Consider the following 57,671-nt stretch of genomic DNA (forward strand, 5'->3'; position numbering starts at 1 on the left):
GGAGACCGATGAAAGCGCCAAGGCGACCTCTACCGCCCCTCCATTCTCCAGCCCAAAATCCAACTGTGCAACCAGCCCTTTGCCACGCCCAGAACGCCCCGCTACGGCACGCCCTTCCCGGGTTAGCGTCATGGACTTCACCGGTTTGGAAAAGCGGGCATAAAAGTGCTGCCGCCGCTGCCCTGCCGACCACCCTTCCACAGCTTTGTACCCCCTAAACTCCCGGTCGCTCACCCATTCCAGATAGGTGTCCTGAATGTGCTCATTGATATGGTGGTTGGGGTCAATGATAAGGTAAGCAGGCTTGCCAGGCTCAAAGGTATAGCGGTGGTAGCCTGTGCGCTGGCCTGCTGTGAGCTCCGCCAATACCCCTTCGTCTCTCAGCTCAACGGCATAATAGCCGGCAGCGGCAGTCTCGTCGTCATGAGAAAACCGGGCTCGGTATCCCGTACCGGGTTCAGCTTCTGTGCCGGGCCCGGCATGGGGCTCACGGGCAGGCATCAAAAGGATATCGCCTAAGCCAGACAGCCCTGGGCCACTGATGTGGGTGTGCGCAAAGCCCTTGATGATGGTATCCGAATAATGATAGCCAGAACACCAGTCCCAGTTTTTATAGTCGTTTGACGGGCTGAGCTGCACCATGCCAAATGGGACGGTCGCGCCCGGGAAAGTATGCCCGTGGCCGCCAGTGCCGATCATGGGGTCGACATAAGCAAGGGGGTCGCCCACCTGCTCAGGGGCAGTGCAACCTGTAGCCCAAAAGGCCAGCGCTAAGAATATGCAGTGAGGGATATGCTTCATGCTGATTCATTTTTTTGGCAGGCTTCAAAAACAGAAAGCCATGTCAACTGCCCGGGCGTCTCACCTGCGCGCAACGCCCAGCGGATGGTTTTTTCCTCTCCAGGGAAAAGGTCGAAAAAGTTATCAGAGGCATTAGCCTCCACCCCTTCCAGCTGCACATAGAGGTTTTTGACCAGATTGCTGCTGCTGAGGGTAGCGGTCAAATGCCCCTCCCCCTGCTCTAGGCGCCACAGCACCTCAGGCGGGCGGAGCTGCAATTCTTTGGGCTTATCCAGCCAAATGATGCGGTCGTAAACTACAGTGCCCTCCCTGAGGACTTCCAGGCGGACAAAGCGCTGCCCTTTTTCAAGCCCCTCGCTTTCCTGCTGCAGCTCAGGCACTTCCCAAACGGTATTCGCCTCGGGCCCTACTCGCAGACGGTGCTCAGCCATCCAGTGCCGCTTGCCAGCAATGCTATAGAGCCCCAGCCTTGCTGTCACCTGCTGATCGCCGGCCTCGTCTTTGATGAACACCGCCTTCCATACAGCCCTCCGGACATCCAAAACCCCGATAACCGGCTGATAGGCCTGCCGGACGTGATAGTGCAGGGCTTTCCACCGGCCGTAGTAATCTATGCCAGACCAAGAAGCTACCGGCCAGCAGTCATTGAGCTGCCAATAGAGGGTGCCCATACAGAAAGGCTTTGCTGCACGGTGGGCTTCAATGGCCATCCGGATGCCTTCTGCCTGCAACACTTGACTGAGGTAAAGGAAGGCCTCAAAGCTCTGTGGCGGAGCGTATGCTTCCATCAGGTATTTACGGATGATGCCGTTGCCGCGCGGGTGCTTTTGGTGCAACTGCATGACAGGGCTTTCCAGGCCCCAGTCTTCTGGCGAGGTGTACCGCTTTACAGATTCCAGCAAAGGGAAAGACTGAAACCCATACTCGCTCATAAACCTTGGGACAGCGTCCTGATAGGTTTCAAAGGGGGCCTCCTCATGCCAGACCCCCCAATAATGGACGTCCCCATCTGCATAGCGGGAAATTTCCGAATAATCGATCATGGGCGAAGAAGGCAGGTAATCTATCCCCGGGGCATGGCCAGCCACCAATTCAGGCAGCAGCCCGTGGAAAAGCCGGTCATAATCTGCTTTGAGCTGCTCGCATTGTACCGGGGAATAGCCGTACGTTTCCTGCCAGCCCCAATGCTCCCAGCCAACGCCGATTTCGTTATTACCGCACCACAAAACCACGGAAGGGTGCGCTTTCAGCCGTTTGATGTTATACACCGCCTCCTTGGCCACGTTGTCCAAAAAAGCCTCATCGCCGGGGTACATCGTACAGGCAAACATAAAATCCTGCCACACCATAATGCCACGCTCGTCCGCCAAATCATAAAACAAGCCTTCTTCATAAATGCCGCCCCCCCATATCCGGACCATATTGAAGTGGGCCGCCTCCATATCGTCGAAGCACTGCCGGTAGCGCTCAGGGCCGGCCTGATCCAAGAAGCTGTCTTGGGGGATATAATTGGCCCCAAGGGCAAAAACAGGCTGCCCATTGATTTCAAAATAAAAAGACCGCCCGTGCTCATCCGGCTTCCTGATGAGCCGGGCTGTGCGCATGCCAAAACGAGAACGAGCAGCCGCAAATGTTGCGCCTGTGCTGCCCGCTACGCGCCATTCTACCTCATATAGGCGGGCTTCGCCATACCCTTTGGGCCACCAATAGGCGGCGCCCGGCAGCTCGAGCTCGAAAGAAAAGTGCTGCGTGCCTTTTTCGCAAGAGATAGGGAAATCGAATGCCCACTGCCCTTGCCCAATGTCCAGCCTGACGAGGTACTCACCTGGCTCGGCCACCTCCAGCTCGAGGCTCGCCAATACCCGCCCCCCTTGGGGCAATAGCTCCAAGGTAGACAAATCCTGATGCTGTATGCGCACACAGCTGTACCCCAACAATTGGACGCCGCGCCAGATCCCGCTAGTCACAAAACGGGGGCCCCAGTCCCAGCCATAGTGGTAGGGCGCCTTCCGGCTAAATACGCTCAGCTTTTCCTCGGAATGGTCATTGCCGGCCGGGTAAACCAAGCCTGCGGCAGCGGCCCGGCCCCTCACCTCCTTCAGCGGAGAGCGGAACACAATCCGGAGCTCATTGCTGCCGGGCTGAAGCCAGCCGCTCACGTCTACCTGATGCCGGAGGAACATATTCTGTGAATCGAGCAGGTGCCTGCCATTAAGCCAAACCGAAGCGTAAGTATCCAAGCCATGGAAATCGAGCAGTTGACACTGATGCGCCAGCAAATCTGGCCCAGCCGTAAAGCCTAGCTTATATTCCCAGTCCCGCTCTGCTACCCACTGCACTTTGTTTTCATGCTCCCGATAAAAAGGGTCCGGTATAGCCTTAGCCCGGAACAAGTCCGAGTAATTGTTCCCGGGCACAACCGCCGGCAGCCATTCGCTGCCTCCCAGCTCTCGGAACACCCAACCCTCAGACAGCCAATAGGATGCCCCGCTCTCCATTGCAGTGCCCGGCCGCGGCACCGCCATATTTTTTTGTTGATTCGACATAAAGGTATTTTTCAGGGCACAGCGTTCCAACACCATCGCCCATTCCTTGAGTTTGCGCTTTTATGGAAGAAAAATAATAAAATACACGGACAAACCGGAACAAATACGCACTTTCAACCAAAAAAAACTGCAAAAACAAAGATTTTTTAAGATATTCCTTAAATTAGAGCCCACCTGGACCTAATCAATTATGCTGAAAGAAGAACGGCAGAGCATGATCCTGGAGATCATCACCCTGCGCAACAAAGTACGGTCGATAGAGCTAAGCGAAGAGCTCGAGGTCTCCGAGGACACCATCCGCAGAGACCTCAGGGAGCTTGCCGACGGGGGCTTCATCAAAAAAGTGCACGGGGGGGCCCTGGCCAACCCTAAGACACCGGAGGCGATACATCAGCAAGGCAGGCAGCCCGGGCAGGAAGCACAACGCATCGCAGAGAAAGCCCTCGGCCTCATTCAGGAAGGCCAGGTCCTGATCTTAGACGGAGGAGCGCCCGGCATAGCCCTTGCCGGGGTTTTGCCAGACACCTTGTCCCTAACCGTTTTCACCAATTCTATGGACATTGGCCTACTGCTCGCCCAGCTCCCCTTTATTGAAGCCTATCTGCTCGGCGGCCAGATCACAGGGCGGCAAGGGCTCGTCGCAGGGATTGAGGCCACTCAAGCCCTACAGGACATACATGCCGACATCTGCTTCCTTTCGGCAGACAGCTTGCACCTTGACTTTGGGGTAACCTCCGAAAACCGCACCATCTCTATGGCCAAACAGGCTATGGCCAAGGCCGCACGGGAAGCCGTTGTCCTTTGCAAAGGCGACCATATCGGACAGGTAAAGCCTTTCCGGTGCCTGCCCACTAGGGACATCCCAACCCTGATCACTGAATACGCTGCTGATACTGCAGCCCTAGCCCCTTTCAGACGGGCAGGGCTCACCATTTTATAATGATTCAAAAGCCAGGCATGCACCACCAATTCTACCTTAACACGCTTTTGCTGCTCTTTTCTGTGAGCACAGCCCTTGCACAAAAGCCTGCCGATTGGGTCAACCCATTCATCGGCACTTCTAATTTCGGGGCGACCCACCCGGGGCCCCAATACCCCCACGGGCTGGCTTCTGTGGCACCGTTCAATACCGCATTCAGCGCGGGCGGGCTCAATCCTACTGAAAAAGACGAAGCCTGGAACTCCAGAGGCTATGTCCATGAAAATAAATTCCTGACGGGCTTCAGCCATGCCAACCTTAGCGGGGTAGGCTGCCCCGAGCTTGGCACCCCCCTGCTTATGCCTACCGCTGGCGCGCGGTCTTTCGACCCACAGGTATATGGCTCTGTCTTTAGCGCCGAAGATGCCGAAGCCGGGTACTATTCCTGCCACTTGGACAAACACAATATCAAAGTGGAAGCGAGCAGTACCCTGCGCACGGGGCTTAGCCGCTATACTTTCCCCGGCGGGGAGGGGCATATCCTGCTCAACCTAGGGCTGGCCTTGAGCAACGAATCCGGCGGCATGGTGAGCATAGTCGATGCTCAAGAGGTCGAAGGGTTCAGGATGGTAGGCACTTTCTGCTACAACCCTGAGGATGTGCGCCCGATCTACTTTGTGGCCCGCATCAGCAAAGCCGCAGAAGAGTTCGGCCCTTACAAAAAAATGCCCGCCTACCGAAATGTAGAAGCGGACTGGGTCGCTTACAACAACACCTGGAAACCCTACCCCTACTTTCAGCAAGAGGTAGCCGGCGACGATGTCGGAGCCTATTTCTCCTTTCAGACTGTGCCCGGGGAGGTGATAGAGGTCAAGCTGGGCATCTCTTTTGTCAGCATCGCTAATGCCCGGCAGAACCTGAACGCTGAACAGCCTGGCTTTGACTTCGAGCGTGTGCGCACACAGAACTATGAACGCTGGAACGAGCTGCTGGGCCGGGCGGAAGTCGAAGGCACCGACTACCAAAAAGAGCTTTTCTACACCGCCCTCTACCACAGCCTGGTACACCCTAGCATATTCCAGGATGTCAATGGCGAGTACCCACTGATGGGACAGCACGGGGCCGGCCGCATCACTACTGGCAACCGGTACACGGTCTATTCTCTTTGGGATACTTACCGGAACGTCCATCCCCTGCTCTCCCTGCTCTACCCGGAAATACAAGAAGACATGGTCAGGAGCATGACGAGCATGTCAGAGGAATCTGGCTGGCTCCCCAAATGGGAGCTGCTGGGCATGGAGACCGGGGTCATGGTCGGCGACCCTGCCACCCCCGTCATTGCAGACACCTACCTGAGAGGGCTGCGCAACTTCAATGTGGAGGCCGCCTATCAGGCCGCACGGCGGGCGGCTACTGCACCGGAGACCGAAAACCCACTGCGGCCAGGGATAGACGACTATCAGGCGCTGGGGTATGTGCCCCTTGACGGGGAAGGGCAATGGGACGGCACCGTGTCTACTGCCTTGGAATATTACTTGTCAGATTGGGCGCTCAGCCGGCTGGCCGCAGCATTGGGCAAGGAAGCAGATGCCCATCTTTTTGCCGAAAGGGCCCGGGGCTATCTTAATTATCTGGACCCCGAAACGGGCTTCCTACGCCCGAAGTACCGCGACGGTACTTTCTACCCAGATTTCAACCCCTTAGAGGGCAAGCATTTCGAACCGGTGACCGGTTTTGTAGAGGGCACTGCCTGGCAGTACCGGTTTTATACCCCACATGACGTGCCCTTCCTTATAGAGCAGCTTGGCGGGGCTGACGCTTTTAGCCAAGCCCTTCAGGCCTGCTTCCGAGAGGGGCTATATGATGTGGCCAACGAGCCTGACATCACTTACCCTTACTTGTTCAATTACGTTGAAGGGGAGGAATGGCGCAGCCAAGAAAAAGTAGCCGAAATCATAGCCAGGCACTACAGCAATCAGCCCGGGGGCATCCCCGGCAATGACGACACCGGCACCTTATCTACTTGGCTGGCCTTCAGCATGATGGGGTTCTACCCACTGTGCCCAGCAGATATGGACTATGCCTTGGTAACGCCAGCTTTCGAATCGGTGCGCCTGCACCTCAACCCGGATTATTACCCAGGCGGCACCATGGACATTCAAGCGCTGCGCACCAGCGAGAACAGCCAGTTCATCCAGCAGATGCTGCTCAATGGCCAACCCCACAACCGCTTTTTCATCACACATCAACAGCTGACAGCGGGCGGTGTGCTCAAAATTGATTTGGGGGATACCCCTTCAAAAAAATAAATTCTTGAATCATGACAAACCATCGCCTGCTCTATACCAGCTGCCTCATCTTTGGCCTCACGCTGGCCGCCTTTGCCCAACAGCATGAACACTATACTTATTCGCCCCAACAATACGTTTGCCTACGCGCGCCGTCGCCGCTCACGATAGACGGGGAGCTTTCCGAAGCGGCCTGGGAAAAAGCCCCCCCTACGGCACTCTTCCAAGACATCGAGGGCAGCATAAAACCCCTGCCCTACTTTAAAACCTACGCTAAAATGCTGTGGGACGACGAATACCTCTACATCGCCGCAGAGCTAGAGGAGCCCCACCTTTGGGCCACCTATGATCAACGGGACATGGTCATATTTCACGAAAACGACTTTGAAGTCTTTATCGACCCCGACGGGGACGGGCACCACTATTATGAGCTCGAGATCAATGCCTTGGGCACCATATGGGACCTGATGCTCACCCGGCCGTACCGCGACGGCGGGAAAGCATTGGATGCTTGGGACATCAGGGGGCTTCAATCGGCAGTAAAGTGCTATGGCACCTTGAATGACCCTTCAGACAAAGACGAGAAATGGACTGTTGAGCTGGCTTTGCCCTGGAACGTTTTGGAAGAAGCTGCTGCCCATGCTGGCCCTCCGGAAGATGGGGAGATTTGGCGCGCCAATTTTTCCCGGGTGCAGTGGCAAACCGTAGCAGACAGCAACGGGTACAAGAAGAAAACCGACCCTGCCACCCAAAAAAGCTATCCCGAGCACAACTGGGTTTGGTCTCCACAAGGGGCCATTGCCATGCACCAGCCAGAGACTTGGGGCTACGTGCAGTTCTCTATGGAGCCTGCTGGGAAAAGGGCCCGCCCCCAAGTGCCCGCCAATGAGGACGCCATCCGCTGGAGGCTGTGGCAAATCTACTACCAGCAGAAAGCCCACCACGAACAGCACGGGGCATACACCGCACGGCCAGAGCAAGTAGGGCTGGAAGGGGAGCCCATCACGCTGTCTGCGGGGCCCGATTACTTCCTAGCCCGCTATCAGCTCGGCAAAGACCACTTCACCATCAATGAAAACGGGCTGCTGCTCAAACACTGAACGCCCCCATCTGCCCATTCACTCAACCTGATTAAAAACTGGAATTATGGACAAAAGGACATTCATCAAAACATTAGGGCAGGGCGCGCTAGGGCTGGCCGGCTCGCATTGGCTATTGCAGAGCTGCAGCCCGGGGCAAGGCAACACCTCCTCAGAGGCCGCAACGCCGACCAAGGTCTGGGCCTGGGCCCGCCCGCAGCAAGGGTGGTCTGCTGAAGACTGGAAGCAAACACTGGCCCGGGCAAGGGTAGCTGGGGTAAATGCCCTGCTGCTCGAAGTTTACAACGGCAACCAAACCTTTTATGAGGGCGGCCAGCTCCCTATGAAGGAAGACCTGCTGGCGGTAGTCGCACCCCTCTGCCACGAGCTGGGCATGGAATTTCATGCCTGGATGTGGACCATGCCGCTGAACAACCCTGATATGGTGGAGCAACACCCAGACTGGTACGCGGTCAACGGGCTCGGCCAACCGGCCAACACCCACCCTGCCTATGTAGACTATTACAAATTCATGTGCCCCTGCCACCCGGAAGTACAAGCGTATGTCGCCGGCAATGTACGCTCCCTGGCCCGTATCAGCGAAGTAGACGGGGTGCACCTCGATTATGTCCGCCTGCCCGATGTCATTTTGGCCAAAGGGCTGCAGCCCAAATACGGCATCGTACAAGACCGGGAATACCCGGAGTACGACTACAGCTACTCTACCTACTGCAGGGAGCAGTTCAAAGCACAAAGCGGCATTGACCCCCTGACAGACCTCGAAGACCCATCAGCCAACGAAGCGTGGCGGCAGTTCCGGTACGACAGCGTCAGCAATATGGTCAACCAAAAGCTTGTGCCAGAGGCAAAAGCCCAGAACAAAATGATCACCGCTGCCGTATTCCCCAATTGGGAGAGCGTTCGCCAGGCATGGCACACCTGGAACCTCGACGCCTTCCTGCCCATGTTGTACCACAATTTTTATGAGCAGGACATCGGCTTCATCCGCGAGCACACCCAAAAAGCATTGGAGCGGCTCAACCACAGCAAACCCGTTTACAGCGGCCTATTTGTACCTGCTATTGCCCCCGAAGAGCTGACTGCGGCTGCGGGCGAAGGCCTGGAAGGCGGGGCCAGCGGCATTGCCCTTTTCGACCTCACTGCGATGACAGAAAGCCATTGGGAACAGCTGGCTGCCCTGAAAAAATCCTAACTTGCTGGCCATGAGAGTATTTCATTCTCAACCCTATGTAGACATCCCCCAGGCAGCAGGCACCTGCTACAGCGGCTGGCCGGCCATTGGGCAAGCCCTGCAGGAACACGTAGAAGCCCTTGGGAAAAACCGGGCCATAATTGCCGTTGAATGCCACCCTGGCACCTACGGCCAAATTGGCATGCGGGCATTAGGGGAAGCCCTGCAGCCCAGTTTTTCCTGCCTTACCTCAGACCTTTTCCTTGAAGAAAAAGAGCTAAGGGCGAAAATCGGCAAGCGCTTCCCTTTCGCCAAGCCTGGCATAGATAGCCTGGAGCAGTATTTTGACCCCGATAAGCTGGCTGCTTTCAGGCCCCTGGTACAAGCCTGCAAAACCGGGGCCATCCTGATCTATGGGCCAGGGGCTGCACTGCTCGAGAAAGCCGACCTTACCGTTTATGCCGATATTTCGCATTGGGAGCTGCTGCAGCGGCTCAAGCGCAGAGAAATTGGCAACCTTGGGGTAAAAAACAGCAGGGCAAGCCTCGCCTACCGCTACGCCTGGAGCTACCTGCTCGACTGGGAGATTGGCTGCCGGATAAAAAAGAGATGCTGAAGCGGTGCGACTATTTCCTAGAAGCCAACAACTGGCAGCAGCCAAAGCTCGCACAAGGGGATGCCGTCAGGTACGGGCTGCAGGCTGCTGCCCGGCAGCCGCTGGTCACAGCCCCATTTTTCGACCCTGAGCTGTGGAAAGAAGAACTCGCCCAACCAGAGGAAGCCCAACAGGAAGAGGCTGCGCAGCCTTTATTCCATCTCAACCCTAATGAAGACAACCTCCTCCTGCGATTGGGCAGACAGCTGTTCGAAGTGCCGGCGCGCAATATGTTCTACCTTTCAGGAGACGCCTTTTGGGGCGAAGGGCAGGCTCATCTCGCCGAGCGCAAATACCCTTTCCAGGCAGGGCTCATCGACCATACCCACCATACAGTACACCGGATTGCCTACTACCCGCCCCCTGATGCTTTACAGCAACTGTTCGGGCAGAGCCCCCTCAACGAAGACTACTACTTCGCCTTATCGGCCCAAGCACAAGGGCATTACTACAGCGGCTTAGAACCTCCCGAAAGCCCGCTGCCCATACCTGCGAGCCCTTCCGACCGGCAATGGCTCTCCCGCATGAGCTCCTGGCCCCTGCGCAAGGGCGAATGCCATTTGGTGCCCGCAGGCACTTTGCACACTACAGGCACAGGCGGCCAACTGCTCCACCTACAGACGGCCCCTGCGCTATTCCGGCAGTTCATTACTGGCAAAGAAGAACAGCAAGAGCCTCAGCTGGACCTCCCCGGAGCGCAGCTTTGGGAAATGATCAGGGAAAGTGCTCTGGGCACACGGGGAAGTGGAGGGGCGCCGCTTACCGGGAGCCTCACGCACGAGATGTTCTCCCTTGCACGCGGACAGTCCAAAGCGCTGCCGGCTTCGCTGGCTATGGCATTAATACCTGTCAAAGGGGAAGTGGAGATCATAGGGCCCGAGCAGTGGGGAGGGCTGGCTAAAGCCGGCGTTTTCTTGTTGCTTCCCGCAGCAGGCCGCCCGGTCCAAATCCGGGCCTTGTCTGCCGTAGAAGCCATCCTCATCATACCCACTTAGCGGGGCGCAAATCCAATTGCCGTTTTTGGGGCCTGCCCCTGCCCGATGGCAGGTGCCGCTATGCTGCGGGGCTCGCTATCCGCTCGGCCCTAGCGGGCTTATCACCCCTCCGCAGCGCTAGGCCAATGCCAGGCTAGAGCTAGAAAAGCATCAACGACTGCGGCATTTTAGCCTGTGCCCACTTAGCGCTTCTTCCCGTTTGGGCAATCAAACCAGCAGCCCGTACTTTTCTTCCCGCTGTAGATAGTAGCGTGCATTTTCGGCCACAACAATATCGAGCGGCAAGTGCTGTACCGCATCTGTAGGTTTGTCAAAAATCAGGGGGTTGACCAAGTTCATAAGCGCGATATAGCCCTGCTCTACCGGGTTCTGATTGATGAGGAACTGAATTCGGCCTTCCTCCAGGTAACGGATATTGCCGGGCAGCAGATCGAAGCCTACAATATTGACCCCTTTGAGCTCTGTAGGCCTCAGTGCGTCCAAGATTTTATAGGCCCGGGAGTTGGTCACAAACATGCCACGGAGCAAGGGCTCGGACCCCAGCAGATCGAGCAGGAACCCCCTCAGGGCCTTTTCGTCATTAAACCCTTCAAAAACAGCACGCACAATGCGCGATTGCCCATTTATGCCCTGATCCTCAAAATAGCGGACCAGGCCGCTCTCCTTGTCCACCAAGTGCTTGGCATTAGCCGGCTCTTTGCTCAAGTTGACAACGGCTACCTTCTCCCGGTCCGCCAGCCCATAGCTGAGCAGTTTGCCCGCCAGCACCCCGCTCTGGAAAGAGTTCTGCCCCACGTAGGCCAGTACGCTGGCATCATCAATCTGTGTATTGAACAGGGACACCGGCAGCCCCATGTCTCTGCACTGCCCGAGCAGCGTGTTCGCCGCGCGGAGGAAAACAGGCGGGAACAACAGGGCGCCGGGGCTGGCAGCTAGCGCAGCGGCAGCTTTCTCTGCAAAGTCGTTTTGGTCGAAGAGGTCAAAGAAAAAGGTCTGCGCTTCTACCCCATAATGAGCGACTGAGCGCCAAGCCTTTTCCACCCCACGGTGGGGCAGCTCCCAGTAAGGGTCTATTGCGGGGTCGGGCAGCAGAATGCCGATTTTCAATATCTTCTTGCTGGCCAGCGCCCTAGCTATGATATTGGGCTCATAGCCGAGCTCCTGCATCACGGCTTCTACGCGGGCCCGCTTCTCAGCAGAGACGTTGCCACGGTTGTGGATGACCCGGTCAACCGTGCCTGTGGAAACATTTGCCTTTTGGGCGATATCTTTAATCCGGATTTTTTGAGGCATATTCTGACGTGTCAAAAGCATTTGTGCCCGTTGGAAGGCAGAGAACGAAATAGCAAAAGCGCGCAATTACGCTAAGAAAATAATTCCCAGGGACATTATCAGCCCCGGGCTGACATTATTGCCGCCCGGACGGCTCATCTGACAGGCAGACGCCCTACCCTTTCTGGAAAACACCTTCCTGCGAGGCTACTACTGCATAGTTGTTTTTCCTGCACAAACCCATAATTAACATATTTAAACCGGAAAAAAAAGCTTATCTGCGTATATTATTGGATATGTGTTCGAACACAGCGTTAAAATATTTTAAAACCACGGCTTTTCTTCCGAAAAAATTATATTTTTGCTGTTGCAGCAATCGTACTAGCTGCACTAAATTCCAACTGCCCACGGGCAAGCAAACCGAAAGCCACTATTTTGAACTCAACAGCTCTTGGCATAGACATAGGCGGCACCAACACTAAGCTCAGTTTAGTCAGCCCGGAAGGCAGCATCATAGCTCGCTCCGCGTTCCCTACACAGCAAGCCAACACCCAAGACGAATACGGGGCGCTTCTTGTGGATGCCGCCCGGCGGCTGCTGCGCAAGTCTGCCGCTCCCTTGGCGGGCGTTGGCATAGGCGCCCCAGGCTGCGACCCAGCCCTTGGGGTGATCAATTATGCCGCCAACCTGCCCTTTATCGCAGCTTTCCCCATACGCGATTTTTTAGCAGAAGCGCTGTGCGCGCACACGGTGCTCGTAAAAGATTCTACCGCTGCTGCCTTAGGGGAAAAGATGTGGGGAGGCGCACAGAACATGGACAACTTCATCCTCCTGACGCTCGGCACCGGGCTCGGCAGCGCCTTTTACTTCAACGGCAAAGTAGTAGAAGGCGCCCACGGGCTGGCCAGCGAACTGGGGCACATCACTATCCCTGGCAACAGCAGGCAATGCGCCTGTGGCCGGAAAGGCTGCCTGGAGACCCTGGTATCGGCCAGCGGGCTGAGGCGCACCTGCCAGCTGCTCATGGCACAGGAGCTTACGCCCAGCGCCCTGCGCGCTTTGCCCGAAGACAAGCTTACCGCCAAGTCAATTGCACTGATCGCGCTTGAAGGGGACCCCTTGGCACAGATGGCCATAGACCACATGTGCAATGCGCTTGGCTCTGCCCTAGCCCCGCTCGTACTGCAGATGGACCCCGAAGGGATCTTCCTCTCAGGCGGGATGCTCAATGCCGGGGCTTTGCTCACAGATACGATCGCCCACCATATGAACAAAGCCCTGCTCGAGAATTTCCGCGGGCAGGCCCGGGTGGCCATTTCCAGCCTCGGCCCCGATGAGGCTGGCATGCTGGGCGCAGCAGCACAGGTGTACCGCACAGCCGAGCAGCCTGCCGCAGAGCGGGCCAAAATCAAAAAAGTCTGAGCCAACACACGACATATTTTTTCTCAAAAAGAACCTGTTAATACCTATGAGGAATTTCCTAAAGTACCAGCTCCGGTCGGTGGAGAAAATGCCTGTCAAAATTTGGCCTAAAGCCAAAGACGGATCTGCCCATGTTGCACGTTCCATTGCACTGGCGATGCGCCAAAAGCAGCAGGAAAACAAGCCTATTGTACTAGGCCTGGCCACCGGCTCTTCCCCTATTCAGGTTTACCGGGAGCTCGTCCGTATGCACAAAGAGGAAGACCTTAGCTTTGCCAACGTCGTCACCTTTAACTTGGATGAATACTACCCCATGCAGCCTGGGGCCGCGCAAAGCTACGTCAGGTTCATGAACGAACACCTTTTCGACCATGTCGACATCAAGCGGGAGAACATCCATATCCCGGACGGCACACTCGATATGGATGAAGTAGAGGCCTACTGCGAACAGTACGAACGAAAGATAGGCACTTACGGCGGCATCGACATACAGCTGCTGGGCATTGGCCGTACTGGGCACATCGGCTTCAACGAGCCCGGCTCTTGGGAGGACTCTTCCACCCGCATGGTGCGCCTCGATGGGATTACCCGCCAGGATGCCATCAAAGACTTTGGCCAGGAAGCGGACGTGCCCTACCGGGCAATCACGATGGGCATAAAAACGATCATGAAGTCTAGGAAAATTTACCTCCTGGGCTGGGGGCAGCACAAAGCTGAAATCCTGCAAAGGGCTATCGAGGGCGAAGTGACGCCCAACATCCCAGCCACATTCTTGCAGCACCACCCCGACGTAAGCGTGCACCTCGATTATGGGGCAGCAGAGATGCTCACCCGGTTTGATGCGCCCTGGCTTATCGGCATTTGCAACTGGGACGACGATCTCGTCTGCAAGGCGGTTACCTGGCTTTCCAAGCAAACGGAAAAGCCCATACTCAAACTGACCAACGAGGACTACGGGGAGCATGGGCTTAGCGACCTCACTGTAGAGTATGCCTCAGCTTACGATATCAATATCAAAATTTTTAACCGCTTACAGCACACCATCACCGGGTGGCCAGGAGGCAAGCCCGGAGCCGACGATACCACACGCCCGGAGCGGAAAAGCCCGGAGCGGAAGCGGGTCATTATTTTCAGCCCTCACCCCGACGATGACGTCATCTCTATGGGAGGCACCTTCCTCCGGCTGGTCGAGCAGGGCCACGAGGTACATGTCGCCTATCAGACGTCGGGAAATATTGCCGTACATGACTACCACGCCAGGCACTTCCTGGAATTTTGCCTTGAGCTGCAGGACATGATCCCGGAAATGGGCCCCAACGGCCCTTACCGCGACAAAGTGGAGCAAATGCTCAAACAACTGCTGAACAACAGCACCTCTGCCAAATCCATACGGGAGACCGGCATTGTGAAAGGGCTCATCCGCCGGGGGGAAGCCCGGGCTGGAGCGCGCCTGTGCGGCCTGCCGGACGAGCAGATCCACTTTTTGGATATGCCGTTTTACGAAACTGGGCTCACCCGGAAAAAGCCGCTATCTGAAAAAGACATCAGCATTATAGCAGACTTAATGCGGGAAGTTAAGCCCCATCAGGTTTATGCGGCTGGCGACCTGGCCGACCCACATGGCACTCATGCGACCTGCTTAGAGGCTATTTTCCAAGCCTACGAAATGGTAAAAGGGGAAGACTGGGCGCAAGCAGCCTGGCTATGGCTATACCGGGGAGCCTGGCATGAATGGCCTGTGCACGAGATCGAAATGGCTGTGCCCATCAGCCCTATTGAGCTGCTTAAAAAGCGGGATGCCATTTTCCGGCATCAGTCGCAAAAAGACCGCCCACCTTTCCCTGGCAATGACGCCCGGGAATTTTGGCAGCGGGCCGAAGACCGCAATAAAAACCTGGCAACAGAGTACCGGGCGCTTGGCTTGGCCGAGTATGAGGCCATGGAGGCGTTCAGCCGTTGGAAGTTCGACTGGCAGCCTTCTGCCGCTGCAGCGAAAGGGCTGGAGCCCGGGAAGGGCAAAGCAGCCCCCTCTGGCAGCAAACCTCGTGGCGGCAAGCCTAAATCAAAGGCGGCCCCCACTGCATAAGTGTAATTCAGTTTCGTTTCATACACTATTATTTTGAGAGGAAGGCCATCCCCTTCCTCTCCTTTTCTAGGACCATTTCCAGCATGACCGCCATGAAAAAACTCTTTCTTTTGTTAGCGCTCGCCCTCCCCCTACTGCCCCTGTATGCTCAAGAGCCTGCCATCATCCCGGCCCCGCTCAACCTGGCAATGGGGGAAGGGCAGCTGGACCTGACAGCGGGCATTGCCCTGAAAGTGTCTAAAAAAGATACCGCCGCCACAGCAGTGAGCGCTATGGCCATAAAGTGGCTGGAAAAGATCGCCCCACCTTCCAAAAACAGCAAAGCCCGGTTCGTCATACAGACCAACCCCGCCCTGCCTGCTGAGGGCTACCGGCTGGAAGTCAATGCAGCGGGCATCTCCCTGCAAGGGGGCAGCGGGGCAGGGCTTTTTTATGGGCTGCAAACCCTAATGCAGCTCAATCAGCCCTGGAAAGGTGCGCCTACCCCCATCATCCCCTATGCCACCATTAAAGATCAGCCTGCATTTGCCTACCGGGGGATGCACTTGGACGTTGGGCGGCATCTATTCCCCGTGGAGTTCATCAAGACTTATATCGATATGCTGGCCCGGTACAAAATGAACCGCTTCCATTGGCACCTGACGGAAGACCAGGGCTGGCGCATTGAGATCAAAAAATATCCTAAGCTTCAGGAGATCAGCGCTTACCGCAAAGAGACCCTTATTGGGCATTACAACGATCAGCCGCACCAATTTGATGGGCAGCGGTACGGCGGCTACTATACTCAGGACGAAGTCCGGGAGATTGTGGCCTATGCGGCCGAGCGCTTCATCACGGTCATCCCTGAAATAGAGCTGCCCGGGCATGCACAGGCCGCTATCGCTGCTTACCCGGAGCTGGGCTGTACCGGAAAGCCGGTAGAAGTAGCGACCAAGTGGGGGATTTTTGAAGATGTGTACTGCCCTTCCGAAGCTACCTTCACTTTCCTGGAAGATGTGCTGTCTGAGGTCATTGCACTCTTCCCATCAGAATACATCCACATTGGCGGTGATGAATGCCCAAAGGTGCAATGGGAACAGAGCGAGCTTTGCCAAAAGATCATTCAGGAAGAAGGGCTGAAGGACGAGCATGGGCTGCAGTCTTATTTCATAGCCCGCATAGAACGCTTCCTCAACAGCCGGGGCCGGCAGATTATTGGCTGGGACGAAATACTGGAAGGCGGGCTTGCGCCGAATGCTACCGTCATGAGCTGGCGTGGCGAAGCCGGAGGGATTGAAGCAGCAAAACAGGGGCATGATGTAGTCATGACGCCTACTACCTACTGTTACTTCGATTATTACCAGTCTACCGCTGAAGATGAGCCACTGGCCATAGGCGGCTACCTCCCGCTCCAAAAAGTATACGACTACCACCCTGTGCCAGAGTCGCTGACCGAAGAGCAGGCCCGGCACATCCTGGGCGCGCAGGGCAATATATGGACTGAATACATGCCTACCCCGGAGAAGGTCATGTATATGGCGTACCCCCGTATGCAGGCGCTGTCTGAGGTAGTATGGAGCGGCAAGGGCAAAAAAGGGTTCGGCAGCTTCGTCCAACGGCTACAGCCACATCTGAAGTGGATGGAGCAAGAAGGCATTCAAGCCGCCAACCACCTCTTTGACCTTCAGGCCGAAGTCATTGGCGGGCAGGGGGCACCTGTAGCCCTCTCGTTCAGCAATATGGCCGGTGCAGGGGAGATCAGGGTGCAAGTGGGGCGTGGCCGCGAGATGGCCTACGACAAGCCCTTGCGCCCTGTTGATGGCACCTACCGTGCTCAGACCTATGTAGACGGCAAGCCGGCTGGGCGCAGCACGAGCATCCGCTTTAAGCAGCACTTGGGCGTAGGGCAACGGATAGAGCTGAAGCACCTCCCCCACCCCAAATATAATGGCAGCAAGCCTGCCGCGATCCTGAACGGGGTAAAAGGCAGTAATGAGCGCTATGGGGATGCGGAGTGGATAGGCATAGACAAGGAGGATTTTGATGCGCTTATCTTTTTTGATGAAGCCAAAAAGGTGAGCACTGTCAGCTTCAGGTTTTTCCACGGCCCTGGACAGTGGATCAATGCGCCACGGGAAGTCAAAGTTTTTGCCCTTCAGGAAGACGGGCAGTACATACAGGTTGGCAGCCGGACGCTGCCGGTGCCTGAAGGCAAGATCTTGGAAGCTACCCTTGAGCTGCGGCAGCCCGCAGCCACACGCGGGCTGCGCGTACTGGCCCCCAACTATGGCATTATCCCTGCGGGGCAGCAGGGCGCCGGCCACCGCGGGTGGCTATTTGTAGATGAGCTGATAATCGAGTAATTTTCCCGGGCAGGCCATTGCTGCCATTTCAAAACGAAAAACCAACCGCACATGAACCTCGCAGGACTCGACTGGGGCATTATTCTAGCCTTTTTTGTCATCTCATTGGCTATTGGGTTGCTGGTCTCCCGGCAATCGGGCAAAGATTACAAAGAGTTTTTCCTCTCGGGCCGTGGCATGCCTTGGTGGCTGCTCGGTGTATCTATGGTAGCGACTACCTTTTCGGCGGACACGCCCAACCTGGTGACAGACATCGTCCGGAACAACGGCGTTGCCGGCAACTGGGTGTGGTGGGCTTTCCTGCTCACCGGCATGCTCACGGTATTTGTCTACGCCAAGCTGTGGAGGAGATCGGGCATCCTCACTGACCTTGAATTTTATGAATTGCGCTACCACGGCAAAGCTGCTGCTATACTGCGTGGTTTCCGGGCCATTTACCTAGGGGTGTTTTTCAATATTATGATCATGGCGACTGTGACCTTGGCGGCCATAAAAATCGGGGGCGTCATGCTTGGGCTGAGCCCGTTGCAAACGGTACTGATCGCCTCTATCGTCACCGTGGTTTATACCTCTATGGGCGGTTTGAGAGGGGTTATCCTGACCGACTTTTTCCAATTTGCCCTGGCCATGACGGGCATCATCTGGGCTGCCATCGTGATTGTGAACCTCCCCGAGGTGGGGGGGCTGAGCAAGCTGCTGGCCCACGAGGAAGTACAGGGCAAGCTCAACCTGCTGCCCGACTTTAGCGACAGCAGTCAGCTCGTCCCTTTGTTCATATTGCCCCTGGCGGTGCAATGGTGGAGCGTTTGGTACCCTGGAGCAGAGCCTGGCGGAGGCGGCTACATCGTGCAGCGTATGCTTTCTGCAAAAGACGAGAAAAATGCCGTTGGGGCGACCCTGCTTTTCAATGTAGCCCACTACGCCCTACGGCCCTGGCCTTGGATCCTTATCGCATTGGCCTCTATAGTGGTATTCCCTGACTTGGAGTCGCTCCGCACGGCCTTCCCCAATGTGAGCGAGAATGTAGTAAAGGATGACCTGGCTTTCCCGGCTATGCTAACGTACCTCCCGAGCGGGTTGCTGGGGCTGGTGATCGCCTCCCTGATTGCTGCATTCATGTCTACGCTCTCGACCCACCTCAACTGGGGCTCCTCTTATATTGTGCACGATTTCTACCGCCGGTTTATCAACGAAGATGCGGATGACAAAACACTGGTGCGCCTGGGCCGCTGGTCTACGGTGGCCCTGATGGTCCTCACTGCCCTCTTCGCCCTAGTTTTGGAAAATGCTCTGCAGGCCTTCAACATCTTGCTGCAGGTCGGAGCAGGGACCGGGCTGATTTTTATCCTCCGTTGGTTTTGGTGGAGGATCAATGCGTACAGCGAGATTGCCGCGATGGTCATTTCCTTTGTGATGGCCATCTACCTGGAGATCCTGCACCCCGGAGATTTGGCCAGTCATACCAAGCTGCTCTTGGGCATAGGCGTCACCACGGCAGGCTGGGTGCTGGCTACCTTTCTGACTCAGCCTACAGACCAAAAGACACTGCTCGCTTTTTACAAGCTGATCAAGCCTGCTCCTGGCGGATGGAAACCTGTTATTGAAAAAGGGCTGGCGGATGGGCAGCTGGAGGCTGTTGCCGTAGCCCCTGGGCGGCTGCCGCTGGAGATTGGCGGCATGGTCATTGGCTGTGCCATGGTATACAGCGCCCTTTTTGCCACCGGTTTTTGGATTTATGGCAACATCAGCGCGGCTTTGGTGGCTACAGCTGTTGCTGTGGGGGGCGCTGTGGCCCTCATTTGGATTTGGGGCAAGCTGAACCGGGGGTAGCCCTTGCAGGGTTGGCGATAGGGTGCAAGCCCAATGCTGCTGCGATGAGCCCTGTACTGGCAGCGGGCTAGCGATGCGCAGGGGTGGCAAGCCCGGCAGGGCCGAGCGGATAGCGAGCCCCGGAGCGTAGCGCCCCGAGCCTTGAGGCGAGGGGAGCCTCCAAAAAAACAAGAATCTGGCTAGTGCCCCAAAGAGTGCTTTAGGGTTTCAAAAAACATTTCCTATTTTGGAGGCGGTAGTGCTTTGGGTGCTACTGCTTTCATCATTTAGGCGATAACCAAAGCCCCAGGCTTACTCAAAACCGCGAACCACATGGCGACCGTACTTACCCACAGCCTCTTTACCGAGCTTGATATCCACCTGTTCCGGGAAGGGAAGCATTACAAGCTGTACGAAAAACTGGGCAGCCACCCCATCATGATAGACGGGCAGCACGGCACCTATTTTGCTGTCTGGGCCCCTAACGCACAGTCCGTATCTGTTATCGGCAACTTCAACTACTGGAACCGGGACAGCCATCAGCTGAATGCGCGGTGGGACGGCTCCGGCATTTGGGAGGGGTTTATCCCGGGCGTAGGCAGGGGCGAGCTCTATAAATACCACATACATGCTAAGGACGGGCGCCACCTCCAAAAAGGGGACCCCTTCGCCCTGTTTTGGGAAATACCGCCCAATACGGCTTCCATCATCTGGGATCTGGACGACTACGAATGGCAGGACAAGTCTTGGATGGAAAACAGGAAGGAGAAATCGGGGCTGGACCAGCCTTACTCCGTGTACGAGGTGCATATGGGCACCTGGAAAAAAACACATGGCGGGCTGCGCAGCCTCAGCTATAAGGACATGGCCGATGAAATGGTCAAATATGTGGCCGATATGGGCTTTACCCATGTGGAGTTCCTGCCTGTTATGGAGCACCCCTACTTCCCTTCTTGGGGCTACCAGATCACGGGCTATTTTGCGCCCACCAGCCGGTATGGGACACCGCAGGAGTTCATGTACCTGGTGGATGCCTTCCATCAGGCCGGCGTAGGAGTCATTCTGGACTGGGTGCCTTCCCATTTCCCAACAGATGCCCACGGGCTGGCTGATTTTGACGGCACCCACCTCTTCGACCACGCCGACCCGCGCAAGGGCTTCCACCCAGATTGGAAGAGCGCCATTTTCAATTATGGGCGGCATGAAGTCAAGGCGTTCTTAATCTCCAATGCCCTCTTTTGGCTCGACCGTTACCATGCAGACGGGCTTAGGGTTGACGCGGTAGCCTCTATGCTGTACTTGGATTATTCCCGCAACGATGGCGAGTGGATACCCAACCAATATGGGGGGAATGAAAATTTGGAAGCCATTGCTTTCCTCAAGGATTTTAATGAAACGGTCTACAAAGAGTTTCCTGATGCGGTGACCATAGCGGAAGAATCTACCGCTTGGAAGGGGGTATCCCGCCCGACTTTCGACGGCGGGCTGGGCTTCGGCCAAAAATGGATGATGGGGTGGATGCATGACACCCTCAACTATTTCAAGCACGACCCTGTGCACCGGCAGTACCATCACGGCGAAATCACGTTCAGCCTGGTTTACGCTTTCACTGAGAACTTCATGCTCCCGCTCTCCCACGATGAGGTGGTGCATGGCAAGGGCGCCATTATCGACCGCATGCCGGGAGACGAATGGCAGCGCTTTGCCAATCTACGGGCGCTTTATGGCTATATGTTCACCCACCCTGGCACTCAGCTGCTCTTTATGGGCGATGAGTTTGGGCAGACTAGCGAATGGAATATTGAAAAAGGGCTGGAGTGGTGGCTGGCCGAAACGCCTTACCACCAAGGTGTACAGGCTTGGGTGAAAGCGCTCAACGCTTATTACAAAAACACCCCTGCTCTGCATGAAAAACAGTTTAGCCCAGACGGCTTCCAATGGATAGACCACAACGACAACGTGAATAGTGTGCTCTCCTACCTGCGCTATGGCCAGGATGAGCAAAAGCCGGTGGCCATCGTCTGCAACTTCACGCCGGTGGCCCGGGAAGGCTACAAAATCGGCGTGCCGCTTGAAGGCCAGTGGAAGGAGGTCCTAAACAGCGACCACCCCGACTATGGGGGCGCGGGGCACCACTTGAACACCGGCCTGCTCAGGACGGAGGCTGAAGAATGGCACGGCCGCCCCTGCCACCTTACCCCCAACCTATCGCCTATGGGCATCAGCATCCTAGAGTATGCAGGGCCTGTAGAAAAGCCCCGCAAAAAGGCTGCTGCAGCCAAGAAAGCGAAAAGCAATGGGCAGAAGAAGGCCTCTGCAGAAACGCCTGAGGGCAAAGCACAGCCCCAAAAGAAAGCAGTGAGCGCCCGGAAAAAATAGCCCCTGCCTTTCCCAACAGCATAGCCCAACCCGAATCGCTTCAGGTTGGGCCATTTGCATAGGGGCGCAAGCACCGCTTAACGCACAAACATCAGCTCCCGGTATTTGATCAGGGGCCATTCCCGGTCATCCACGAGGTACTCCAACCGGTCTGCATAGGTGCGGACGGCCTCCATCAGCGGCTTGACCTGTTTGCAATAAGCTTTTGCCATTTCATTGGCATCCTCGATTTCGTTGACATCCCTGCGCACAGCAGTCATCTGGTTGACGTTGTCTTTGATGTAATTGATGTTCTCCGAAATCAGCTTGATCAAATCCAATTGTGCCTTGGCATCAGACTCGGGCAGCCCAAGCTGTTTCAGTTTGAGGGCATTATCTGCCAGCTGTGTCTGATAACTGACTGCTGCGGGCAGAATGTGGTTGATGACCATTTCGCCCAGGGTACGGGCTTCTATCTGAAGCTTGAGGATGTAATTCTCGTTCATCACCTCGTAGTGCGCTTCCAGCTCCCGCTCGGTAAACACCCCGCTATTGGTAAACAGCTCTTTGGCGGCATCAGAGATGTAGGCATTGAGGGCATCGGGGGTATCAGGAGTGTTGGCCAGCCCGCGCCTTGCTGCTTCCTGCCGCCACTCCTCGCTGTAACCATCGCCCTCGAAACGCACCGGCTTAGATTCAGAAATATACCGCTTCAGTATGGTCAGGATGGCAGCATCCCGGTCCTTGCCATTATCCATTAAGCCTCGCAGCTCCGCATGGAATTGCTCTAGCTGACGGCCAACAATGGTATTCATCACCGTCATTGGGGCCGCACAGTTCATGGTAGAGCCCACCATGCGGATCTCAAACTTGTTGCCGGTGAAAGCGAAGGGCGAAGTGCGGTTGCGGTCTGTATTATCCAGCTCTAGGTTGGGGACTTTGCTGAGCAGGTCTAAGACTTGCTTCACGCCGTCCTCATCGGGGGTGATGCCAGCTTCTATGCTGTCCAGCACCTTGGACAAGGTCTCGCCAATGAAAACAGAGATGATGGCTGGCGGGGCTTCATTGGCTCCCAGCCGGTGGTCGTTGGAAGCAGAAGCTACGCTGGCACGCAGGATATCTGCGTATTCGTATACTGCACGTATGGTATTGACGAAGAAGGTCAGGAACTGTAGGTTTTGCCCTGGTTTTTTGCCCGGCGACAATAAGTTGCGGCCCGTATTGGTAGACATAGACCAGTTGTTGTGCTTGCCTGACCCGTTCACCCCGGCAAAGGGCTTCTCGTGCAGCAGGACCCGCAGCTTATGGCGGTGGGCCACCCGGTCCATCAGGTCCATCAGCAGCTGATTGTGGTCTACTGCAAGGTTGACCTCCTCGAACATTGGGGCCAGCTCGTACTGCCCTGGGCCTACTTCATTGTGGCGGGTACGGACCGGGATGCCCAGCTTGTGGCATTCTGTCTCCAGATCGCGCATATACGCATACACCCGCTCCGGGATGGAGCCAAAGTAGTGATCGTCCAGCTGCTGCCCTTTGGGCGAGTGCTTGCCGAGCAGGGTGCGGCCCGTGAGCAGCAGGTCGGGGCGTGCGTTGAACAGGGCTTCATCTACCAGGAAGTATTCTTGCTCCCAGCCCAGCGTGACCCACACTTTGGCCACGGCCTCATCAAACAGCTGGCAGACCGGGATAGCGGCCTGTTCCAAGAAGGCCTGGGATTTGAGCAACGGCAGTTTGTAATCTAGAGAATGGCCCCCGTAGGTCACAAAAATCGTGGGGATACACAAGGTTTTGCCATCGCCTACCTCTAGGATAAATGCGGGGGAAGACGGGTCCCATGCCGTGTAGCCCCGAGCTTCGAAGGTAGACCTCAAGCCGCCGCCGGGGAAGGAGGAGCCGTCGGGCTCCTGTTGCACCAGAGTGCCCGCGTCAAACTCCTCCGTCACTTCCCCTGAAGGCTTCAGGGTGAAAAAGGAGTCGTGTTTTTCGGCCGTACGCCCGGTAAGCGGCTGAAACCAGTGCGTGTAATGGGTAGCGCCCCGGTCCATAGCCCAGCGCTTCATAGCGTCAGCCACAGTATCGGCATCTTCACGGGAAAGTTTGGCGCCAGAATCGATGGCGGATTTGACCCGGTCGTAATCGGAGGGGCTCATATAGCCCTGCATGGTCACATCATTGAAGACATTGCAGCCGAAGAAATCGGAAATTTTGCCCTCGGGCACATCTACGTACTCAAGGTCAAACCCGGACCGGTTCAGTATCGTGTCCAACGCTTGAAATCTGGAAAGGCTCATAAGGAATATGCGAGTTTAAATTGAAAGGGAAACTGCCAACGGCAGTGTAGTGATCAGTTCTTATGCTATATGGCTGCGCGTTGAGCAGCCGCTGTAGTAAAGGTAAAAAATATTCGCCGCAAGGCGGCACAGAAAGGCGTATTGGGCAGATCAGGAGCTAAGGGCTGACGGCGCACAAGCTGTATTTGCTGCCCACTCCAGCAAAAAACGGCCCACCCATTCGGCAATGGGCTGCTAGCGGGCACACAAAAACTGCCCCCGGGCTATCCGGAGGCAGGTAAATGGCATATTCCTATGCAGGAACTAGAACTGATTTGCCAAAAGGATATGGCTGGCCCGGATAATGGGCCAGCCGGGCAACATTACTTCCATGATCAGGAAGCAGCAACCATCACTTCAGCGGTTTTCACCGTAGCAATGATCTGAGCTGCTACTTTATAAGGATCAGCTGCCGAGTTGGGGCGGCGGTCTTCCAGCCATCCTTTCCAACCGTTCTCCACGGTTGCGATAGGGATGCGGATAGAAGCACCACGGTCAGAAACGCCGTAGCTGAACTTATCGATAGACTGCGTCTCGTGCAGGCCGGTCAGGCGCAAGTGGTTGTCTGCACCATATACATCGATGTGGGCTTTGATGACCTCCGGAGATTTGCCGAATGCGCTGCAGACCTTATCGTACACCTCCTTGCTGCCGGCTTCGCGCAGCAGGCTGTTGGAGAAGTTGGCGTGCATGCCCGAGCCGTTCCAGTCGCCAGAGACCGGCTTGCAGTGCCAATTGATGGCCAGGCCATACTTTTCTGCGGTCCGCTCCAGGAGGTAGCGGGCCACCCAGATTTGGTCGCCGGCTTCAGCTGCGCCTTTGGCAAAGATTTGGAACTCCCACTGCCCGGCAGCCACTTCTGCATTGATGCCCTCAATATTGAGGCCAGCATCAATGCAAAGGTCGAGGTGCTCTTCGATGACCTCACGCCCGTAAGCGTTGGCAGCCCCTACAGAGCAATAGTAAGGCCCCTGTGGGCGGGGGTAGCCGTTGGCTGGGAAGCCAAACGGCTTATTGGTCTCCATGTCCCACAGGAAGTACTCCTGCTCGAAACCGAACCAAAAATCGTTGTCGTCGTCATTGATGGTAGCCCGCCCGTTGGTTGCGTGTGGGGTGCCATCGGCATTGAGCACTTCTGTCATGACCAGGAAAGCGTTGCGGCGGCCTGGGTCGGGGAAGATGGCGACCGGCTTGAGCAGGCAATCAGAAGAACCGCCTTCAGCCTGCCCGGTCGAGCTGCCGTCGAAAGACCACATAGGGCAATCTTCCAATTTCCCGCTAAAGTCTTTTGCAATTTTAGTCTTGGACCGCATGCCTTGTGTCGGTGCAGATCCGTCTAGCCAGATGTACTCTAATTTTGACTTTGCCATTGTCTTAAAAAGTTTGAATCGTTGAAGTAATGTGAAGAATGTGTTCCTACTTTTGGAAGGCGGGGGAAATCCCCCCGCCGTCATTTTTTCTGCTCCTATGGCTGTTTGCTGTAGCCAAGCAGCTCTGCCATCAATCAGGCCTGCCCTCTCGGGCCTAGCCTAAAGCCTGGTAGATGGGGTTTTGAACGCGTTAGAAATTCATGCCCACAGTCAGTTTGAAAAAGGAGTCGTTGGCCTCCACAAAATCCGTTCCGGAGGAAAAACGTGCCCAGCCGCGGCCCTTGGGGTCAGCAAACTGTACATAAGGGCCAAACCACTGATAAACATCTGACGACTCCTCGATATTAGAGCCGCCTGCCAGCATGAGGTGCTCGAAATGCAAGCCTGCAGAGACCAAGCTGCCAAACTTATAACCAAAGTTGGCCCAGTAGTGCAGATAGGCGAGCGTAGAGCCCTCTTCAGGCGCTTCGTCTCGCAGAGGGGTATAGTAGCCCAGATAAAACTCCCCTTCCGTCTTTTCACGGCTCAGGGCAATTGTCAGGTTGGGCACGATGCCATCACCAAGGATGCCGCCGCCCAATGCGCCGCTAGACAGCAGGCTGCCGCCAAGCAGTCCTATTTGGGGAGCAATCGTAACCCCTTCCGTTACATTGAACTTGAGGCCTGCCCCAAACTCCGTCCAGTTGCCCCAAGCGCTGCCTGTGCCTCCAGACCAGAGGATACCATAGAAAGTGAAGTCGAATTTGTCGTTCACCGCATAGCTGCCCGAAAAAAATGGGTAGAACCCAAAAAACTGATCTGAGTTGAGCGTCACAGTCATGCTGAACTTGTCCTCTTCTTCTTGAGCAAAGGCTGAAGCCGGCAAAACCATAGAAAAAAGGGCAACAAGAAGGGCAAATGCGCCCATGCGATAAAGTTTGTTGAACTGCTGCATACTAAAAATGTTTACTTATTAGAGAATTCATTAAACTCTACCTGTAGGCTGGCTCTGACTTGGCGGTTGGGCCAGCTTTACAGGTTTTCTAAACCCAAAATCTACCTTCCCTTATTTTAGCCCAAAGGGCTGCAAAAGAGCAGGAAAGGCACATGCCTTCTAAATCTCTCGACAGAGCAGCAGGCACCCTTCCTTACCCGGGAAGATTGTAGTGTATGATGGATTACTTTACCATTTGGTATCCAGGCTCAGTTACGGTGCCCGCTTCGTAAGCCTCCATATCGTGCTCGGCCACGTCAAGCCCTCTTTCCTCTTCTTCTTCGCTCACCCGTATGCCTATTGTCGCTTTGAGGACGTACATCAGCCCAAAGGCGAAGACGAAGGTGAATACCCCAACCGATAGCGTACCGTAAAGCTGTGTCCACAATTGCCCCAACCCTGCCTTTGCGCCAAAAATACCGACTGCAAGGGTGCCCCAGATCCCGCACACAAGGTGGACAGAAGTGGCGCCTACAGGGTCATCGATCTTGATGCGGTCGAAAAAAACGACCGATACCGGTATGACCGCCCCGGCAATTGCACCTATCAGGATCGCATCTGTGGGAGACATCAGATCTGCACCAGCTGTGATGCCTACCAGGCCGCCCAAGATGCCGTTCAGCACCATGGAGAGGTCGTGGGATTTGAACAGGGCGTAAGAGACGAAAAAGGCCGCGACAGCACCTGCAGAGGCGGCCAAAGAGGTGGTAACGAAGACCAAAGATACTGCAACAGGATCGGCAGAAAGCACAGAGCCCCCGTTGAAACCGAACCAGCCGAACCACAGGAGGAACACCCCTATAGCGGCCAAAGGCATACTGTGCCCCGGTATGGGCTTAATGCCATCTTTGGTGTACTTGCCTTTGCGGGCGCCCAGGAGCAGTACAGAAGCTAATGCGCCCCACCCGCCTACAGCGTGCACCAGGGTTGAGCCAGCAAAGTCGTAAAAGCCCGCTGCGTCGAGCCATCCTGCGCCCCACTTCCACATGCCCGTGATGGGATAGCTGATGGCAACAAACAGGGTGGCAAAAATGAGGAAAGCATTCAGCTTAATCCGCTCCGCTACGGCTCCAGATACGATAGTGGCCGCGGTGGCCGCAAACATCCCCTGAAAAATAAAGTCTGTCCAATACGTATAGTTGCCATCAGCGTATGCTATTGCCCCGGCAGCCCCTTCCGGCATGGCCAGCCCAAAGCCCGCAAAGCCGAAAAAGCCCCCTTCGTTCACGCCCGGGTACATGAGGTTGAAGCCTACCACACAGTACGTCAACAGCCCAATGGAAATGATCATGGCATTCTTGAAAAGGATGTTGACGGTATTCTTCCTTTGCACAAAGCCTGCTTCCAGGGTAGAGAACCCAAGGTGCATAACAAAGACCAGCACCGTAGAAACGAGCATCCATACGTTGTTTGCAGTGAATAATGCCTCGTTCATTTTAATTTTCGTTAATGCGTTAAACAAAATAATTCTAGTTCCAAGCACTGAGCGGCACTCCGCCCGGGCAACAACAGGTACGCACCTACAAGGCTACCCCTGAAAGGATAGTCTCCAATACGATATAATGGGCACAAAACAGATTGTCATTCTTTTCCCTGCCCAACGGGAGGGGGCCTGCCCCTGCCAGCGGGCAGGTGCCGCTATGCTACGGGGCTCGCTGTCCGCTCGGCCCCTCGCCCTTCAGGCGTCGGGTCTGGCCTTCGGCCACCCCTGCGCAGCGCTAGGCCAATGCCAGGCTAGGAAGCCCTAAAAGCAAACTGCCTGCGACATTTTGGTTCACGCCCGTTATAATTTGGCTAATCACTTGGAGGGAGAATACCAAAGACAACATATTCAATGTCGACTTGGGCTTAAATCATTTAGGTAAAAGGCAAAAAGGAGCAGGAGCATGGTCCTTTGGGCAGCCTATATGGCCTCGGCGTTAGTCTCGGAGGTACGTATGCGCACAATGTGCTCAACGTCTGTAACAATAATTTTACCGTCGCCCACTTCGCCGGTACGGGCAGCAGAGACGATGGTATCTATGATTTCATCTACTTTTTCTCCTGCGCATAGTATTTCCAGCTGCAGACGGGCAATGTAATCTGAATCGTAAGTGCTGCCACGGTAGGTCATTTTTTTACCCGCTTGAAGGCCAAAGCCTTTAACTTCTGAAAGGGTAAAAAAACGCACGCCGATCGCCGCTAGTGCATCTCTGACCTTCTCGAACTTAGACAGCCTGATGATCGCTTCGATTTTTTTCATAACCAGTCCATTTAATGCAATTAGAGAATGGTGCTAGGGCTATTGGGCCATAAAATGCCAAAAAACCGTTTGGTTATCCGATTTCTTCTTGTTGTTGATACAAATTTAGAGTGCGGTTTTCATTTGATATACTTACATTTGAAAGGCCCTGTTATGCCCAAATAGCACTAAATAAGCTCAACACCCTGATTATCAACGAAAAATAGCGTTTCTGCTGTTATGTTCAACCTCCAGAAAGACCATCTTTTTTCTTTGGTCAAATCTCTGAATAAGGCTGAAAAACGCAACTTCCGGCTTTACGTCAACCGTTTGCAGGCGGATGCCAAGTTCGTACAGCTCTTTGATGTGCTGGACAAAATGCAAGCCTATGACGATCAGCAGGTGCTCCAACAGCTGGAAGGGGTGGAAAAAAAGCACCTGCCCAACCTTAAACGCCATCTCTACCGGCAGCTCCTGACCAGCCTGCGGCTGATTTACATCCAAAAGGACGTAGAAATCTCTATACACGAGCAAATCGACTTTGCCCGCATCCTTTATGGCAAAGGGATGTACATGCAGGCCCTTAAGATACTGGAGAGCACCAAGCGCAAAGCATTGGACCATCATCAGGACATCCTGCACCTGGAGATTATCGAGTTTCAGAAGATGATCGAAGCCCGCCACATTACCCGCAGCAGGCGTATTGAGAACAAAATGGAGGCGTTGCTGGACGAGGCCCGGCAGCGCAGCCGCATTGCCCACTCCAGCAACCTCTTCTCCAACTTCAACATTCAGGTACACGGCTGGTATATCCAGTTTGGCCACATCAAATCGGAAGCAGAGCTGCACGCGGTCAATCAGTTCTTCCAAGAACAGATGCCGCAGGAGTTCCTCAATAGCCAACTGACGTTTTTCGAGAAAGCCAACCTCTACCAGGCTTATATGTGGTACCATTACATCCTGCTCGACTTTGAAGGCGCGGCCCGGCACGCCAACCGCTGGATCGAGCTGTTCCAAGAGAACGAACAGATGTGCGAAAAGGACCCCACCCTGTACATGCGGGCCATGTATTACCTCATGGTGCAGTATTACCTCACTCAACGGACTGAAGACTTTTCCAGACAGCTCAAAGCTTTCGAAACCTTTTACCGCCACATTTTGCCACAGCTCAATGATAATGGCAAACTGACGGCTACCATCTACCTCAACCTCAGCCAGCTGAACCACATCTTCCTGACCCAGGATTACGAGCGGGGCGTCTCCCTCATCCCCGGCATAAAGAAAGAGCTTATGGCCATGGGGGCCAACACAGACGTACACCGCATACTCTTGTTCTATTTCAAGTTCGCCTACCTATACTTCTGCCGCAGGGAATATGAAAAAGCATTGGACTACCTCAACGAGATCATCCACCTCAAAGCCAACTCCCTGCGCGACGACCTCCTGCACAATACCCGGATGCTGCACCTGATCTGCCACTACGAGCTGGGCAATTACCGCCTGCTGGACTACCTCATCCCCGCTGTGCAGCGCCTTTTCGACAAAGCCACTGACCTCAGCCCCCTGCTCCTCAAAACCCTGGCCTTTATCAAGGAGCTTATGGCCAAACCGCCCGCCGAGCACCCTGCACATTTCCGGAGCTTCCTGCATGCCATTGCCGAAAAAGCCAGCAGCCCCTACGAGCGCAAGACCAACAACTACTTGGACGTCAGTAAGTGGCTGCTTTCCCACGCCAGAGCAGCAGATATGCCACAGCCCTGAAACGCCAGCCCCAATTCCGGAGCATCACCTGGCCCTATCTCCTGTTAAGAATCGTATATTGCACACTCACCAGTACGCTTACGATGCGCCAGGCTTTTTCCTTACTGTTGACGATCCTGCCCTTTTTGGGAAACGCCCAATCTGACACCCTGCAGCCCGTCAGCTCGCCCGAAGAGCAGATCATCGAAGACTACCTCCAAAGCATAGAGGCCGAAGGGGACTTCGACTTCAACACCATTTTCGAAGAGCTCGAGTACTTCCGCGACAACCCTCTCGATCTGAACGGCGCTAACGAAGGCGACCTCCAAGCCTTGAAACTCCTCTCCGATATTCAAATCCTGGACCTCATCAACTACCGCAGGCAAGCAGGGGACCTCATATCGGTGTATGAGCTGCAGGCTATCCCCAGCTTCGACCTGCTGACCATCCGGCGCATCCTGCCCTTTGTAGCCGTTGGGGGCGGGCTAGACGACTATCAGACCAGCCTGGGGAAAATGCTGGCCCAAGGTAAGAACGAGCTCTACCTGAGGTGGTTCCGGATACTGGAAGAACAGCAAGGCTATACCCCGCTCGGGGAAGGGCAGACCGGCAGCCGCTACCTTGGCGACCCCAACCAGTTCTATATGCGCTACAAGCACAGCTACAGCAACCGGCTGAGCTATGGTTTTACGGCGGAAAAAGACCGGGGCGAAGAGTTTTTCAAAGGCAGCAACCCTTATGGCTTCGACTTCTACTCTGCCCACTTATTCCTCAAAGATTACAGCAAGCGGATCAAAGCCATTGCCCTTGGCGACTATGCCGTAAGCTTCGGGCAGGGGCTCATCCTCTTTTCTGGTTTTGGGGCGGGCAAAAGCTCTGCGGTGATGAACATCAAGCGCACCGCCCGTACGCTCCGCCCTTACACCTCTGTCAATGAAGCCAACTTCCAACGCGGGGCTGCAGCGACCATAGGCCTATCCGACCAGCTTGAGCTCACTGCCCTGGCTTCCCTGCGCAACCGGGGCGCCAACCTTCTGGAAGCCGACACTACCGATCTGGAAGAAGCAGAACTGCGGCAGGCCACCTCCCTCGACCTGGCCGGGCTGCACCGCACCCCAAACGAGATCGCCCGCGAGAACGCCATCCAACAGCTTACCTTAGGCGGGCAGCTCAAATGGAACCACAGCCTCGGGCATATTGCACTGAACACCCTCTATGAAAACCTCAATGCCGACCTCACCCAATTCAGGCCCGCCCCATTCAATCAATTCGATTTTACTGGCAACACCCTCTTTAATGTCAGCTTGGACTACAGTTTCATCTTTCAGAATTTCAACTTTTTCGGAGAAACCGCCCGCAGCGCCAACGGGGCTATGGCCACCACCAACGGCCTGCTGATGGGGCTCGACCGCAGGGTGGACCTCGCGCTGCTTGTGCGCCACTTCCCCCGCGATTACCAGGCCCTCAACGCCATACCCTTTGCGGAAACGCAGGGCGGGCAAAACGAGACCGGCGTTTACCTGGGCATTGAGGCCCGCCCCCACCCCAACTGGCGCTTGAGCGCCTATTTTGATACTTGGCGCCACCCCTGGCTCCGCTTCAATATCGATGCCCCTTCTACAGGGTACGAATACCGGGCACGCCTTACTTATTTCCGCAAACGCGATTTCGAAGCCTTTTTGGAAGTAAGGGATGAGCGCAAAGCACAGAACGTAGATAAAATCGAAGGCAACAATGATGCCATCGTTGAACGGCAAGTTTTCCAAACCCGACTCCACCTGGCCAAAAAGGTGGCCCCCAGCCTGGAGCTGCGCAGCCGCATTGACGTCGGTTTTACAGACAACGAAATCAATGAACGGCAGGAGGGCTTCGCGATCTACCAGGATGTCCTTTTCAAGCCGCGAGGGTTCCCACTTTCCTTTACCGCGCGCTATGCCCTATTTGACACCGATGGGTTCCAAACGCGCTTTTATTCCTTTGAGAACAACCTCCTGTACACCTATGGCATCCCTTCCTATTTCAACCGGGGCAGCCGGTATTACATCAACCTGCGCTACCGGGGCATCCGCAACCTGACCCTGGAAGCCAGGATTGCACAGACTTTTTGGAAAAACCAAGATACCTTCGGAAGCGGGAACGAAGCCATCAACGGGCAGACCCGGACTACCGTAGGCGCACAGATCAAGTACCAATTTTAACCCGTGAGCTAAACCAGACACCATGGAAACCTCTTCTTACCCTACCTTCAAAATCGGCATTGCGATGGCTGGGGCCGTCTCCGCAGGCGCCTATACCGCAGGCGTCATCGATTACCTCTTGGAAACCCTCTCCAAGTGGGAAAAAGCCAAAGAAAAAAACAAACAACTAGGGCCAGAGCACCCCGACTACGACCCTAGCGTGCCTATGCATGATGTGGTCATTGAGGTACTAGGGGGCTCCTCAGCAGGGGGCATGACCGCGGCCATCACTTCGCTCGGGCTCCACGAGGGCATACGCCCTATCAATACGGACAACCCCGACAAGGTGCAGAACAAGCTCTACGAAGCTTGGGTTGGGCTAAATGATCAGGGCGACGGGCCCATGTCTACCCTCCGGCAAATGCTGACCGATACGGACATTAAAAACCAAGGCGGGGTGATCTCCCTGCTCAATTCGCAGCCGATAGATGCTATTGCCGACCGAGCGAGCCAGCTGAGCCGTGTGGCCCCTGTCCCTGATTATATTTCCAGCGACCTTGAGGTGATCCTGACCATTACCAGCCTGCGGGGCATCCCCTTGGCCATCAACTTTTTTGATGAGGTCAAAAGGGCCCCAGATGCAGAGCCGCCCAAGCCCGCTCACCGCATGTTCCTCCACAAAGGCATTGCGCACTTCAAAGCCTGCCAGGAGGGCGATCAGCTGCCCGCCCATACCCTGCCTTTCAACCCACGCGAAGCCAGCCACCGGCAGGCATTGCTCGAGGCCGCCAAAGCTACGGGCGCCTTCCCCCTTGGGCTCGCCCCACGCCACCTTACCAATACGGGCAAGCCCTACATCAAGGCTATGGTAGAGCGGATGTTCACCCCTCGGCCAGGCGAGGGAGCCAAACCGCTGCCCAATCAGGGCCTCCGTATCGATATCGAAGACGAGCAGTTCAACTTTTATGCCGTAGATGGCGGAACGGTCAACAACGAGCCCTTTGGTGAAGTCATCCGGGCATTGGATGAAAAATGCGCCCACGACCCCGGCAAGAACTATGCCGTGCTCATGATCGACCCTTTCCCCAATTTCGAAAATGCTGCTGCACCGCCCGACCAGCACAACCCAAAGCTCATACAGCTGGTACCTGAAGTGCTTGGCGCCATCCGGGGGCAGGCCATGATGAAAGAGAGCGACCTCGTGGGCGGGCTTTCAACCGACCACACCTTGCGCATGGTATTCCCCTCCCGCAGGGAAAACGGGGAAAAGGACCCCTACCCCATCTCCTGCGGCTCTTTAGACGGGTTCGGCGGTTTTTTCAGCCGGGGGTTCCGGGAGCATGACTTCCAGCTGGGGCGCAAAAATTGCCAAAGCTTCCTGCGGCATTATTTTTGTATCCCAACGGCCAAAGCTGGGGCCGACAGCGTGTTCCAAAGCTGGGACGCCTACAGCCCGAAGCATCAGCGCTTCTATAGTGAGCCCGTAGATGGGTACCCCATCATACCCGATATGGACTACGACAACCGGCGGGAGGCCAATCCGGAAATCCCTACGCCTGTGCGGCAAAAGATCAGCCCTTCCGCCCTGTTTAGCTTGGAAAAGGAAATTGAGGGGCGCCTGAAAAATGTCCTGCTGAACGCCAACCGATACGAAAAAACGCCTCCCACTCCGGAGCAGGAAGCCCTTGACCTGGCTGTACAGCGAATTTTGCGCAAGCACAACCAAAAAGCAAAAGAAGGCGGTTTTTTCTCTATGCTCCTCAATGGGGCACTGAAGTGGCTCTGGACAACTTTTGGGGCAGGAATAGCTGCGCGGAAGCTCACCCGGGAAGTCCTGAAAACCATCCTTGCCGATTTCCACAAACGGGGCCTTCTTAACGATTAACCAGGCAATAAAAACCGTGTTTCCCGGTTTTTAGACCGAAACAATTGGATACCATATGATGCCCAAAACGGTATGGGTGCTGCTAGCCCTTTTGACGAGCACCTCTCTGGCCGGGCAGGCCGAATTCTCTTGGGGGGTTGAGCTCTACCCCAACTTCAGCAGCCGGAGGCTCGTAGCTCAGACTACTGAATTTGACCAGGAAGAAGCAGACCGCCTGGAGAACCTGGAGGTAGCCCGTTTCTCTTATTCAGCGGGGGTAGCCGGATATTGGCGTACGGACCGGATTGGGTTCAAAACCGGGCTTTTCTTCACCGAATCAGGGTACGAGACCCGGCGGCAGGAAATCGACCCCAGGGAGGGAGCCCCCAATGGGGCAGACAGCAAGCGGGTGCAGTATGCCCATCAGTACCTCGAAATCCCGGGGGAGCTGCTCTTTTACCAAAACCTGAATGCCAAAAATGATTTCTTGTTCAGCATGGGCATCTCCGCTGCCGTCAACCTCAGCAACCGTGAGCGGACGACTTTCCTGATTGGGGATACCAATGACCGGCAAACCCAAACAGCGCCTGGCAACTTTGCCAGCTTGGGCTTTAGCTTTATTTCCGGGCTGGGCTGGGAGCACCGGTTTGCTCAGTTTTCACTTTCCCTACAGCCTACCTTCCAATTTTGGCTGCGCGGCCTGCTCAACGATGAGTCGGCTATTTTCAACCGCAACCTCTACAGCGTTGGGCTTAGGGCAGGCGTCAAATTCTGACCTAAACTACCTCCCGGATTTTGTCAAGCAGCCCCCGCAAATGTGTTTCCTCAGTATGTGGGCTGGTGAGGGTTACCCGTAGGTAAAGCTCTTCCTTTAGGATGGTCTGTACGATATAGTAGGCCCCGTCTGCAAGGAGGGCCTCCCTGATCCGGGCATTGCGAGCGCTCCGCTGCTCCGGTGGCAGACGGTCTGGCGCATACCTGAAGCAGACGATATTGCACTGCGGCCTTAGGGCCAGCTCAAAATCAGGAGCCGCTTCCACAAGCCGCCCAAGGGTTTCGCCGTTGGCCATGACTTTGTCGAGGTAGGCCTCCCAAAGGCCCATGCCATAGGCTTGCCATAGCGTCAGCACTTTGACCCCTATCATATATTTGGTGCACTCGAAAGTACGCTTGGCCAGGTTTTCCCACTCTTCTTCCGTCTGCCCAGCCCATAGATAGTGGGCACGCTGGCTGAAAGTGCGGTACGCCTGCCGGCCTTCTTTGTAAATCAGTGCGGTGGCCAATACAGGCGTCAGCAGCATTTTGTGAAAATCCATGGCTACGGAATCTGCGCGTGACAAGCCAGACAGTACGTGCCGGTGGCGGGGCGAAAAAGCTAAGGCTGCGCCATGGGCGCCATCTACATGGAACCAAAGACCGTTCGCTTCACAAAATGCTGCTATGGCATTGAGGTCATCAAAAGACCCGGTAGAGGTAGAGCAGGCACTGCCCACCACTGCGATCACTTGCTGCCCTCGGGCTTCAGCATCCGCGAGGAGCCCGGGCAAAAGGTCTGCCCGCATCTGGTACTTTTCATTGACCGGCACCTTGATGATGCCGGCTTCTCCCCAACCCATAATCCGTACTGCGCGGTCTACGCAGTAATGCGCTTCTTCTGAGACCATTAGGGCCAGGGGCTGGGCCTGCCCCTCCGACCAGACCGCCTCCCTCGCTTTGACGCTGCGGGCCGTGAGCAGGGCAGTAAGGTTAGCTAGGGTACCCCCAGAGGTGAGCACCCCGCCCGCTTCAGGGCCGAACCCCATTTGCTGGGCCACCTTTTCCGTGACCACCCGCTCGATAGCGGTGCTGGCCATGCCCATTTCGTAAACCGCCATGCCATTGTTCAGCAGCCCATCAAGCAGGCTGCCCAGCGCGGCCAAGGGCGCAGGCGGGCTCACCTGATGCCCCATGTATTGCGGATGGTGCAAGTGGACAGATTGGGCAAGTATGGCCCCGAACAAATCTTCTGTAGGCTGTGGCTGGCCCGCTACCGACTCCCAGTAGGCGTAGGCCTCTTGCGCAGGGCGATAAGCAATGGCTTTGGGTGCCTCCCCCGATTGGTTTTCCTTCAGAAAATCAGCGAGCTGATCAACGATACGGTGTGCGGTATTGCGGAAGGCCTCCGCATCATAAGCTTTTTCCAGTATTGAGTCCATAGCAACAAGCTTCGATGGTTAGGCAGCAGGGATATCACGGATGATGTCTGTCCCATCTGTTATTTCCACTTCGTAATGATCTGCATTGAGAGAAAACGCCCGGTAGTATTCCCGCTTGGCATGTTTGATGAACTTTGCCTTCGCACTGCCGTGCACTAGGTTAAGGGTGCAACCGCCAAAGCCGCCGCCCATCATTCTGGCCCCTGCCACCCCTTCAAACTCATTGGCCAGATCTACCAGGAAATCCAGTTCCCGGCAGCTCACTGCATACTCCTCGCTAAGGCCTTGGTGGGTTTGAAAAAGCAACTGCCCCAAATCTTCCATACGCCCCTCTTTCAGGCAATCCACAGCTTTGCACAAGCGCTCATTCTCCGCCAAGACAAAGCGGCAGCGCCGGTAAGCCACCTCGCCCATCTCGGCCCGCGCAGCATCAAGCTGTGCAAGGCTAACATCCCTAAGAGAAGCAACATTGGGCGCTGCTTGTTGTACCGCAGCTACCCCTTGGCGGCATTCCATCACCCGGTCCTTGTAAGCAGAATTGGCCAGCTCATGTGACACACCGGTGTTCAACAGCACCAGCTCGTATTCGCCCAGCGCTAACGGGATGTACTCATAGTGCAGGCTGCGGCAGTCCAACTTCAAGGCATGGCCGCGCCGCCCCAGCAAGCTGGCGAACTGGTCCATGATGCCTCCTGGTATGCCGATAAACTCTTGGGAAGAGCGCTGTGCGAGACGGGCCAGCTCCTGCCGGGGCTTTTGCAAGTTAAAAAGGCTGCAGATGCCCAAGGCAAACCCAGCTTCCAACGCAGCGGAAGAGCTGACGCCTGCCCCAATGGGGATATCCCCACCGAAGACCAAGTCGATGCCCTCGAGCAGAACATCTTCCTTCTGCAGCTGTTCAAGGATGCCCATTAGGTAATTGGCCCAGCCTTGGGGGCCCGGCTTCAGGTCGTCCAGAGAAAAGTGGGCTTCCTCCCCCACATCCAGCGCATGGAAGTGGCACTCATTGGTGCCATTCTCAGCCAGTGCGAAGAACAGGTTTTTGTCTATAGCTGCTGGGAGTACAAACCCTTCGTTGTAATCGGTGTGCTCCCCGATGATATTGATCCGGCCACAAGCTTTGACCAGCAGGGGCGACCCGGAAAAGTGGGCCTCGAAGGCTTGGTGGACGTCCAAAAGCGTATGCATACCTTTATTTTTGCCGCAATATAGCCAACTTGGCTCAGCCTCAGACAAGGTTTTAGCGAAAAACGGAGAGCGGATGCTTTTGGGCCGAGCAGGCAATAAAACCGGACTAGCGCTGCGGAGGGGTGGCCAGCCCGATAGGGCCGAGCGGATAGCGAGCCCCGTAGCATAGCGACCGTGCCGTCAGGCAGGGTAGGCCCCAAGTGGACATCTGGCCTGTGCCAAAATGGGCTTGTAGCGGCGTAGCCTTGGCCCGTGAAGGGATTGGTGGATAAAGCGCCTGTCTCCTGTGCTAAGAAAGGTGGGAAGCCGCGAACTCCAGCGCCCGGTGCTCCGACCAAGCTTGGGCGTTGCCTGGCCAGGAAAAACCTACATGCCCGCCTTGATGGGGGCGTTCGAGGTACAACAGGGGGTGAGACCGGCACAGGCTTACCGGGGAACAAGCCTCCGGCAGGATGGGGTCGTTCATGGCATTGACCAGCAGTGCAGGGCGGGCCGTCTCCCCCATATAGTTTTTGGCAGAGGCTTGCCGGTAAAAATCAGCGGCATCGCGGTAACCTCCGAGCGGGGCAGAAAACAGCTCATCGAACTCTCTCCAATACTGGATGTCTTTCAGTTTTTCAGCGGGGAGGCGCCCAGGGAAGCGGCGGGCCTTCTCTTTCACCTTCTCGCTCAGGCTGTTGAAAAAACGCCGCTTGTAGAAACTATTGCCCGGAAACTCTAGCGCATCTACACTGGCTTTCAGGTCACAGGGGGAAGAGAAAGCAATGCCGCCCCGGACAGGCTCCGGCACGGCTTTACCCTTAACCCCCAGGTATTTGAGCAGAATACTGCCGCCCATGCTAAAGCCTACCAATACCACACGATCGTACTGCCCTTTGCCCAGGGCATGCTCGATCACATAGCCGATGTCTTCTATATCCCCGTGGTTGTACATACGGAAGGAGCGGTTCATTTCCCCGGAGCAGCTGCGGCAGTTCCAGGCCAGCACATCCCAGCTGCTGCGGGCAAAAGCATTGGCCATCCCTTTCATATAGTGGCGGGTGCTGCTGCCCTCCAGGCCATGAGTGAGCACCACCAACTGCCGGTGCCCGGCCTGCAGCCAATCCAGGTCCAGAAAATCGCCATCGGGCAGAGTGATGCGCTCTCTGCTGTAGGGCGTCGCCACCCGGCGCAGGAGGGCAGGCAGCACGGTCTGCAGATGCCCATTGAACTGATAGCGGGGAGCACGGGTGTAGGATGAGGAAGGGAGGACAGGCATGAGCCATTATTTTTTAATGGGGAAGGTGTGGTATTCGAAGGAGGCACGCTCCGGCGACAAGCTGGCCGCGTATTGATTTTCGCCAACGATGTAGTACTGCAGCTCTTCTCCCGCGGGCGCGTTTTCCAAAATATTGGCGAACACCCCATCGGCCTGCATTTCGTCGGCATGAGCGCCATCATCCAAAAGCGGCAGCTTGCGGAAAGCGCCCGTTTTCCCATAACGGTAAAAGAGCCAGGCGGCTTCGGCCCCGGATATGCTAGCAGCCACCGCCAGGCTGCCACTGCCCAGGTCTATACATTCTACTTCCTCCACAACCGGTTGTGGCTTGGACACTAACGGGTGGGAAAGCAGGTATTCCTTGCGGGCCTCCATCAGCTCAGCGATGCCGACTATGGCGACCTTATCGGCTTTGGCCGTCTCGTATAGGTTTTTTTCAAACCCCTTGACTTCGTAAAGCCGGTTGGTATCGGCCACCACATGCTCCCGGATAAGGGACTGCAGCTTCCGCCCCTCGTGCAGGTAAGTGCTGTCCAAGAAGTTGTCCTCCACAATGGTTTTGATGTGTGCGATGTACATTTTGCGGTACAAATCGTCAGCCAACAGTTGTGTGATGAGGGGGCGTTTTTCGTTTTTTTGCTTGTAATGGATAAAAGGGCTGAGGGTCTGCATGTCTTCCAAAGTCAGCGGTTTGCCCAGCCCATCGTAACGGAACCCGCCAAAAGAGAGGTTGAGGTCCCAAATGATGGGGTGGAATACCCCGGCTTGGTCTTGGTAGAGGTAGTAATTGTGGCAAAAACGCCCGGTGTAGCTGTCGAGGTTCACCAGTACGCTGTTGAAGGCCAACATCCAGAGCGCTTCGTCTACTGCAAAGACAGAATCCAGCTTTTCGGGGCGGTTATTGAGGATGTCCGTCAGGGCGATGAGCTCAGCCCAGCCGTGGTCCGACTTCAGCTCGTATTTCCCCATATAGCAGGCCGAGTCCTGCCCCAGGTACTGCAAAGAAGCTTTATCCCCTTCCGGGCAAGAGGAAGGCGCCTCATACCCCCAGGCCGGGTCGCACTTGAAGAGCACCCCATCGTGCTCGCCAAAATATTGGTCGAGGAGCTCGTCGTCTATAGATTCGGCATTGCTGTAGAGGCCAAAGTACTCGTCATTGATGAACACTTTGACGAAATTGGCGCGGGGCGATACCATATACTTGTTGGCGATCTGATAAGACAGTGCCTCTCTCAAAAAAGAAGGGTCTCTGAAGACGTTGCTCAGCTTGAGCTTATCGTACCCCCCATCAAGTTTATGGCCCTGTTCTGTTTCGTTGACGTCGATATTGAAAGGCAGCTTTGCGTAGTCGTATTTCCTCACACTGAAGTAAGAGCTGTTGCCCTTGTAGCGTACCCCGGCCCCTTTGAAGGTTTCCCCGTCGAAGCGGACATCGGCGAGCAGGCGCTCCTCCAGCCCCGACTGCTTCATGGAGTCCAGTATATCGTCCCAATTTTCGTGGTCAAACTGAATATGCACTTCGTGCACTTTGTCCAACTTGTAAAGCGCGGGGGCCTCAGCCTGCGCGAAAGCCAGTGTTGCCGTTCCGGCGAGCAGGAAAAAGAGGCAGATACTTTTCAGCATAATCAATTGGGTTGCAATCAGGTAAATACCAAAGCCGGCACCATGAACGGCACCGGCTTTGGCAGTCTAGTCAGTAAAGCTGACGCTGTTTATTGGTTGAGCTCTTCTAGGTTGGCAGTGTGCTGTTCATACATATAACGCGTGGGGTGGAAAGCTGCTGCTTTCGCGTTTTCGGCGTAAATATAGTACTCTATTGCGGCAGCGCCTGCTGTAGGCTTAACGGTGGCACCAAAAACCCCGTCGGAAGCCTCGCCATCGTTGTGGGCGCCATCATCGTACATTTTCATGGATTTGAATGGAGCCCCGGACGTGAAGCGGTAATAGACTTGCACCTCACTGGGGAACTGCCCTACTGTAGCTTGAATTTTGAAGTCGGCCACTTTCTCAGGGGAAAACTGCTCCCTGCGGGCGACAGCAATATCAGAAATTTCAGGGGGCACTACGGCCAGCACCACCTCTTTTTTAAGGTATTCTGTGCGTGGGCTCATCAGCTCCTTCAGCCCGGGGATGCGGCTGCGCTTGCCGATGGTTTCTTCCAGGCTGTTGTCGAAATCTTCCATGGCATAATACCGGTTCTCATCAGATTCGAATGCCTCTCGGATCAGCTCTTGCAGGCTGCTGATGCGCTCTAGGTACTGGTCCTTGCGGAAAACCTCGTTCACCAGGGTACGGATGTGAGCCAGGTACATCTTTTTGTACTGTTCTTGGCTGAGCAGCTTGCTGATCAATGGCTTGGCACTATTGTTGAGGTGGAGCAGAGGGTCCATTTCCTGTAGCTCTTTGAGCTTAAGGTCGGAGCCAACTCCAGTATTTTTGTAACTGCCAAAGCAGAGGTTGAGATCGAACAGGATGGGGGTAAACTTCCCGTTTTCGTCCTTATAAAGGTAGTAGTTCTCGCTGTATCGGCCCGTGTAGGAGCTCAGGTTGACCAAAACGTTGTTGAAAGCGAGCATCCACAGGGTACGGTCTACATGCAAAACGCGCCCGATCTCCTCGGGCTTCTGGTCTAGGAGATAGGTAAGCTCGATCAAATCGTCCCACCCTGATTCAGAAAGCAGCTGAAAATTGTGGAGGTAGCACTTGGCGCTCTCATCAAACTGCAGCGAGCCGAAGACATCAGATTTGCAGCCGGCAGGCTCAGGGTCGAGCAGGTTGGGGGAACAGCGCAGGAAGGTGCCGTCCTTGTGCCCAAATGTGCGGCTCAGGAAAGCATCATCCACGGGCTCAATATTGACGAACAGCCCGTAATACTCACCGTTGACGAAAACGCGGGCGTAGTTGGCCATGGGGGCCGGCATATACTGCCGGGCGACTTCATACCCGAATACTTCCCGGACCATGCTGGGGTCGCGCAGTGCGCTGGAGAGCTTTACGGTGCTGCGCCCTTCATAGTTCTGCTCCTTGTCAATAAAATTGAGCTTAAGGTAAAGGCTGTTGCGCTTGTTGCCTGGCTGGAAAGAACGGCTTTCCCGGTAACGGACCCCAATATCGCTAAAGCGCTGCCCGTTGATCTCGACCGTGCCGAGCAGGAGACCTTCGCCATTGAACCGCAGGGAGTCGAGAGCGTAGCGCCAGTTTTCCTGTTCAAAGCTGATTTTGATCTCCTGAATGGTGCCCACATCATAGAAAGACTGCGCCCCTTCTTCCTGTGCCTGTGCCCAGGAAAAGATGCAGCTTAAGCATAAGCCCAGAAAGATCCGTGTTGTTTTTTTCATGTCAGAAAGGTATGAAGAAGTTTTTCAGGATTTAAATCTCGTGCGCGGCCAGGCTGCATCCATAGATTTTGCACACTTGCCTTTATCCGTGCTGAGCCTTGAAGCAGGTTTAATAATCATTTCGCCCGGCAAATCAGCCATCTAGGGCGCGGTCCGTTTGCTGGCCGCCGCGTTGGGCGAGCCAAACAGCAAAGGCAGCAAAACTACCAGGCTCCTAAACAATTGGTTTACAGGAGTCAGCATTTTAAACATCCGCTCAGGCTATGAAGCAATTGCCTGTCCATACGCCAGAGATTTGAAACGCTTTTCTTGTCAAGAGCCGGTGAGCGCACCTGCACAGTAAAAGTGAGGGGCAAGCGCTTGCAGGCTAAATTTCAAATATGGAATAATCTAATTTATCCCTAGTGCAATATTAAGAAATATTCTTTAGAAGGATGCCGGGGTTTTCGCCTGCTTCTTTGCCAAAAGGGCTACCCCATCAGTTCCAGCAGATGCAGGTAGATGTTGATGGCCATAATAGCCATGACAGCCAGGCCGCCCAAGCGCAGCCACCAGCCGTTCTTCTCCCGGAAGGCAGCTGCTTTTTGGGCTGAAGCCTGCTCCACCTTGATCCTGCCGGTGGCGAAAAGGTACAGGTATACACCGAAACCAAAAAAAGCGAATTCGAGCAACAAACCCAGGTACTCCATTTTCTTTTCAATTTAAGCAGCTTCAGCCGTTCAGTTCTTCAAAGAAACCGGTCTTTTTGTTTTTCCGGACGTTGTCCCATGGAAAAAACCGGCCGTTCATGACTACGTAGATGCCTGGCGTGAGCACTTGCACGAAAGCCAGGGCACTGCCCAAGTTGAAAAAGCCATCAGAAGAAGTCCCGAAAGCATAGGGGATCATAGCGCCGGTCAGGACCACCGTCTTGTCTTTTATACCAGATTGTGCGAGATAACTGGCCGTTTCCACCAAACGGTCTGTGCCGTGGGTGACCAAGATTTTATCATGCAGGGACCTGCGGCAGTTGAAAGCGATGATCTCACGGTCTTCCTCCCTCATTTCCAGGCTATCCACCATCATTAAGGTTTTTACGTCGACCTCAAGCGTAGAGCGCCCCCGCTCAAACATACTGGGCAGGTGGGTGTCCTTAAAAAAGAGCTGGCCGGTGATGTAATTGTACTCCTTATCAAAAGTACCGCCGGTAACAAAGACCTGTATCATAAAATGTAGGATAAAGTGATGCCCTTTCAGGCTGCGGCAATAATACGACAAATGAGGGCCGCCGCCAAGGGCTGTGCTGTTCAAAAATAAAGATTGGCTGCTGCCTGGCAGCTGCCTGCCTGCTTTTTGGTCGGGATTATGCCCGGTGTTCATCCAAAAAAATTGGCACAGCCTTACCTCTCGCCCATTTTGCCTGGGCAAATGCAACAACTATGCGAGTACTCCACATCGACAACCTCAGCAAGCATTATGGCCGCATCAAAGCCGTAGAACGGCTCAGCCTTGAAGTAGAAGCGGGTATGGCCTATGGCATACTCGGGCCCAATGGCAGTGGCAAAACCACTACCCTGGGCATGGTACTGGGCATTACCCGGCCTGCGTCCGGAAGTTTTGAATGGTTTGAAGGGCGCTATGGAGCCGGCCACCGCCGGCACTTGGGCGCCTTGCTGGAAACCCCCAATTTCTATCCCTACCTCAATGCGGAAAAAAACCTGAGCCTGGTGGCCCACATTAAAGGCGCCCCCACTCACAACCTGGACGAACTCCTGGAGCTGGTCAACCTCAGGCACCGCAAAACCTCCCGCTTCAGCACCTATTCCCTGGGCATGAAGCAGCGCCTGGCTATTGCAGCAGCCATGATCGGCGATCCTGAAGTCTTGATCCTAGACGAGCCGACCAACGGGCTAGACCCACAAGGCATCGCTGAAGTGAGGGAGACCATCCGCCGCATCGCTGGCACCGGCAAAACCATTATCATGGCCAGCCATATACTGGATGAGGTCGAAAAGGTCTGCTCTCATGTTGGCATCATCAAAAACGGGCAGCTGCTTGCTTCCGGCACTGTAGGCGCTATCATCAGCGACGACTATCTGGTGGAGCTTGGGGCGGAAGACCTGAGCACCCTGCACAAAGCCTTGCTCAGCCACCCGGGCATCAAAAAGGCCCCGATCGAGGAAGGGCTTATCATAGCCCACTTCGATGAAAAGCGCTCTACCGCCGAGATCAATGCCTGGGCTTTTCAGCAAGGCATCACCCTGAGCCACCTGCGCCCCATCAGAAAAAGCCTGGAGGCCGAATTCCTCGAGATCACGTCCAATTAAGCCCCAACAACTATGCTGCACCTTCTCCAACTGGAATGGAAAAAATTCAACTCGCATACGGCTTTCCGCCTGTTTATATTGTTCTATCTTTTGTTGCTGCCCTCTACCCTGCTTGTAGGCCTGCGGTTCGACGAGCTGCCGCCGCCCCTTTATTCCAATGACGTTTTCTTTATGTTCCCCACGGTTTGGGAATACCTGGGCTATATCGGCAACTGGCTTTGCTTCTTTTTCTTTGGCTTTTTATCCATCATCATCGTCACCAACGAGTACAGCTACAAAACCCTGCGGCAGAACATCATTACGGGCATGAGCCGAAAATCTTTTTTCCTGGGCAAGCTGTATTTCATTTTGGCCATCAGCCTGGCCGCCACGCTTTACTACGCCCTGTGCGGCTTCCTCATCGGCTACCTGAACACTGAGGCCATCTACTGGCACAAGGTGATGCAAAACGCAGATTACATCCCCCGCTATTTCCTGATGTGCATGGGCTACATGAGCTTTGGGCTTTTCCTAGGGTTCATGATCCGCCGTACCGGGCTTGCACTTTTTGTTTACCTCACTTATGTCATGTTTTTGGAGCTCATCCTGAGGTGGGGCGTGCACATGCAGATCATAGCGCACAGGAGCATGCACTTCTACCCTATGAATGCGGTAGAAGACCTGGTCTCGGTACCTTTTTTAGAGATGGCCGACGAGTTCATTTCCAAATACGGGTTCAGCATTTATCTACAGCCGGGCGAAGCTGCTATCACAGTCTTGGTTTACAGCAGCTTGTTCTTGTACCTGGCCTACCGTAGGGTAGCTTATTCCGATTTATAAAGGGAGCGTAAACCCCACCGATCTTTAGCCTGTGGGAGGCACGCGGCCAATGTTGTACACTTGCAATGTCGGCATAAGACATTAAAACCTCGTAAGGGCCTTGCGAGTACACGGGTGGAGCGACAGTAAGGCTTCTAACTTCTTAGGAAGCAGTAAGCAAGTTGCTGTGAAACCTGAAGCCCCTTTGTCTTTAGCAAATAGGTAGTTCACAAACAGGGCAGGATAAACTTCAGCGCAATGGCTGTAGCCCCTTGGCGCTCTTCGATATAAGCTTTGGCATGGGCAGAAGCAGCCTGCCAAGCTTGCCCATCCTCCCAAGTTTTGAATTGCTGCGAAAGGCGGTGCACATCCTCCACCACTGCCCCTCCCCCTTTTGCTACGAGGTAGCGGGCTTCTTCGAACTTCCCGTACTTTGGCCCGAACACCACCGGCAGGCCAAATGCAATGGGCTCTAAGGTGTTGTGCAGGCCGGTTTTAAACCCGCCCCCGATAAAAGCGAACCGCCCATAACGGTATAAAGCGGAGAGCATCCCAATGTTGTCGATAAGCAGTACCTGGGCTTCCTTTGCGCTTTGCCGTTTCTCGAGCTCACTGTACCGGGCGCAGCTCACGTCCAAAGCAGCCTCTATGGCCATCAGTTTGGCCGCCTCTATTTCATGCGGGGCAATGATCACCTTCCAATGCGCAGGCAGGTGAGCATTGATAAACGGCAGCAACACGGCTTCATCTTCTGGCCAGGTGCTCCCGGCCACCAAAATTGCCGACTTGCCGGCGAAAGCTTCAACCAATGGGAAAACAGGGGCCTGCTGTGCGATAGCCGCCACGCGGTCCACCCTGGTATCTCCTGCCACAGTGACCTGTTCTACCCCCGCTCCCCTCAGCAGCACTGCTGAAGCTTCAGCCTGTACCATCAGATGGGAAAAGCCTTGCAGCACGCGGAGCATCTTTTTGCCGTAAGGCCGGAAAAACACCTGCCCTGACCGGAAAAGGCCACTGACCAAAAATAAGGGCAGCCCTCTCCGCTGTACTTCCTTCAGCAGGTTGAACCAAAATTCGTACTTCACAAACACCACGACATCTGGCGCCCAGATATCCAGGAACTCCCTGGCGTTGGCGGGGGTATCAAGCGGCAGATAAACAACAAAATCGGCCCCGCCATAGCTTTTGCGCAGTTCGTAGCCAGAGGGGGAGAAAAACGTGAGCAGCACTTTTGTGCCAGGCTTTTGCTGCCTCACGGCCTCTATCACCGGGCGCCCCTGTTCAAATTCCCCCAAGCTTGCGCAGTGCACCCACAGCAAAGGGGCTTGCCCTTTAGCCGAAGACAGTTGGCGGTGTTTTGTCTTCCACCCTTTGCGGCCATCAGACCATTGCCGGGCTTTAGGGTGGAAAAAAGCGGCCAGCCAAAGGGCCCAGCCGTAGGCCCGCACTGCAGCCGTGTACATGCCCATCATTTAATAATAAATTTCTTCAGATGCACGCTCGCCCACATAAAATGGCAGTACCCAGCCTACCCGCAGCCCCACATTGAAATCTAGCCGGCTCGCAGTATCCTGAGTGCGGGTATCGAAATCAAAACTGCGGCGGCTCATAGTGAAGCCCTGGGTCAATTCCAGCCCGGCAAAAAAGTTGATGCGCTTGTTGGTGCTCAAAATCTGATACCCCACAAACTCTGTAAAAGCCAGCCCATTGGTCAGGCGGTCGTACCCTTTCTTGTACTCATCGTCAAGCTGAGGGACAAACCTGAGCGGGTCGTCCTGAATCCGGATTTTGTGCTGCAGCAGGCCTGCGCTCACGGTCACCCTCAAGCCCGAACGCGGGTTGCGTGGGCCGAGGGGGATAAGCTTGCCGACATGGGCCCCAGCATAAAACCCTCGCATGCGGAGCTGAATGTCGGCAAAAGTCCGGTCGTTGCCAATGATGAACCCTTGGTCGGTGATAAGGGCAGAAAGGGGGTTCTCCGCAACTTGATTGCCGAAAAAGTAGTTCATCTCTGCCCCTAGCAGCCAGTTGCCACGGTCTGTGATCCATTCCAATCCCGTACCGACACTGAAGTGGTTGCCAAAGCGTCTGCCCAGATCGCCACCTGGCGAATGGCCTCCATAGCTGATGTGGTAGAGCACGCCGTTGCCCCGGTTGATGTCAAACTCTCCATACTCCTGAGCAATGCCCCTTGCTGACCAGCACAATAGCAGCAGCATTGCCCCGGCCCGTATCCCATTTATAAGCTTCATCAATTTGCTTTTGCCGCAAAGTTAGTCAGAATAGGAGATTTTGCTGTGCCACCGAGGGACTCCTGCCCGACTTTTAGTAAAATTAAAACGTACAGCACCCGCTGCCTGCCAGCTTTGAACGGGCGCAAAACAGATGGCCGTTCTTTTTGAGGGGCCTGCCCCTGCCCAATGGCAGGTGCCGCTATGCTACGGGGCTCGCTGCCCGCTCGGCCCTATCGGGCGTACCCCCCTTCGCAGCGCTAGGCCAATGCCAGGCTAAAGCCCGGAAAGCATAAGCAACCGCGGCATGTCGGCTTAGGCATATTTGAACCCTACTTTAAAATTGGTTTACCCGGTAATGCAATGCGCCTTGAACAAGCTGACGGTTTTCGTTAGTTTTGCGGCGTGGCTCCAAATTTTCCAAACCCTGCTAGAAACACGACGAATTATGGCAAAGCAACCTACCATCCTCATTACCGGAGGGGCGGGCTTCATCGGCTCCCACCTGGTACGCCTCATGGTCAATAAATACCCAGGCTACCACATTGTAAACCTCGACGCCCTCACCTACGCCGGCAATTTGGAAAACCTGACCGATATTGAGGCCGCGCCCAACTATACCTTCGTCAAAGGGGACATCACCGATGCCCAACAGATGCAATCGCTTTTTGCAGAATGGAGCTTTGACGGGGTGATCCACCTGGCGGCAGAATCGCACGTGGACCGGTCCATCAGCAACCCGATGAGCTTTATCGAAACGAATATCGTGGGCACTGTCATATTGCTGAACGCCGCCCGTGCTCATTGGGGCGACTTTTCCGGCAAGCGCTTCTACCACGTCTCGACCGATGAAGTATACGGCTCCCTTGGCGAGACCGGTTTTTTTACGGAAGATACCGCCTACGACCCGCGCTCTCCGTATTCGGCATCCAAAGCCAGCTCTGACCACTTGGTACGTGCTTATCATCATACCTACGGGCTGCCTATTGTGATCTCCAACTGCTCCAACAACTATGGCCCGTATCAATTCCCGGAGAAGCTGTTGCCGCTGATGATCAACAACATCCGAAACAACAAGCCCTTGCCGGTATACGGTGATGGGCAGTATACCCGCGACTGGCTTTGGGTGGAAGACCACGCCAGCGCAATTGACCAAGTCTATCATCAAGGGCAAGACGGGCAGACCTACAATATAGGCGGCAATAACGAATGGAAGAACATCGACCTAGTGCATCAGCTGTGCGATGTCATGGACCAATTGCTCGGCCGTCCAGACGGCACCTCCCGGGAGCTGATCACTTTTGTAAAAGACCGGCCAGGCCACGACCGCCGCTACGCCATCGATGCCACTAAAATCAAGAACGAGCTTGGATGGGAGCCAGCAGTTCAGGCAGAAGAAGGGCTGCGGAAAACGGCAGCTTGGTACCTGGCCAATACGGAATGGCTGGAAAGGGTGACTTCAGGCGCTTATCAGGCCTATTACGACAAACAATACCAACCACAATAACCGCCTACGGATATGCTCGAACCCTCAGACGAACTCCGGCGGCGCTCCCGGCGTGCCTACCGGATTTTCCAGCGCGTGCGGCGTTTCTTGGGCACCACTTTCCTCGGAGGGCTGGTCGTCATACTGCCCCTTACGCTGTTCTTCTTCCTGGTGCGCCTGCTGGTCCGTTTCATGACTGGCCTGGTTGCACCGGTGAGGGTGCTGCTGCCCCTTTCGGAAGAGCTGCCCGGCTGGTTCCTCGATTTTGTGGCCTTGAGCACCGTCGTCCTTTTCTTTTTCCTGATCGGCTTGATTGCCCGCACCAGCTCGGGCAACCGCCTTTTCGCTCAGGTAGAACAGCAGTGGCTCGTCCATCTGCCTTTTTACAATGTGCTGAGGGAGACTGTGCGCCAGTTTTTTGGGCGCAAAAAAGTGCCCTTCTCACAAGTCGTGCTGGTAGATGCCTTTGGCAATGGCACGCTCATGACCGGCTTCGTGACCGATGATGAGATTGGGAATGGGTATATTACCGTTTTTGTGCCTACCGGGCCCAACCCGACCAACGGCTTCGTCTTTCACGTGCCCGAAAAGGAAGTCCGCTATATTGATGCCCGCCCGGAAGATGCTATGCGCTCCATCATCAGCGTGGGGGCCGGCTCTTCCTCTTTATTCAACCTTCCCAAACCTGCAACCGGCCCTGAGGCCGAACCGCGCCAAAGTTGACCAAATGATCGGATTACAAGTACTTTTTGAAGACAACCACCTAATTGCCGTCAACAAGCCGGCGGGCATGCTGGTGCAGGGCGATGTTACAGAAGATAAGCCCCTGAGCGAATTTGTAAAAATGTATATCGCTGACCGTTACAACAAACCAGGCGATGTGTTCTTAGGCACTATCCACCGGCTCGACCGCCCGGTGAGCGGGGTCGTCATTTACGCCCGGACGAGCAAGGCCCTCTCCCGTATGAACAAGCTATTCCAGGAAAGGGCTATTGAAAAGACCTACTGGGCCATCACAGAGCAACGCCCCGAACCGCTTAACGGCCGCCTCGTCCACTATATCGACAAAGACCGGGAGCGGAATGTGGCCCACGCTAGTTTGCGCAAGCGCAATAAGGACGCCAAGGAATCCTCCCTTGATTATGAGCTGGTTTCTGAAATTGGCAACCATCACCTGCTGAAGGTCAACCCGCATACTGGCCGCCCCCACCAAATCCGGGTGCAGCTGTCTCACATGGGCTGCCCCATCCGGGGCGATATCAAGTACGGGGCCCCTTACCCTAACCCAGATGGCAACATCCACCTGCACTGCCGGTCGATGTCCTTCGTGCATCCGGTACGGCAGGAGCCCATCACCATCACGGCCAACCCCTTGGTCAAGGATGAAGTCTGGCGCATGTTCAACAACCTCTGGGAAGATTGACCCCCTATGGAAAAGCCTGCGCCACACCGCCTTAGCTATGCTTCCCCAGACGATGGCCCGCTGAAGAAAGCCGTAATCCATGCTGTGGAGCTCGCTACCGGGCGCAAACGGCTCGAACGGTTGTACCAGGAAGTCAAAGCTGAAGCACCAGCCACAGCTGCAATCTGGAAAGCCGTTTTGGACAAGCTCAACGTGTCATTGTCTTACGACGAAGCAGCCCTTGCAGCTGTCCCTTCTTCAGGCCCCCTTGTCTTTGTCGCCAACCATCCATTCGGTGTACTCGACGGGCTCATCCTTGGCCACTTAGCCAGCCAAGTGCGGGAGGAGTTTTACGTGCTCGTCAACGAAGTGCTCACGCGGGAGCCTACGCTAAAAAGCCACCTGCTCCCAATAGATTTCCGAGAGACTAAAGCTGCTGCACGGACGAACCTGGAAACCCGTAGCAGCGCTATGGAGCGGTTAAAAGCAGGGGCTGCCATTGCCATCTTCCCAGCCGGCGGGGTCGCCACTGCCCCTCCTCAGTTTTGGCGCCCGGCCCGCGATTTCGAATGGAAACGGTTCTCCGCCAAATTGATCGCTTTTTCCCAAGCCACCGTAGTCCCCGTTTATTTCCATGGGCAGAACAGCCGATTGTTCCAGGCGGCCAGCCAAATCAGCATGAACCTTAGGCTCAGCCTACTGCTCTATGAATTGCGGAATAAAATCGGGGCTACCATCCACCTCAGTATTGGCAGCCCTATACCTTACGCTGAGCTCGCAGGCCTTGGCCGGCAGGATTTGCTCGATGAGCTGCGGCGGCGCACGGAAGAGCTCGCTCGTTCCCGATAATTTTGGTTAACTTACCGTTCTTACCTCTAAACCTCAATAATGGATAAAGCCCTGGCCACCGGGATGCTGCTATTGCATTCCATCTTTTTGTCTGCTCAATTTGCCCCTCCCTTTGACCTTTTTGACGAAGTTGGAGACGTACAATTCAGTATTGGCTCTGATGTAGACGGAGACGGCCGTACAGATGTCATTTGTGCCACTGCAAAGCGCTTATTCTGGCTGCCCAGCCAGGCAGATGGCACCTTTGGGCACCAGCGCCCGATCAGCTTTGCCGATCAGCTTTACCGGTCTCTCACTGCATTTGACATTGACGCAGATGGGGATGAAGACCTTTTATTGGCTTCCTATAATGAAGGGATTGGCATTCACTTCAATAACGGGGACGGCACCTTTGGGGCGGTAGTCATCATTTATTCACCGGGGCCCGTACTAGACCTATACCTGGCGGACCTCAATGGCGATAGCCTGCCCGATGCCCTTGTCGGCCAAGGCCAGGGTGTAGCCTGGCTTCCCGGAAACGGGGACGGCACCTTTGGGGCGCCTTCGCTGATTGCTGCCGGCCATGATGCGGCCAATAGCGTACAGGCCGAAGACCTAAATGGCGATGGCAAGCTGGACGTAGTCGTAGCGGCCCACTCCGACAACCGCCTGTCTTGGCACGAAAACCTCGGAGACGGCACCTTTGCGGACTACCAGATCATCAACGAAACCCACCTCGGCCCCAATTCATTGGACATCGGGGATTTTGACGGGGATGGCTGGCCAGATATCGTCTGCTCAAGCCGCAATGAAGATGACGGGGGCGCCGGGCTTGCCCTTTTCCGCAATTTAGGCCATGGCTCCTTCGCTGCACCCGATACCCTCTTGCCAGCCTATGGCAACTATTTTGTGCAAGCAGGCGATATGGACGGCGACGGAGACCTTGACCTCGTTTCCTGCCATAGGTACGGTGAAGTCGGCTGGTTTCAAAATGACGGCACGGGCCACTTTGGCCCAGACATCAAGCTACAGGACTATGCCGCCCATCAACGCTTTTTGGACCTGCCCGACCTCAATGGGGACGGGCTTCCGGATATCCTCTATGGCATCAACCGCCCAAACCCTCCTAAAGAAGCCCTGTTGTGGCTGGCCTCTGAAGGTGGAGGCACCTTTTCGCCCCCGGCCCTGCTCGAGCTCGGCGTTTCTCAAGTAAGCATACCTGTTGTAGCAGATATGGATCAGGATGGCCGGCCCGACGTAGTATTGGGGTCAAGCGGCAGCGATGCCCTGATTTGGGTGAGAAATGAAGGCCATGGCTACTCCCAGCCTAGGCTCATCGCCCGCCGGCACAACTATGAGCCGGCCAGCATAGCTGTTTTTGATTTCAACAACGATGGCTGGCCCGATGTGCTTGCAGGCAGTGTAGCCGACGATGCCACCAATCAAAGCATGTTTTGTGTATATCTGAACAATGCAGACGGCACCTTCGCTGCTACCCCGCCCTTCGAGAGCGGCTATTTTTATAAACGGGACCTACAGATGGCAGATATGGACGGCGATGGCGACCTCGATATGCTCTGGGCTTCGCCCGGCTTTAACGGCCAGCCCACAGGATATGTGGGGTGGGCCCGGAACAATGGCGACAGCTGGGGCAACTTCGTTTACTTGCTGGAAGAAGCCGTCGGCGTCTTGGACGTCCTCGCTGCTGACTTAAACGGGGACGGGCTGAACGACCTTGTCTTTTGCCAGGGGGAGTCCCCTGCCATAGATTACCGCCTCAACCAGGGAAATGGGAATTTTGTCAGCCTACAAACCATTGCAAACGACTTCACCACCGCCCTGTATGCACAAGCCGCTGACCTCAACGGTGATGGGCTAATGGATATCATCGCCACGGCAGACAACAGCTTCGGCGGCAATGACCAAATTGCTTGGTGGCCAGGCACAGGGGGCGGCTTTTTCGGCCCTCAGCAGCCCATCTACATTGGAGGGCCCGCCATGGAAAAATTTGCCTTGACCGATTACAACAACGACGGGGAGCTGGATATCATCACCTCCGGATACCAGGACTTCCCTATGCAATGGCTTGAAGGCCAGGGAGGTGGCAGCTTCCTTCCTCCATTGCCCATCCCCAACGCTGCCATCGCAGTACGCGGTTTTGAACTAGCCGATCTGGACAACGATGGCGATCTGGATATTGTCGGCAATGCCGAATCTCCACCTAACGGAGGCATAGACAGGGCTATCATTTCTTACAACCTGGCGAATGACGTAGGCGTATCCGGGGCCGTATTTTTTGATGAAAATGCTAATGGGCTGCGCGATACTAGCGAATACCTACTTGACCGTTTCCCTATCACGGTAGCGCCCGAAGCTTTGGCTGTTTTCTCAGACAGCGAAGGGCGTTTTTCCGTTTATGGGGCGGAAGGCACCTACAGCATTAGCCCTCAGCTAGACGACTGCTGGTCACTGACCACTATGCCCGGCAGCTATGAGATCGTTTTTGATGGGACTCCTGTAGACACCCTTCTGTTTGGCGTAAGCCCCAATACGGAAACGCCAGAAGGCAGTGTGACCCTTGCTTCCGCACCAACCCGCTGCGGCTTTACTGTGCCTTTTTGGCTCAACTTCAATAACGATGGCTGCTGGCCCTTCGATGGGCAGGCTTTCCTGGCCCTCAATGAGTTGGCAACCTATATCGATGCTTCCCCTGCCCCTTCTTCCGTATCAGGCGATACCCTGTTTTGGAGTTTCTCAGCCCTTCAGCCGGGTGAAAGCCGGTCCATCAACCTGAACATGGAAATAGCGGGGGTGGAATTCATCGGCAGTGCGCTGGACCTCCCTTCGGGGCTAGTGCCTTACAATGCGCAGGGGGAAGCCCTTCCTGCCGAGGTTTTTGCATTCACTTCCATCATCAACTGTGCTTACGACCCCAACGACAAGCTGGCCCATCCGGCCAGAGCAGAACAGCCCCCTTTTAGCCAAAATTACACCTTGTTTGACGAGCCGCTGCGCTATACCATCCGCTTCCAAAACACAGGTACAGACACTGCCTTCAACGTCGTTTTGCGCGATCAGCTTTCAGAGGAGCTCAACTGGGAGACTTTTGAGCCGGGCGCAAGCAGCCATCCCTATGAAGCTACGCTATACGATGATGGGCAAGCCGCCTTCCACTTCCGCAATATACTTTTGCCCGACAGCACAACCAATGAGCCGGGCAGCCATGGTTTTGTCCAATTTGAAATTGAGGCCCTGCCCGGGCTGGACGAGAACACCCCTATCGAAAATACTGCTGGCATTTATTTTGACTTCAACCCGCCCATTATCACCAATACCGTAACCAACTTAATGGTATCAGCGCTCCCGGACTCTACCCCTGTGGCAGCATTCGGCTATGAAGCTTTTTCGCTCCTTGTCCAATTTAACGACGCTTCTGGCCTTTCACCCGATTCTTGGTTTTGGGACTTTGGCGATGGGGGGAGCAGTACGCTACAACACCCCGAGCATACCTATGCCTCGCCCGGATCCTATGAGGTCTGCCTTACAGCTGCCAACGCTTGGGGCACTGCCCAAACCTGCCAGGAAGTAACCCTTTCTTCCACCGGCACGGTTTCTGTGGCACCTGTTGCCCTCCCGGAAGTTTTCCCCAACCCCGCAAGGGATAAGGTATGGGTGAAGTATCAGCCCTTGCCGAGCACTGCCCCCCTAAAAATCTACAATGCTTATGGGCAGCTTGTGCTCACCCTGCCCCTCCCCAGCGGGCGCTCCTCCTGGCCTACCGCAGGCTGGCCAGCTGGGCAATATTGGCTGCAAACCCCATCGGGCGAGCGTGTGCCTTTTATTATCCTGAAATGATCAGCGCCCAGCCTGTCCCCGGCGTAGGCACCGGGGACAGGCTGGCGATCAAAGCTAGAAGCGTTTTATAAATTTCGTTCAAGCCGTATGCCACAACCCTCCAATTTTGAAACGCTCTTACAGCTCATGCGCCAAGAAGCAGCCGTTGATCACGCCTATGTTGAGGCAGCCGGCATAAAAACTTCCTACCTCACCGCCGGTGCAGGCCCGGCCCTGCTGTTGCTGCACGGTGCAGGCGGTGGCGCAGTGAACTGGTATAAGATCCTCCCTTCTCTAGCCCGCAACTTCAGAGTGATTGCACCGGACAAGCCCGGGTACGGGGAGTCAGATAAGCCTTGGGGAGATTACAGCCAGGATTTCTATACCCGCTGGCTTGCTGCGCTAATAGAAAAGCTGGATATCCCTTCCTTTTTCCTGGCAGGCAGCTCACAGGGCGGGGCAGTGAGCCTGGCCTACAGCCTAAAGCACCCCGGACAGGTCCGGAAGCTTGTACTGTCAGATGCTGCCGGGCTAAGCGATGACTGGGACCGCAGCATCATCCCCAAAATGGTGCTCTACCGGCTATTCCCATCCGATTTTTGGGGCCGGCTGTTGGGCAATAATGTAATGAAAGACCCTTCAGTTGCCCACCCTGCCTGGCACCGGTACTCTATGGAGGTCATACGGAAGCCCGGAGGCCGTTACCCGTTTTTCCTCGGCAGAGGGAAAGCGGTCCGCACCTTTACGGATGAGGAACTGCGATCGGTGAGCATGCCTACCCTGATCATCTGGGGGGAAGACGAAACCTTTTTCCCACTTTCGCATGCTCATAAAGCTGCCCGGCTGATCCCAAGGCAGCAATTGGCCATACTGCCCCAAGCCGGGCATTTGCCGTGGATGGAGCAGCCCACCCTTTTCACCAGTCAGCTCACGGATTTCCTCCTTTCTGGCTAATTGGCAAAGTGGAAACGGGCGTGAACTAAAATGTTGCAGGTGTTTATGCTTTCCGGGCTTTATAGCCTGGCATTGGCCTAGCGCTGCGAAGGGGGGTACGCCCGATAGGGCCGAGCGGACAGCGAGCCCCGCAGCATAGCGGCACCTGCCTTCTGGCAGGGGCAGGCCCCTATCCTTGCGGAGGGGGCAAGCCCAAAAAACGACCATCTGGTTTGCCCCAATGGAAACTTCTACCCTCCTGCCTTCCTTATTGAACCGTTTTGCTTATTTTTGCAGTGGCGTCAAACCATACCGGCAAGCCGGTGTTGTCTGACCAAAGGCGAGCAATGACCGCTTGCCGATTTTTTACAAAAAACAGCTTCTACCATGGCCATCATCATAACAGACGAATGTATCAACTGCGGCGCTTGCGAACCGGAATGCCCCAATAATGCCATCTATGAGGGCGGAGTAGAGTGGGCCATCGCGGATGGGACAGGTGTTGAAGGCATTTACAAATTGGAAGATGGAAAAGAAGTGGATGCCTACGCTCAGCAAGATCCCATTTCTGATGACTTCTACTATATTGTGCCCGATAAATGCACCGAATGTATGGGCTTCCATGAGGAGCCACAGTGCGCAGCCGTCTGCCCTGTAGACTGCTGCGTAGATGACCCCGAGCGCCGGGAGTCTGAAGAGCAGCTGCTCGGGCGCAAAGAGCGCTTGCACCTGTAGGTTGCGGTTGCTGTCCGCAAAATGGGGCAATAGCATCAGCTGTTGCCCCATTTTTGTATCTTGAGAGCTATCTAATACATTCCAACCTAAGCCAATATATGGAAGCTTTTCAGGCATTTGATCTTTCCGGTAAAACCGCAATTGTAACCGGTGCCAGCAAAGGTATTGGGCTAGCCATCGCCAAACAGCTAGCTTGGGCGGGCGCAAAGGTCGTCCTCAGCAGCAGGAAACAGGAGGCGGTAGCGGCAACCGCCAACAGCATTGGGCAGGGGGCTATCGGTATAGCAGCCAATATGGGCGACATGGAACAGATTGCTGCACTGTGGGAGGAAGCTAAAGCTGCGGTAGGGCCCATTGACATCATTGTCAACAACGCTGCGGCCAACCCTGTCTTCGGCCCCGTTGAGGATACACCGGAGTGGGCTTTCCAAAAAATCATGGCAGTGAACGTACAGGGCCCCTTTGAGCTCGCCCGCTTAGCTCTGCCGGACATGAAAACGAAAAAATCAGGCAGCATCATCAACATCAGCAGCGTTGGCGGGCTTTCTCCAGAGCATCAGTTGGGCATCTACAGCGTCAGCAAAGCTGCGCTGATTTCCCTAACGAAAGTCATGGCCAAAGAGTGGGGGCAGCACGGGGTGCGCGCCAATGTAATCTGCCCGGGCCTGGTCCAGACCAAATTCAGCGAGGCGCTGTGGGG

General features: G+C 55.2%; 42 protein-coding genes (2 of these 42 cut by a window edge). 25 read left to right on the forward strand and 17 right to left on the reverse strand.

The features are described from left to right. Both FRY97_RS04810 and FRY97_RS04815 read right to left on the reverse strand, forming a co-directional pair. Nucleotides 1-801, reverse strand: the 5' end (the start) of a protein-coding gene (locus FRY97_RS04810) for a GH92 family glycosyl hydrolase (protein WP_147166300.1). Its footprint begins 2,217 nt before the window's first position; only the first 801 of its 3,018 coding nucleotides appear in the window; the start codon lies at nucleotides 799-801; the stop codon falls past the left edge of the window. Further along, nucleotides 798-3,347 carry a beta-mannosidase gene (locus FRY97_RS04815; RefSeq protein ID WP_147166301.1) on the reverse strand — a complete coding sequence of 850 codons (2,550 nt, stop codon included), beginning with the start codon at nucleotides 3,345-3,347 and terminating at the stop codon, nucleotides 798-800. The genes FRY97_RS04810 and FRY97_RS04815 overlap by 4 nt, the downstream gene beginning before the upstream one ends. Nucleotides 3,348-3,537: 190 nt before the next feature. Here FRY97_RS04815 and FRY97_RS04820 point away from each other — a divergent pair, with 190 nt between their 5' ends. From FRY97_RS04820 to FRY97_RS04845, 6 genes are read left to right on the forward strand one after another with little or no spacing between them, the layout of a single operon-like run. Beyond that, nucleotides 3,538-4,287 carry a DeoR/GlpR family DNA-binding transcription regulator gene (locus FRY97_RS04820; protein ID WP_147166302.1) on the forward strand — a complete coding sequence of 250 codons (750 nt, stop codon included), beginning with the start codon at nucleotides 3,538-3,540 and terminating at the stop codon, nucleotides 4,285-4,287. A gap of 17 nt (nucleotides 4,288-4,304) precedes the next feature. After that, nucleotides 4,305-6,575 (forward strand): GH92 family glycosyl hydrolase, encoded by a 2,271-nt coding sequence (locus FRY97_RS04825; RefSeq protein ID WP_147166303.1) that lies wholly within the window; start codon nucleotides 4,305-4,307, stop codon nucleotides 6,573-6,575. A gap of 11 nt (nucleotides 6,576-6,586) precedes the next feature. Continuing rightward, the gene (locus FRY97_RS04830) at nucleotides 6,587-7,654 is read left to right on the forward strand and encodes a carbohydrate-binding family 9-like protein (RefSeq protein WP_147166304.1); all 1,068 of its coding nucleotides are present in this window, start codon (nucleotides 6,587-6,589) and stop codon (nucleotides 7,652-7,654) included. A gap of 46 nt (nucleotides 7,655-7,700) precedes the next feature. Next, a complete protein-coding gene (locus tag FRY97_RS04835) occupies nucleotides 7,701-8,846 on the forward strand; it encodes a family 10 glycosylhydrolase (RefSeq protein ID WP_147166305.1) in 1,146 nt (381 codons plus the stop codon). A 10-nt stretch (nucleotides 8,847-8,856) separates the two neighbouring features. Beyond that, the gene (locus FRY97_RS04840; RefSeq protein ID WP_147166306.1) at nucleotides 8,857-9,441 is read left to right on the forward strand and encodes a hypothetical protein; all 585 of its coding nucleotides are present in this window, start codon (nucleotides 8,857-8,859) and stop codon (nucleotides 9,439-9,441) included. Further along, nucleotides 9,435-10,475, forward strand: coding sequence for a hypothetical protein (locus FRY97_RS04845; protein ID WP_147166307.1), 1,041 nt, complete (start codon nucleotides 9,435-9,437; stop codon nucleotides 10,473-10,475). Before FRY97_RS04840 ends, FRY97_RS04845 begins: the two co-directional genes overlap by 7 nt. Before the next feature lie 207 nt (nucleotides 10,476-10,682). On the opposite strand, the gene FRY97_RS04850 is transcribed toward FRY97_RS04845, so the two are convergent. After that, entirely contained in the window at nucleotides 10,683-11,789 is a 1,107-nt protein-coding gene (locus FRY97_RS04850) for a substrate-binding domain-containing protein (RefSeq protein ID WP_147166308.1), read from the reverse strand. Nucleotides 11,790-12,182: 393 nt separating this feature from the next. Between FRY97_RS04850 and FRY97_RS04855 the strand changes: the two genes are divergently transcribed. The 5 genes from FRY97_RS04855 to glgB all read left to right on the forward strand — a co-directional run bounded on the left by FRY97_RS04855 (nucleotide 12,183) and on the right by glgB (nucleotide 21,785). Further along, on the forward strand, nucleotides 12,183-13,169 hold the full coding sequence (locus FRY97_RS04855) for an ROK family protein (RefSeq protein ID WP_170254509.1): 987 nt from the start codon (nucleotides 12,183-12,185) through the stop codon (nucleotides 13,167-13,169). A gap of 46 nt (nucleotides 13,170-13,215) precedes the next feature. Further along, nucleotides 13,216-15,255, forward strand: a complete 2,040-nt coding sequence (gene nagB / locus FRY97_RS04860) for a glucosamine-6-phosphate deaminase (RefSeq protein WP_147166310.1) — start codon at nucleotides 13,216-13,218, stop codon at nucleotides 15,253-15,255. 92 nt (nucleotides 15,256-15,347) lie between these two features. Then, a complete protein-coding gene (locus FRY97_RS04865) occupies nucleotides 15,348-17,597 on the forward strand; it encodes a beta-N-acetylhexosaminidase (RefSeq protein ID WP_147166311.1) in 2,250 nt (749 codons plus the stop codon). Between the two features lie 51 nt (nucleotides 17,598-17,648). Further along, nucleotides 17,649-19,427, forward strand: a complete 1,779-nt coding sequence (locus FRY97_RS04870; RefSeq protein ID WP_147166312.1) for a sodium:solute symporter family protein — start codon at nucleotides 17,649-17,651, stop codon at nucleotides 19,425-19,427. A 312-nt stretch (nucleotides 19,428-19,739) separates the two neighbouring features. Further along, on the forward strand, nucleotides 19,740-21,785 hold the full coding sequence (gene glgB / locus FRY97_RS04875; protein WP_147166313.1) for a 1,4-alpha-glucan branching protein GlgB: 2,046 nt from the start codon (nucleotides 19,740-19,742) through the stop codon (nucleotides 21,783-21,785). Between the two features lie 77 nt (nucleotides 21,786-21,862). Here glgB and FRY97_RS04880 read toward each other — a convergent pair whose 3' ends face one another. The 5 genes from FRY97_RS04880 to FRY97_RS04905 form a co-directional block, all read right to left on the reverse strand. Then, nucleotides 21,863-24,055, reverse strand: coding sequence for a glutamine synthetase III family protein (locus tag FRY97_RS04880; RefSeq protein WP_147166314.1), 2,193 nt, complete (start codon nucleotides 24,053-24,055; stop codon nucleotides 21,863-21,865). A gap of 374 nt (nucleotides 24,056-24,429) precedes the next feature. Further along, nucleotides 24,430-25,464 (reverse strand): glutamine synthetase beta-grasp domain-containing protein, encoded by a 1,035-nt coding sequence (locus FRY97_RS04885; protein WP_147166315.1) that lies wholly within the window; start codon nucleotides 25,462-25,464, stop codon nucleotides 24,430-24,432. 190 nt (nucleotides 25,465-25,654) lie between these two features. Beyond that, nucleotides 25,655-26,398 carry a DUF6733 family protein gene (locus FRY97_RS04890; protein ID WP_211356812.1) on the reverse strand — a complete coding sequence of 248 codons (744 nt, stop codon included), beginning with the start codon at nucleotides 26,396-26,398 and terminating at the stop codon, nucleotides 25,655-25,657. A 223-nt stretch (nucleotides 26,399-26,621) separates the two neighbouring features. Then, a complete protein-coding gene (locus FRY97_RS04895; protein ID WP_147166316.1) occupies nucleotides 26,622-27,872 on the reverse strand; it encodes an ammonium transporter in 1,251 nt (416 codons plus the stop codon). A gap of 468 nt (nucleotides 27,873-28,340) precedes the next feature. After that, the gene (locus tag FRY97_RS04905) at nucleotides 28,341-28,679 is read right to left on the reverse strand and encodes a P-II family nitrogen regulator (RefSeq protein ID WP_147166318.1); all 339 of its coding nucleotides are present in this window, start codon (nucleotides 28,677-28,679) and stop codon (nucleotides 28,341-28,343) included. A gap of 219 nt (nucleotides 28,680-28,898) precedes the next feature. Here FRY97_RS04905 and FRY97_RS04910 point away from each other — a divergent pair, with 219 nt between their 5' ends. The 4 genes from FRY97_RS04910 (at nucleotide 28,899) to FRY97_RS04925 (ending at nucleotide 35,214) form a co-directional block, all read left to right on the forward strand. After that, complete coding sequence (locus tag FRY97_RS04910) at nucleotides 28,899-30,419, forward strand: hypothetical protein (RefSeq protein WP_147166319.1); 1,521 nt, start codon at nucleotides 28,899-28,901, stop codon at nucleotides 30,417-30,419. Between the two features lie 125 nt (nucleotides 30,420-30,544). After that, complete coding sequence (locus FRY97_RS04915) at nucleotides 30,545-32,596, forward strand: ComEA family DNA-binding protein (protein WP_246141561.1); 2,052 nt, start codon at nucleotides 30,545-30,547, stop codon at nucleotides 32,594-32,596. 22 nt (nucleotides 32,597-32,618) lie between these two features. After that, entirely contained in the window at nucleotides 32,619-34,460 is a 1,842-nt protein-coding gene (locus FRY97_RS04920) for a patatin-like phospholipase domain-containing protein (RefSeq protein ID WP_147166321.1), read from the forward strand. A gap of 55 nt (nucleotides 34,461-34,515) precedes the next feature. Further along, nucleotides 34,516-35,214, forward strand: coding sequence for an outer membrane beta-barrel protein (locus FRY97_RS04925; protein ID WP_147166322.1), 699 nt, complete (start codon nucleotides 34,516-34,518; stop codon nucleotides 35,212-35,214). Between the two features lies 1 nt (nucleotide 35,215). On the opposite strand, the gene FRY97_RS04930 is transcribed toward FRY97_RS04925, so the two are convergent. The 7 genes from FRY97_RS04930 to FRY97_RS04960 all read right to left on the reverse strand — a co-directional run bounded on the left by FRY97_RS04930 (nucleotide 35,216) and on the right by FRY97_RS04960 (nucleotide 43,624). Continuing rightward, nucleotides 35,216-36,634 carry a pyridoxal phosphate-dependent decarboxylase family protein gene (locus FRY97_RS04930; protein WP_147166323.1) on the reverse strand — a complete coding sequence of 473 codons (1,419 nt, stop codon included), beginning with the start codon at nucleotides 36,632-36,634 and terminating at the stop codon, nucleotides 35,216-35,218. A gap of 18 nt (nucleotides 36,635-36,652) precedes the next feature. Continuing rightward, nucleotides 36,653-37,822 carry a galactokinase gene (gene galK / locus FRY97_RS04935; protein ID WP_147166324.1) on the reverse strand — a complete coding sequence of 390 codons (1,170 nt, stop codon included), beginning with the start codon at nucleotides 37,820-37,822 and terminating at the stop codon, nucleotides 36,653-36,655. Nucleotides 37,823-38,111: 289 nt separating this feature from the next. Next, a complete protein-coding gene (locus FRY97_RS04940) occupies nucleotides 38,112-39,080 on the reverse strand; it encodes a YheT family hydrolase (RefSeq protein ID WP_147166325.1) in 969 nt (322 codons plus the stop codon). 6 nt (nucleotides 39,081-39,086) lie between these two features. After that, on the reverse strand, nucleotides 39,087-40,703 hold the full coding sequence (locus tag FRY97_RS04945) for a CotH kinase family protein (RefSeq protein WP_147166326.1): 1,617 nt from the start codon (nucleotides 40,701-40,703) through the stop codon (nucleotides 39,087-39,089). 89 nt (nucleotides 40,704-40,792) lie between these two features. After that, nucleotides 40,793-42,418 (reverse strand): CotH kinase family protein, encoded by a 1,626-nt coding sequence (locus tag FRY97_RS04950; RefSeq protein ID WP_147166327.1) that lies wholly within the window; start codon nucleotides 42,416-42,418, stop codon nucleotides 40,793-40,795. A 470-nt stretch (nucleotides 42,419-42,888) separates the two neighbouring features. After that, nucleotides 42,889-43,107, reverse strand: a complete 219-nt coding sequence (locus tag FRY97_RS04955) for a hypothetical protein (protein WP_147166328.1) — start codon at nucleotides 43,105-43,107, stop codon at nucleotides 42,889-42,891. 22 nt (nucleotides 43,108-43,129) lie between these two features. Beyond that, a complete protein-coding gene (locus tag FRY97_RS04960; RefSeq protein ID WP_147166388.1) occupies nucleotides 43,130-43,624 on the reverse strand; it encodes an asparaginase domain-containing protein in 495 nt (164 codons plus the stop codon). Between the two features lie 212 nt (nucleotides 43,625-43,836). On the opposite strand from FRY97_RS04960, the gene FRY97_RS04965 reads away from it, so the two are divergent. Together FRY97_RS04965 and FRY97_RS04970 are read left to right on the forward strand one after the other, a co-directional pair. After that, a complete protein-coding gene (locus FRY97_RS04965) occupies nucleotides 43,837-44,724 on the forward strand; it encodes an ABC transporter ATP-binding protein (RefSeq protein ID WP_147166329.1) in 888 nt (295 codons plus the stop codon). Between the two features lie 12 nt (nucleotides 44,725-44,736). Continuing rightward, entirely contained in the window at nucleotides 44,737-45,543 is an 807-nt protein-coding gene (locus tag FRY97_RS04970) for a hypothetical protein (RefSeq protein WP_147166330.1), read from the forward strand. 206 nt (nucleotides 45,544-45,749) lie between these two features. Here the strand turns inward: FRY97_RS04970 and FRY97_RS04975 are convergent, their stop codons facing one another. Continuing rightward, complete coding sequence (locus FRY97_RS04975; protein ID WP_147166331.1) at nucleotides 45,750-46,994, reverse strand: 3-deoxy-D-manno-octulosonic acid transferase; 1,245 nt, start codon at nucleotides 46,992-46,994, stop codon at nucleotides 45,750-45,752. Beyond that, nucleotides 46,995-47,774, reverse strand: a complete 780-nt coding sequence (locus FRY97_RS04980; RefSeq protein WP_147166332.1) for a hypothetical protein — start codon at nucleotides 47,772-47,774, stop codon at nucleotides 46,995-46,997. Nucleotides 47,775-48,201: 427 nt separating this feature from the next. On the opposite strand from FRY97_RS04980, the gene rfbB reads away from it, so the two are divergent. The 8 genes from rfbB to FRY97_RS05020 all read left to right on the forward strand — a co-directional run. Further along, the gene (gene rfbB / locus FRY97_RS04985) at nucleotides 48,202-49,260 is read left to right on the forward strand and encodes a dTDP-glucose 4,6-dehydratase (protein WP_147166333.1); all 1,059 of its coding nucleotides are present in this window, start codon (nucleotides 48,202-48,204) and stop codon (nucleotides 49,258-49,260) included. Nucleotides 49,261-49,272: 12 nt separating this feature from the next. Next, nucleotides 49,273-49,962, forward strand: coding sequence for a DUF502 domain-containing protein (locus FRY97_RS04990; protein WP_147166334.1), 690 nt, complete (start codon nucleotides 49,273-49,275; stop codon nucleotides 49,960-49,962). Between the two features lie 4 nt (nucleotides 49,963-49,966). Further along, on the forward strand, nucleotides 49,967-50,662 hold the full coding sequence (locus FRY97_RS04995) for an RluA family pseudouridine synthase (protein WP_147166335.1): 696 nt from the start codon (nucleotides 49,967-49,969) through the stop codon (nucleotides 50,660-50,662). A gap of 6 nt (nucleotides 50,663-50,668) precedes the next feature. Next, nucleotides 50,669-51,490 carry a lysophospholipid acyltransferase family protein gene (locus FRY97_RS05000; RefSeq protein WP_147166336.1) on the forward strand — a complete coding sequence of 274 codons (822 nt, stop codon included), beginning with the start codon at nucleotides 50,669-50,671 and terminating at the stop codon, nucleotides 51,488-51,490. A gap of 39 nt (nucleotides 51,491-51,529) precedes the next feature. Further along, nucleotides 51,530-55,324 carry an FG-GAP-like repeat-containing protein gene (locus FRY97_RS05005; protein ID WP_147166337.1) on the forward strand — a complete coding sequence of 1,265 codons (3,795 nt, stop codon included), beginning with the start codon at nucleotides 51,530-51,532 and terminating at the stop codon, nucleotides 55,322-55,324. A gap of 87 nt (nucleotides 55,325-55,411) precedes the next feature. Further along, entirely contained in the window at nucleotides 55,412-56,257 is an 846-nt protein-coding gene (locus FRY97_RS05010) for an alpha/beta fold hydrolase (protein ID WP_147166338.1), read from the forward strand. 366 nt (nucleotides 56,258-56,623) lie between these two features. Then, nucleotides 56,624-56,971 carry a 4Fe-4S dicluster domain-containing protein gene (locus FRY97_RS05015; protein ID WP_147166339.1) on the forward strand — a complete coding sequence of 116 codons (348 nt, stop codon included), beginning with the start codon at nucleotides 56,624-56,626 and terminating at the stop codon, nucleotides 56,969-56,971. A 98-nt stretch (nucleotides 56,972-57,069) separates the two neighbouring features. Next, nucleotides 57,070-57,671 carry the 5' portion of a glucose 1-dehydrogenase gene (locus FRY97_RS05020; RefSeq protein ID WP_147166340.1) on the forward strand. It continues 157 nt past the right edge of the window, so the window shows 602 of its 759 coding nt (coding positions 1-602); its start codon is at nucleotides 57,070-57,072; the stop codon falls past the right edge of the window.

Origin of the sequence: Phaeodactylibacter luteus (genome assembly GCF_007993045.1) — a bacterium.
Taxonomy (GTDB): Bacteria; Bacteroidota; Bacteroidia; order Chitinophagales; family Saprospiraceae; genus Phaeodactylibacter; species Phaeodactylibacter luteus.

Coding starts and splice junctions, on each gene's coding strand:
- FRY97_RS04815 (WP_147166301.1), bottom strand. CDS start 3,347: ATGTCGAATCAACAAAAAAATATGGCGGTGCCGCGGCCGGGCACTGCA.
- FRY97_RS04820 (WP_147166302.1), top strand. CDS start 3,538: ATGCTGAAAGAAGAACGGCAGAGCATGATCCTGGAGATCATCACCCTG.
- FRY97_RS04825 (WP_147166303.1), top strand. CDS start 4,305: ATGCACCACCAATTCTACCTTAACACGCTTTTGCTGCTCTTTTCTGTG.
- FRY97_RS04830 (WP_147166304.1), top strand. CDS start 6,587: ATGACAAACCATCGCCTGCTCTATACCAGCTGCCTCATCTTTGGCCTC.
- FRY97_RS04835 (WP_147166305.1), top strand. CDS start 7,701: ATGGACAAAAGGACATTCATCAAAACATTAGGGCAGGGCGCGCTAGGG.
- FRY97_RS04840 (WP_147166306.1), top strand. CDS start 8,857: ATGAGAGTATTTCATTCTCAACCCTATGTAGACATCCCCCAGGCAGCA.
- FRY97_RS04845 (WP_147166307.1), top strand. CDS start 9,435: ATGCTGAAGCGGTGCGACTATTTCCTAGAAGCCAACAACTGGCAGCAG.
- FRY97_RS04850 (WP_147166308.1), bottom strand. CDS start 11,789: ATGCTTTTGACACGTCAGAATATGCCTCAAAAAATCCGGATTAAAGAT.
- nagB (WP_147166310.1), top strand. CDS start 13,216: ATGAGGAATTTCCTAAAGTACCAGCTCCGGTCGGTGGAGAAAATGCCT.
- FRY97_RS04865 (WP_147166311.1), top strand. CDS start 15,348: ATGAAAAAACTCTTTCTTTTGTTAGCGCTCGCCCTCCCCCTACTGCCC.
- FRY97_RS04870 (WP_147166312.1), top strand. CDS start 17,649: ATGAACCTCGCAGGACTCGACTGGGGCATTATTCTAGCCTTTTTTGTC.
- glgB (WP_147166313.1), top strand. CDS start 19,740: ATGGCGACCGTACTTACCCACAGCCTCTTTACCGAGCTTGATATCCAC.
- FRY97_RS04880 (WP_147166314.1), bottom strand. CDS start 24,055: ATGAGCCTTTCCAGATTTCAAGCGTTGGACACGATACTGAACCGGTCC.
- FRY97_RS04885 (WP_147166315.1), bottom strand. CDS start 25,464: ATGGCAAAGTCAAAATTAGAGTACATCTGGCTAGACGGATCTGCACCG.
- FRY97_RS04890 (WP_211356812.1), bottom strand. CDS start 26,398: ATGCAGCAGTTCAACAAACTTTATCGCATGGGCGCATTTGCCCTTCTT.
- FRY97_RS04895 (WP_147166316.1), bottom strand. CDS start 27,872: ATGAACGAGGCATTATTCACTGCAAACAACGTATGGATGCTCGTTTCT.
- FRY97_RS04905 (WP_147166318.1), bottom strand. CDS start 28,679: ATGAAAAAAATCGAAGCGATCATCAGGCTGTCTAAGTTCGAGAAGGTC.
- FRY97_RS04910 (WP_147166319.1), top strand. CDS start 28,899: ATGTTCAACCTCCAGAAAGACCATCTTTTTTCTTTGGTCAAATCTCTG.
- FRY97_RS04920 (WP_147166321.1), top strand. CDS start 32,619: ATGGAAACCTCTTCTTACCCTACCTTCAAAATCGGCATTGCGATGGCT.
- FRY97_RS04925 (WP_147166322.1), top strand. CDS start 34,516: ATGATGCCCAAAACGGTATGGGTGCTGCTAGCCCTTTTGACGAGCACC.
- FRY97_RS04930 (WP_147166323.1), bottom strand. CDS start 36,634: ATGGACTCAATACTGGAAAAAGCTTATGATGCGGAGGCCTTCCGCAAT.
- galK (WP_147166324.1), bottom strand. CDS start 37,822: ATGCATACGCTTTTGGACGTCCACCAAGCCTTCGAGGCCCACTTTTCC.
- FRY97_RS04940 (WP_147166325.1), bottom strand. CDS start 39,080: ATGCCTGTCCTCCCTTCCTCATCCTACACCCGTGCTCCCCGCTATCAG.
- FRY97_RS04945 (WP_147166326.1), bottom strand. CDS start 40,703: ATGCTGAAAAGTATCTGCCTCTTTTTCCTGCTCGCCGGAACGGCAACA.
- FRY97_RS04950 (WP_147166327.1), bottom strand. CDS start 42,418: ATGAAAAAAACAACACGGATCTTTCTGGGCTTATGCTTAAGCTGCATC.
- FRY97_RS04955 (WP_147166328.1), bottom strand. CDS start 43,107: ATGGAGTACCTGGGTTTGTTGCTCGAATTCGCTTTTTTTGGTTTCGGT.
- FRY97_RS04960 (WP_147166388.1), bottom strand. CDS start 43,624: ATGATACAGGTCTTTGTTACCGGCGGTACTTTTGATAAGGAGTACAAT.
- FRY97_RS04965 (WP_147166329.1), top strand. CDS start 43,837: ATGCGAGTACTCCACATCGACAACCTCAGCAAGCATTATGGCCGCATC.
- FRY97_RS04970 (WP_147166330.1), top strand. CDS start 44,737: ATGCTGCACCTTCTCCAACTGGAATGGAAAAAATTCAACTCGCATACG.
- FRY97_RS04975 (WP_147166331.1), bottom strand. CDS start 46,994: ATGATGGGCATGTACACGGCTGCAGTGCGGGCCTACGGCTGGGCCCTT.
- FRY97_RS04980 (WP_147166332.1), bottom strand. CDS start 47,774: ATGAAGCTTATAAATGGGATACGGGCCGGGGCAATGCTGCTGCTATTG.
- rfbB (WP_147166333.1), top strand. CDS start 48,202: ATGGCAAAGCAACCTACCATCCTCATTACCGGAGGGGCGGGCTTCATC.
- FRY97_RS04990 (WP_147166334.1), top strand. CDS start 49,273: ATGCTCGAACCCTCAGACGAACTCCGGCGGCGCTCCCGGCGTGCCTAC.
- FRY97_RS04995 (WP_147166335.1), top strand. CDS start 49,967: ATGATCGGATTACAAGTACTTTTTGAAGACAACCACCTAATTGCCGTC.
- FRY97_RS05000 (WP_147166336.1), top strand. CDS start 50,669: ATGGAAAAGCCTGCGCCACACCGCCTTAGCTATGCTTCCCCAGACGAT.
- FRY97_RS05005 (WP_147166337.1), top strand. CDS start 51,530: ATGGATAAAGCCCTGGCCACCGGGATGCTGCTATTGCATTCCATCTTT.
- FRY97_RS05010 (WP_147166338.1), top strand. CDS start 55,412: ATGCCACAACCCTCCAATTTTGAAACGCTCTTACAGCTCATGCGCCAA.
- FRY97_RS05015 (WP_147166339.1), top strand. CDS start 56,624: ATGGCCATCATCATAACAGACGAATGTATCAACTGCGGCGCTTGCGAA.